Origin of the sequence: Mesorhizobium sp. WSM4308 (assembly GCF_002294905.1) — a bacterium.
GTDB lineage: Bacteria > Pseudomonadota > Alphaproteobacteria > Rhizobiales > Rhizobiaceae > Mesorhizobium.
The window spans coordinates 455198-511758 of the sequence record NZ_NSFW01000001.1 but is presented as its reverse complement, the minus strand read 5'-3'; the positions used below and the strand labels follow the sequence as shown (position 1 = coordinate 511758).

Below are 56561 nucleotides of genomic sequence, written 5' to 3'. Positions count from 1 at the left end.
CACCGGCGTCACTCTTTATGAACCCGCCGAACTGGTGCTGTCGGCCAAGGCCGGCACGCCTTTGGCCGAGATCGAAAAGCTGCTGGCGGACAACGGCCAGCAGCTCGCCTTCGAGCCGATGGACTACGGCCCGCTGCTCGCCGGCGAACCGGGCAAGGGCACGATCGGCGGCGTGCTTGCCGCCAACCTCTCCGGTCCGCGCAGGCTAAAGGCGGGCGGGGCGCGCGATCATATCCTCGGCATCAACGTCGTGTCCGGCCGGGGCGAAGCTTTCAAGTCCGGCGGACGCGTGGTCAAGAATGTCACCGGCTATGACATGTCGAAGCTGATGGCCAACAGCTGGGGCACGCTGGCCGTTTTCACCGACGTCACGTTCAAGGTGCTTCCTGCCGCCGAGACCGAGGTGACGCTCGCGGTCCGTGGCCTGCTTGACGACGCCGCGGCGAGCGCCATGGCGCTGGCACTCGGCTCCAGCGCGGAAGTGTCGAGTGCCGCCCATCTGCCGGAGCGGATCGCCGCGCGCGTAGCCGGCGGCGCGCTCGGCAGCGACGCTGCCACGCTGCTGCGCGTCGAAGGTTTTGGCACGTCCGTCGCCTATCGCATCGCCGCGCTGAAGATGCTGCTCGGCAAGGCCGGACCGCTGGAGGAGATTGCCGGCGAGGCTTCGCGGCTGATCTGGCGCGACGTGCGCGATATCAGGCCTTTCGCCGACAGCAGCGAAAAACCGGTCTGGCGCGTGTCGATGACACCTTCCCAGGGCCACCAGATGGTGCTGACCTTGCGCATGCAGGCGGCCGTCAGCGCCTTCTATGACTGGCAGGGCGGGCTGGTGTGGTTGCGTATGGAGGAGGGCGATCCGGAAGCCGCTCTGCTGCGCGGGCTGTTGCGAAAACATGGCGGCGGCCATGCGACGCTGGTGCGCGCCGTCCCCGCCCATCGCGCCGCGCTGCCGGTGTTCGAGCCGCAGCCGCCGGCGCTGGCAGCGCTCAGCCAGCGGCTGAAGCAGGAATTCGACCCGAAGAACATCCTCAATCCCGGCCGCATGGCCTAGGACATCAGCGATGCAGACGAATTTCTCATCCGATCAGCTCGCCGACCCGCATGTCGCGGAATCGGAAAAGATCCTGCGCAAATGCGTGCATTGCGGCTTCTGCACCGCCACTTGCCCGACTTATGTGACGCTCGGCAACGAGCTTGATTCGCCGCGCGGGCGCATCTACCTGATCAAGGACATGCTGGAGAACGGCCGTCCGGCCGACAAGGAGATCGTCACCCATATCGACCGCTGCCTGTCGTGCCTTGCCTGCATGACCACGTGCCCCTCGGGCGTCAACTACATGCACCTGGTCGATCACGCCCGCGCCCACATCCAGGAGACCTATAGCAGGCCGCTGCTCGACCGCCTGACTCGCGCCATGCTGGCCTTCGTGCTGCCCTATCCCCAGCGTTTTCGCGCCGCGCTCAAGCTGGCGAAACTCGGCAAGCCCTTCATCGGCCTGTTCGAGAAGATCCCGGCGCTAAAGCCGCTCGCCGCCATGCTCAAGCTCGCGCCGGCCTCAATCCCGGCAGCCTCGCCGATGGACTCGCCGGGCGTCCATGCCGGGCAGGGGGCCAAAAAGGGTCGCGTCGCCATTCTTACCGGCTGCGCGCAGTCGGTACTCGATCCCGCCATCAACGACACGACGATTTCGCTGCTGACGCGCCTCGGCGTCGAGGTCGTGGTGCCGCCGGGCGAAGGCTGCTGCGGTGCATTGGTCCATCATATGGGGCGCGAAGAGGCCGCGCTTGCCTCGGCGAGACAGAATGTCGACGTTTGGACACGCGCCATGGACCAGGGCGGGCTCGACGCTATCATCATCACCGCGTCCGGGTGCGGCACGACGATCAAGGATTATGGCTTCATGCTGCGGCTCGATCCGGCCTATGCCGGCAAGGCCGCGCGCGTCTCGGCGCTGGCCAAGGACATCACTGAATATCTGGCCGCTTTCGACATGCCCGAGCCGGTGCGCAAGCCGGGCACGGTCGTCGCCTATCACTCCGCCTGTTCGATGCAGCACGGCCAGAAGATCATCCGCCAGCCGAAGGAGTTGCTGGCCAAGGCCGGTTTCATCGTGCGCGAGCCGCGCGAGGGCCATCTGTGCTGCGGCTCGGCCGGCACCTACAACATCCTGCAGTCCGAGATTTCGGCAAAACTGCGCGACCGCAAGGTGAAAAACATCGAGGCGACGGGCGCCTCGATTGTCGCCACCGGCAATATCGGCTGCATCACCCAGATCGCATCGGCCGCCAGCATGCCGGTGGTGCACACCATCAAACTGCTCGACTGGGCCTATGGCGGGCCGAGGCCGGAGGGTGTTCAGGACGAGAGCCTGATCGCCGCGGAGTAGGGACCGGCGCCTACTCTGCCGCCAGCCTGTCCGCGGTGCCGTAGGTCGACTCGTACAGCGCGCGCTGGCGGCTGAGCGCCACCATCGTGTTGCGCAGCAGGATCGCCACCGTGATCGGGCCGACGCCGCCCGGCACCGGCGTGATCCAGGAGGCCACGTCTTTCACACTGTCGGTGTCGACGTCGCCGACGATGCGGCTCGTCCCATCGGGTTCGATCTCGGAATTGATGCCGATATCGATGACGGCAGCTCCTGGCTTCACCATGTCGGCCTTGATCAGTCGCGGCCTGCCCACGGCGACGAACAGCGCGTCGGCGCGGCGCGCATGCGCTGCGACCGATCGCGTCATGTGATGGCAGACCGTGACCGTCGCGCCTTCGCTCATCAAGAGGAAGGCAATCGGCTTGCCGACGATTTCCGAATGGCCAACGATGACGACTTCCAGCCCCTTCAGGTCGAGGCCGGTCTCCTTGAGCAGTTCGACGGAGGCAGCCGCCGTGCAGGGCGCCAGATCAAGCTGGTTATAGACGATGTTGCCGATCGAGGCCGGGTGCATGCCTTCGACATCCTTGAGCGGATGCACCGCCGCCTGCAGCGTCTTGACCGGAATATGTGCGGGCACCGGCCGCTGGATGATGATGCCGGTGACGCGTGGATCGGCGTTCAGCCCGTGGATGGCCGCTTCCAGTTCGCCCGAGGTGATGGTGGCGGGAAAACGCCGTTCCTCGAAATCGATGCCGGCAAGCTGCGCCTTGGCGCGTTGGTTGCGCACATAGACATCCACGGCATCGGTATCGCCGACGGTGATCGAGATCAGCTTGGGCGCAAAACCCTCGGCCTTGGCAATCGCCGCATCCTCGCGCACGGCGGCGATGATGCGCTGGGCAACCGGGCCGCCCTTGAGATAGCGGCTGTCGTCGGGCAGGGACATGGCTGGCACTCTTTTCTTGCGTTGGCGCCGAGATAGCAAAAGACCATCGAAAATGGCAGCATGAAAGCGAAGCGCCATGCCTTCTGCGCGACGCAAGGACGCGGGCTTTGTCGCAGGTGCGGGACGCCGATCAAAGAAGAAGGGCAGCGCGGTTTCCCGTGCTGCCCTTCTTGACTGACCGCATCCCCATACGGCCCGTCCCCCGTTATTCCTTCCGACTTCAGGAAACGATGTGCTTCCCGACCAGATGATTCGCTGCGGCTATCATATCACCTCGACCGTGGTTCCGACATTGACCCGTTCATAAAGGTCGACCACGTCCTCGTTGCGCATGCGGATGCAGCCTGACGACACCGCGCCGCCGATCGTCCATGGCTGGTTGGTGCCGTGGATGCGGTATTCGGTCGTGCCGAGATAGAGCGCGCGGGCGCCGAGCGGGTTCTCGATGCCGCCGGCCAGATAGGTGGGCAGATAGCGGCCCTTGGCGGCTTCGCGCTTGATCATCTGCGCCGGCGGGCGCCAGTCCGGCCACTCGCGCTTGTTGGTGATCTTGTGCGTGCCCGACCATTCGAAGCCTGGCTTGCCGGTGCCGACGCCGTAGCGCCGCGCCTTGCCGTTCTTCTCGACCAGATAGAGGAAATTCTGCGTGGTATCGATGACGATCGTGCCCGGCTTCTGCGGGCCGTCATAGGCGACTTCCTGCGGCAGGTAGATTGGGTTGATCTGCGGGCGCATGACCATGCGTTTCGCCGGCGCCTGCACGGCCGCCGTCTGCACGCGGTCTGGCTGTGCCGGTTGCGCGGTGCGCAGGCGCGGCTGCTGGCGGTTCTGCCGCACAATGCCGGGCGCATTGCCGAGCTGCAGCACCCAGGGGGCGGAAAGGTCGGGGCTCACCATCACCGGCGGCCTGTCGGCATAGCGGTCGCCAGCGGCCGAGGGTGTGACGCCGGCAAACACAGCCACGGCGCCGAGCACGGAAAACACAACTCTCTTCATCGGGAACGCACCTTGGATCGTCTGATACACCGGGTGGAAACGCTCCCCGGTCCAGCGATCATTGGCGCGCAAGCAGCAACCGAAACATGAATCGGAATGCGTAAAATGCGGTTCTGTCAGTAAACCTTTTGGTGTGGTTACCGCCGGGTTCAGGAATCTGGTAAAGCCACGGTAAAAGCAGCGCCAGAGCGCGTTAACGGATGGACTTTTCGCAATGAGCAATGAAAACACCGGCCTGCTTGCCGGCCCCGACGGGGTCGCGCGCTGCTTCTGGCACGGCAACCTGCCCGACTATCTGCACTATCATGATCATGAATGGGGCCGGCCGGTGGCCGACGACCGCAGACTGTTCGAAAAGATCTGCCTCGAAGGGTTTCAGTCCGGCCTGTCGTGGCTGACCATCCTGCGCAAACGCGAGAATTTTCGCGAGGCCTTCGCCGGCTTCGATTTCGACAAGGTCGCCGCTTTCACCGACAAGGATGTCGAACGCCTGCTCGGCAATGCCGGCATCATCCGCCATCGCGGCAAGATCGTCTCGACCATCAACAACGCCAAGCGCGCCCGCGAAATGGTCGACGAGTTCGGCTCGTTGGCTGCCTGGTTCTGGAAGTTCGAACCCGGCAAGGCGGAACGGCCCGAAATCGTCGACCTCGCCCATCTGCGCGCCAACCCGACGACGACGGTCTCGGTGCGGATTTCGAAGGAACTGAAGAAGCGCGGCTGGAGTTTTGTCGGCCCGACCACGGTCTATGCCTTCATGCAAGCCATGGGCTTGGTCAACGACCATCTAGAGGGCTGTGTCTGCCGCAAGCAGGTGGAGAAGGAACGCAAGGCGTTCAAACGGCCGACGTAGCTCCCTTCTCCCGTTCACGGGGAGAAGCCCAGCCGCATTACCAATCCTGCGATCAAGAAAATATGGAACCAACGATGCGGGCGGTTTCAGGTGCCGTTGACGCTGGCCAGGAACAGTCCGGCGACGATCGCCACCACCGTGGCCACCGTCGGATAGATCACCAGCAGACCGGTCACCAGGGCGTCACGCAGGGAAGGGCCCTTGCCGGTGTCGGCGGGCATCTCGAACGGTCCGGCAGCCTGGCCAGCCGGTTTCGGCGCATGGGTGCCGGCCGGGCGCAGCCGCGCTGGCAATTCGCCGGCATCGCTGTTGGCATGGAATTTCACTGTGCTGGTCATGTCCCGAACCCCTTCGTGTCGATGCGTCATATCGGCTCCGATTGTGTCGGCACGATGCCGCGCCCATGGCGGGATTGTTTCATTCTCGGTGCGTTTCTATTTCACCGTAGTTCGCTTCTGTCTTCTTTTGACCCGAGCAGGTCTGAAGCACCCGCCCTTGCCGCTCTGCGCTTCATCGTTTAGGACACGCGCGTTGCGAAAATCGCAACATTGTTGACCTGCAAGCATCACGAAACACCGGGCAAAACATCTCATGGCCGACAAATCGGAAAAGACGAAAGCGCGGCTGCCGCGCGGTTTTGCCGACCGCAGCGCCGAGGACATCCGCGCCGTCGAAAAGATGATGGCGACGATCCGCTCGGTCTTTGAGCTCTACGGTTTCGAACCGGCCGACCAGCCGCTGATCGAATACACCGATGCGCTCGGAAAATTCCTGCCCGACCAGGACCGCCCGAACGAAGGCGTGTTCTCTTTCCAGGACGATGACGAGCAGTGGCTGTCGTTGCGCTACGATCTGACGGCGCCGACGGCGCGTTTCGTCGCCGAGAATTACGAGCGCCTGCCAAAGCCCTACCGCAGCTATCGCTCCGGCTGGGTGTTCCGCAACGAGAAGCCCGGCCCCGGCCGCTTCCGCCAGTTCATGCAGTTTGACGCTGACACGATCGGCACACCGGGCGTCGCCGCCGACGCCGAGATGGCGATGATGATGGCCGACGTCATGGAAGCGCTCGGCGTCAAGCGCGGCGACTACGTCATCCGCGTCAACAACCGCAAGGTACTCGACGGCGTGCTGGAGGCGATCGGCCTTGGCGGTGACGAGAACGCCGGACGCCGACTGACCGTGCTGCGCGCGATCGACAAGCTGGACAAGCTCGGGCCGGAAGGGGTGAAGCTCCTGCTTGGCCCGGGGCGCTGGGATGGCGGCAAGGAAGGCGAAGGCGATTTCGCCAAGGGGGCAGGCTTGAACAACGGGCAAGCCGAGGCGGTTCTTCAGGCAACGGCGAGGAATGCGCAGGCCGGCCAGGATTCCATGGTCAATTCGAACGCGACCTATCAGGAAGGCGTCGGCGAACTTGCGATCATCGAAGCGCTGGTCAGGGCGGCGGGATATGGCGAAGACCGCATCGCCATGGACCGCTCGGTGGTGCGCGGCCTCGAATACTACACCGGCCCCGTCCTGGAGGCTGAACTGCTGGCCGAAATCCCCAACGAGGACGGCCAGATCGTGCGCTTCGGCTCGGTCGGTGGTGGTGGGCGCTATGACGGCCTGGTCTCGCGCTTCCGCGGCGAGCCGGTGCCGGCGACCGGTTTTTCCATCGGCGTCAGCAGGCTGATGACGGCGCTGAAGAACCTCGGCAAGCTCGAAAGCGCCGACGTGATCGCGCCGGTCGTCGTCCTAGTCATGGACAAGGACACCGAAAGCCTCGGCCGCTACCAGAAGATGGTGAGCGAATTGCGCGCCGCCGGCATCCGTTCCGAAATGTATCTCGGCGGCGCAGGCATGAAGGCGCAGCTGAAATATGCCGACCGGCGCGGCTGCCCGGTCGCCATCATCCAAGGCGGCGACGAGCGCGCCAAGGGCGAGCTGCAGATCAAGGACCTGATCGAAGGCGCGCGCATGTCGGCCGAAATCACCGACAACGCCGAATGGCGCGCCGCACGCCCGGCGCAGGTGACGGTGGCGGAAGGTGAATTGGTCGCGGAAGTGAAGAAGATCCTGGCGGCGCAGGTCGAGGAGAGGGCGCGTGGCAAGTAGAGGCCGCCCCGCTGGTCCCAAATCAGCTGATCGTGCGATACGGAGGCCAAATTGACCTCCCGCTTCCCCGCCATCGCAGCCGACATCACCAGTCTCTTCGCCACCCGCAACACGCATGCGGTAGAGGTCGCCATATTGCAGCCGGCGGACCCGTTCCTCGACATGGCCGGCGAGGATCTGCGCCGCCGCATCTTCCTTACCGAGAGCGAGACCGGGCAGACACTGTGCCTGCGGCCGGAATTCACCATTCCGGTCTGCCTTGACCATATAGGCTCGCAGGCCGGCACGCCGCGCCGCTATTCCTATCTCGGCGAAGTCTTTCGCCAGCGCCGCGAAGGCGGCAACGAGTTCTTCCAGGCCGGCATCGAGGATCTCGGCGACCGTGATACGGCGGAAGCCGATGCCCGTTCGGTGGCCGACGCGCATGCGCTGCTTTCGCTGGTGCTGCCTGGCCGGTCGCTTGAGGTCACGCTGGGCGATCAGGGCATCTTCGAAGCGGTGCTGGCGGCGCTCGGGCTGCCGCGCGGCTGGCGCATGCGGCTGGCCCGTGCCTTCGGCTCGGCGCCGATGCTGCAGGCGGCATTGGCCGACCTTGCCAACCCGCCGCGCAACGGCCAGCTTTCCGGCGACGTCGCTGCCCTTGTCCTTGACGGGGATCTTGAAGGTCTTTCGGCGCACATCGCCGACGGCATGGAAGAGGCCGGCCTGTCGGCATCGGCCGGCCGCGCGCCCTCCGATATTGCGCGGCGGCTGATCGAGAAGGCCGAATTGCGCAGCGTGCGGCTGTCGAACGAGGCCTTCGCGGCGCTGAAGAACTTTCTGGCGATCGACGTGCCGCTCGATGGCGCGGCGCAGGCGCTGGAAAGCTTTGCCGCCGGCGCCGGGCTGTCGCTTGGCGCCGCGCTGGAGAAATTCGCTGCCCGTGCCAAGGCGATCGAGGCGCATGGCTTGCCGGCGGCAAAAATCCGCTACGATGCCGCCTTCGGCCGTCCGCTCGATTACTACACCGGTGTGGTCTTCGAAATCGCGGCGCAAGGCGGCGAGCGTCCCCTGGCCGGTGGCGGCCGCTACGACCGGTTGCTGACCCTGCTTGGCGCCAAGACGGCCATCCCCGGCGTCGGCTTTTCCGTCTGGCTCGACCGCATCGAGGCGTTGCGGGAGACGACACCATGATCACTCTGGCGATCCCTTCGAAAGGCCGGCTCAAGGAACAGGCGCTGGAGGTGCTGGCCAAGGCCAGCCTCGCCATCAGCCTGCCCGGCGACGAGCGCAAATATCATGCCCGTGTCGAGGGTCTGGACAATGTCGAGGTCGCCTTCCTGTCGGCTTCCGAGATTGCAGGCGAGATCGGCCAGGGCGCGGTCGATCTCGGCATTACGGGCGAAGATCTGGTGCGGGAAAACCTCGCCGATTGGGAAGCCCGCGCCGAAATCGTCGCCCGCCTCGGCTTCGGCCATGCCGATGTCGTGGTGGCGGTGCCCGAAATCTGGCTCGATGTCGACACCATGGCCGATCTCGACGACGTCGCCGCCGATTTTCGCCAGCGCCACGGCCGGCGGCTGCGCATCGCCACCAAATACTGGCGGCTGACGCAGCAGTTCTTTTCGCAGAAACACGGCATCCAGGTCTATCGCATCGTCGAAAGCCTCGGTGCCACCGAAGGCGCGCCGGCGGCTGGACTGGCCGATGTCATCGTCGACATCACCACCACCGGCTCGACGCTGCGCGCCAACCATCTCAAGGTGCTGGGCGACGGCGTGGTCTTGAAGTCGCAGGCCTGTCTGGTCGCGTCGAAAAAGGCGCGTACCGCAGGCGATGAAGCCACCTTGCGCGACATCGCGACGAAGATTGCGGTGGCGTTCGGATAGCCAAACCGCGCCCTCCGAGGGACCGGAACTCCTCGATCATCGACAGGATTTCCACTGCCACGCCGGGCTGATAGACTCGGCGCGGCCTGGGGAGGAAACAGCGATGCCGGTCAATCTCGACGAGCTGAAGAACGCCACCAATCTGCGCGGCCGCCCTGGGCGCGCCGGCAGCGTCTTTATCGCCCCCATCGACGGCAGGGCGCATGTCTCGGGCGAGCGCAAGGTGCCGCTGCTCGACAAGACCATTCCCGCCCTTTTCTCCGACACGGCCAGCAAATACGCCACGCAAGATGCCGCCGTCTTCGTCGGCCAAGACAAGCGCTTCACCTGGAGCGAACTATCCGACACGGTGGATGCGCTGGCTGCCGGCTTCCTGGCACTGGGTCTCGAAAAGGGCGAACGCGTCGGCATCTGGTCGCCCAACCGCTGGGAATGGCTGGTGACGCAGTTCGCCACGGCCCGCATCGGCCTGGTCCTGGTCAACATCAACCCGGCCTACCGGCTGACCGAGCTGGAATATGCGCTGAACAAGGTCGGCTGCAAGGCTTTGGTCACGGCCGCCAGTTTCAAGACCTCGGACTATCTCGGCATGATCGAGACGCTGGCGCCGGAGATCGCGAAGGCCACGCCGGGCAAGCTGAAGGCGCAAAAATTGCCTGATCTGAAGATCGTCATCCGCATGGGCGAGGACAATTCGCCGGGCATGTTCAATTTCGCCGACGTGCTGGCCATGGCCGGCCGCGACGAGCATGACAGCCTCGACCGCATTTCCGAGGGGCTGAAGCCGAACGACGCCATCAATATCCAGTTCACCTCGGGCACGACGGGCGCGCCCAAGGGCGCGACGCTGACGCACCACAACATTGTCAACAACGGCAATTTCGTCACCGCCGCGATCAAGCTCACCGTCGACGACCGGCTCTGCATCCCGGTGCCGCTCTATCATTGCTTCGGCATGTCGATGGGCACGATGGGCTGCGTCACCAAGGGCGCGACCATGGTGTTTCCGGGCGAGGGCTTCGACCCGGGCGCCACGCTGAAGGCGGTGGCGCAGGAACGCTGCACCGGCCTCTATGGCGTGCCGACCATGTTCGTCGGCATGCTCGACCATGCGGATTTCGCGACCTTCGATCTCTCCAGCCTGCGCACAGGCATCATGGCCGGTTCGCCATGCCCGATCGAGGTGATGAAGAAGGTGGTGTCGCTGATGCATATGTCCGAGGTGACCATCGCCTACGGCATGACCGAGACCAGCCCGGTCTCGTTCCAGAGCGGCGTCGACGACCCTCTGGAAAAGCGCGTTTCCACCGTCGGGCGCATCCACCCTCATGTCGAGGTCAAGGCCATCGACGCCGACGGCGCCACCGTCGCGGTCGGCGCGCCGGGCGAGCTCTGCACACGTGGCTATTCCGTGATGAAGGGCTATTGGGACGACGCCGAAAAGACCCACGAGGCGATCGACGCCGATGGCTGGATGCACACCGGCGACCTCGCCACCATCGACGCGGAGGGCTATTGCAATATTGTCGGCCGGGTCAAGGACATGGTCATCCGCGGCGGCGAGAACGTCTATCCCAGAGAGGTCGAGGAATTCCTCTACCGCCATCCCATGGTCAGGGAGGTGCAGGTCTTCGGCATTCCCGACCAGAAATATGGCGAAGAGCTGTGCGCATGGATCGTGCTCAAGCCCGGCCAGATCGCCACCGAGCAGGAGATCAAAACCTTCTGTGCCGGCCAGATCGCGCACTACAAGATCCCGCGCCACATCCGCTTCCGCACCGAATTGCCAATGACGGTGACCGGCAAGCCGCAGAAGTTCCTGATGCGTCAGGCGATGGTCGAGGAACTGGGGCTGGTGGCGCAGAAGACGGCGTGAACGGGTGAATGCTTCGATCTGTCGGTGCGCGAATGCAGCCACGGTTCGCGGAAGCACGCAGGGGCTTGGATGAGCGGTTTCGGACGATCGGTGACTTCCTATGCGATGCCGCTGGCCGCCTTGGTGACGGCTGTCGCGGTCAGAGCCAGCGGGCTGTCGGTGGACCAAGGTTCGCTGAACGCCAGGATCCTTGTCGGCGCGCTGTCGAGTGCGATCATGTTCGTCACCATTTTCGTGGTGCTCGACCACGCCGAGGCGGTGGCTCGGCGGGTAGGGGAACCGTACGGCACGCTGGTGCTGACCTTTGCCGTCACGGCAATCGAAGTATCGATCATCGTTTCCATGATGCTGCATGGTGAGAACAACCCGACGCTGGCACGGGAGTCCGTCTTCTCGACGGTGATGATCACATCCACCGGCGTTGTCGGCATGTGTCTCGCGCTTGGCGGCTGGCGTCATCGCAAGCAGGCCATCGTGCGGCAAGGGACCAGTGCCTATCTGGCTGTTCTGATCGCGCTGACCGTGATGACGCTTATCCTGCCGACTTACACCCGGGCCACGGATCCCGGCACGTTTTCGGCAGCCCAACTTGGGTTCGTCAGCGTCCTTTCAGTGCTGCTCTATGCAGGCTTCGTGTTCGCGCAGACCGTCCGGCACCGGGAAGACTTTATCCAGGGACAACCACACGACGTTTCGGTGCGCGCTGCCCCTCACGGGAACATCTCTGCCAGCGCTCTGCTGCTGATGGCCGGGCTGATCGGAATTGTCATGCTCGCCGAGCAGGTCGCGGCAAGCGTCGAAGATACGCTCGTTGCCTACCAGGTGAGCCAGGCTGACAGCATTGTGGGGGCAATGATCGCGGGGCTGGTGCTGATGCCGGAGGCCATTTCGGCGGTGCGCGCTTCACTCAACAACGAGCTGCAGCGCGGTTTGAATGTCGCGATGGGTTCGGCCTGCGCCACGATCGGCCTGACCATACCGGGAGTCGCAGCCGCCAGCCTGCTGACGGGGAGAGGACTGACCCTGGGGCTGCCGGCTGCTGATGCGGTCCTTTTGGTCTTGGCGCTTTTCATATGCAATGTAAGTTTCAGCACTGAAAGAACGACGTTCTTGACCGGAATGGTCCATCTTGTAGTATTTTTTACTTATATATTTTTGATATTTGTACCATGAAATATTTTGTGCAGGTGAACGGGATGAGGCATTCGCTGATCAGGAAACCGTTGCCGACCGGGTTATCGAGAGAGCAGTCATCCGCTTCAACACCAAATTGCCGATGACGCCAGGGGGCGGCACTCTTGATTGCCTCAGATCGCGGATTTGAGGTGATCGATGAAGGCGCGCAGCTTCGGCAGGATCTGGCGCTTGCCGGGGTGATAGAGGAAGACGCCAGGCGTCATCGCCGCGACGGTGTCCAGCACGGGCTCGAGTTTTCCCTGGGCAATCGGACCTTCGGCGACCGGTCGCGGCGTCTGCGCCAGACCGATCCCTCGCATGGCGGCCCCGAGCAATGTCGGATAGTCGTGGGCGATCAGCGGACCTGAGACCATCGCCTCGATCGCTTCGTTGCCGTCGGCGAACGTCCACGGCGCGATGGCGCCGTTGGAACGACGCAGGCGCAGGCAGGCATGCCGGCGCAAATCGTCGATACGCTCAGGGCGGCCATGGCGATCGAGATAGTCGGGACTGCCCACGACCACGAACGAGAAGGACGGCGTCAGCCGCACCGCCACCATATCGGTGGCAATGAACTGCCCGAGGCGGATGCCGGCATCGAACCCGCCTGTCGCCAGATCGACCATCTCGTCGCTCGCGGCGATCTCCAGTTCGACTTCGGGATAGGCCTGGCAGAACGAAGCGATCACCGGCTCCAGGATCAACGGCACGACGGCGCGCGGCACCGACAGGCGCAGCAGGCCGGTCGGCCGCTGGCCGACGTCACGCGCGGCCTCGCCCGCGGCGACGATCTCCTCGAAGCCGGGGCCGGCACCGTCGAGGAAGCGCTGACCGGCCTCGGTCAGGCCGACACTGCGTGTCGTGCGGACAAACAGCGCCGCGCCGATGCGGGCTTCCAGCGCGCGCACCGCCTGGCTTACGGCCGACGGCGTCACGCCGAGATCGGCGGCGGCGCGGCGGAAGTTGCGGTGTCTGGCGACAGCCAGGAACACCTCGACGCCCTCCAGCGCCCCGTGTCGGATTGTGTAGTTCTGCTTCATGGGTCATTGTGATTACACCGGATAGTCGAACGATGGAAGCGGGTTTAGGTAAGAGCTTGAGACAGGAGCATCTTGCCATGACCGATGAACTTGATGGAGTGCGCGACCATTATCGCGCGACCGGCCTGACTGAACGGTTGAGGACGGTACTGGCTGAGTTCGGCCCGGAGCATCAGCTTCTCACGCCGCAGCAACTGGGCACCCTCGACCAGTTTCACACCCGTGGGCTTGCGGCCACCGCCGAGCTTGCCCAATTGGCTGACATCACCGCTGACATGTCGGTTCTGGACGTTGGCGCGGGCGTCGGCGGGCCGGCGCGCTTCCTGGCTGCGACTTATGGCTGCCAGGTTATCGGCGTTGACCTCAGCGAGCCTTTCGTGGATGCCGCGCGCTACCTGACCGAGCGCACCGGGCAGGGCGAGCGTCTGTCGTTCCAGACCGCCAACGCCCTGGAGCTTCCGTTCGATGATGGCCGTTTCGACATCGTGCTGCTGCAGCATGTGGCGATGAACATCTTCGACCGGGGGCGGCTCTATCGCGAGATTCGCCGCGTGCTGAAATCAGGCGGCAGGTTTGCCACCTTCGACGTCGTGTTGGGCGGCGGCCAGCCGCACTATCCGCTTCCCTGGGCGCGAACACCGGCGACGAGTTTCCTCATGACAATCGATACGACGCGTGAGGCGATCGAGCCGGCCGGCTTCCGCATGCTGGCATGGCAAGACGACACCGAGGCCGCCAAGGCCTGGTTCGCACAGATGCGGGCGTCGGGTCCGCCGCCTTCGCCAAATCTCGGCGTGGTGATGGGGCCGGACTTCGCCGAGCTTGCAGCCAATTTGGGACGAAATCTCATGCAAGGCCGGCTCGGCATCCTGACCGCGGTGTTCGAGGCCGCGCCGGCCAACAGCTGACGGGAGACCACAATGTCGACGGAAATCCTTTTCCAGATCCAGCTCGTTCTCGGCTATGTCGCATGGCTGCTGTGCTTCGGTGCCTACATCTGGCCCTGGTTGAGTTCGATGGAGGGGTTCGCAGCGCAACGCGCCATTGCCACCCTGCACAGTTTCCGCTTCTTCGGGCTCGTCTTCATCCTTCCGGGCGTCGTCAGCCCCGACCTGCCCGCCAGCTTCGCCACCTTTGCCGCCTATGGCGACTTCGCAACCGGGGTGTTGGCCATGCTGGCACTGTTTGCCGTAAGGATACGCCCGCTTTTCTGGCTATTCGTCATTGCCTTCAATGTCGTCGGGACCATCGACATCATCGTCGACTATTATCAAGCCACCCAGGCCGACCTTCCCGCTCATGCCGGATTGCTGGGTGCGACCTATGCGATCCCGGTCCTCTACGTGCCGCTGCTGATGATCACGCACCTCGCCGCGTTCTATTTTCTGCTACGTCCCCACCAGAACGCGACTCGCGCCATTACCAACGAGGCGGCTGCTTCGTAGATATTCGGAGGTCCGCTGGACGCGCCGCAGCCCGTTATCGCTGGCACGCCATCTACCGCCGTCCGCTCTGGATCGCCGACGGCCGCGGCGCCGAGCCTGGCTCCTGCACCAGCGGTCCGAGCAGGACCTCTCCGAACAGCGGCTGGTAGCTCCTGCGCACCGCCGGGTCCTCCTTGAAGGACAGCGCGTACTGGCCGATCTGGTGGAAGTAGGTGATGCGCGCCCGGACCAGGCTTTCGTCCTCGGGATAGCCCATGGCGCGGAAGGAGCGGATCAACAGCGCGATGCGCAGATCGTCCATGTCCTTGACCTCCTGCGCCAGCTTCTTCGACGTTCGCGACCAGTCGCGGACCGCCAGGTCAAGCAGCGGGCTGAACGGCGCCTCATCGACCCAGACATGCACGATGTCGGTGAAGAACTGCAGGCCGTCTATGTCGTGCATGTCGCGCATGGCCCAGAACGGCGCGCAATTGGTGTTTCGCCATTCCTGCAGCAGGCCGTCGCGAAGATCGGCAAGGCTGGCGAAGTGGAAGTAGAAACTGCCGCGCGTCACCTTGAACTGGCGCGCCAGGCGATCGATCTTAACCTCGCCGATGCCGCGCTTCTCCAACACCTTGCGCGCGGCCGTGATCCAGGCCTCGCGGCTGAGCGTCTGCCGCGCCGCTTTCGCAGGCGGGGCGGCTTTGGACGGTCTCTTGCTTCTGGCCGGGGCGCTTTCGGCTTTCATCTGATCAAGACCTTCATCGCCATGCGCGACGCCTGCAAACCATTCGTCGGCTTCGATGCGCTTCGCGACTCATCAAGTGTCCATCTATCGCGGACGGCGCAACTCAGGGCAATGCGCTGATCCGCTCCAGCATCAACTCGAAGAACGGCGCCGGGTCGATGCGTCGCAGGACATTGCAGTTCTTGCGCCGGCCGGTGACATGCCACCAGTCGACCACGGTCATGCCGATCGTCTCCGGCGAGACGATGTCGACCGTCACCGCGCATTGGCGCTGCTCATAGATTTGCGGCGCCAGCAGATAGCCGGTGACGCAGGCATCATGGATGGGGCGCGCCGGCGTTTCGAATTTGTGCGTGCCGTACTGGCGGTAGAAGTCGGCCAGATTGGCGGCCTCGACCGCCGCGCGGCTGCCGGTTGCCCGCAGTCGGTCGAGCCATTCCGGCGTCATCAGCGCGGTGTAGGTGCAGTCTATGCCAGCCATGGTCACCGGCACGCCGCTGTCGAATACCTTATGCGCGGCATGCGGATCGACGAAGATGTTGAATTCCGCCGCCGGCGTGGCGTTGCCGCCCTGGAAGAAGCCGCCGCCCATCAGCACGACTTCGCGCAGCCGGGGCACGATCCTCGGCTCCATGGTCATGGCCATTGCGAGATTGGTCATTGGCCCCAGCGTGCAGACGGTCAACTCACCCTCCGGCGCGTCCATGATGGTGCGCACGAGATAATTCACCGCGTGTTCGCTCTGTAGAGGCGTCACCGGTTCGGGAAGATCGGCGCCGTCGAGGCCGGTTTCGCCGTGAACATATTCGGCAGTGATCAGCTTGCGCACCATCGGCGCCGGGCATCCGGCATGCACCGGCACATCGGCCCGCCCGGCAAGCTCCACCACCTTGAGCGCATTCTTCGACGTCAGGGCAAGCGGCACGTTGCCGCCGACCGTGGTGATGCCGACCACGTCGAGTTCGGCCGGCGACCCCAGCGCGAAGAGGATGGCGAAGGCGTCGTCCTGGCCCGGATCGGTGTCGATGATGATCTTGCGTGGTGCCATGTTTGAGCGCTCTTCCTTTTGCGATCGAAAGCCTATTGATGAGGCCGTTCGGATGTGTAGAAATACAGTACTGTATCTTATGTTCAAGACAGGGTGTTCGAAAATGGATGCACAAGAGCGCGGCGATTTTTCCGAAATTCCGATCCTCGACGTCTCGGCGCTCTATGGCGACGATGAGGGCGCCATCCGGGCAACGGCGGCGACGCTGCGCCGCTATCTCGAGACGATCGGCTTCCTCTATGTCACCGGGCATCCCATTCCGCGCGCCGATGTCGAAGCCGTGCGCGAAGCCAGCAAAAGCTTCTTTGCCTTGCCCGAAGAGGAAAAGGCGAAGCTGAAAATCGACAGGAATTTCCGCGGCTATCTGCCCTTTGCCGGCTCGACCATCGTGACCTCGTCGGTGGCAACCGTCAGCAAGCCCAACCAGAGCGAATCGATCTTCTTCATGCACGAGGTCGGCGCCGACGATCCAAGGGCCCTGGCCGAAAAGCCGCTCCAGGGCCCCAACCAATGGCCCGACGAAACGGCACTTGCCGGTTTCAGGGAGACAATAGAGCGTTATGTCGACGAGATGGGGACGCTCGCGCGCAAGATGGTTCGCGCCATCGCGCTCTCGCTCGGACTGCCCTCCGACAGCCTCGACCGCTATTTCGAGCAGCCGACGACCTTCCTGCGGCTGCTGCACTATCCGACGCAGCCCCACGAAGAAGGCCTCTTCGGCTCGGCGCCGCACACCGACTACGGCTTCATCACCTTGCTGGCGCAGGACAATGTCGGGGGCCTCGAGGTCAAGAACAAGGCCGGCGACTGGGTTCCGGCACCTCCCGTTCCAGATTCCTTCGTGATGAATGTCGGCGACATACTGGCGCGCTGGTCGAACGACCAGTTCGTCTCGACGCCGCACCGGGTCATCAACCGGTCGGGGCGCGAGCGCTATTCGCAGCCCTTTTTCTTCGATCCGTCCATGGACGAGACGATCGAGGCGCTGTCGGTCTGCGTGCCGGCCGGTACGCAGCCGAAATACGGGCCGGTGCTCTACGGCGACTATCTGATGGAGCGCATCGACAAGAACTACCACTATCGCAAGAAGAAGGCGGCGGAAGCCGCCGGCGCATAACGGCAAACAAGCAAAAGAAAGGGGAACAGCAATGAATGCATATCTGCGAATGACCGGCCTTGCGCTGGCGATATCCACCATGGCCTGGGGCGAGGTTTCCCAGGCCACCGAGGTTGCGAAATCCACCGACGTCAAGCAGAGCGGAACGCTCGCCGTCGCCAACACGCTGGACTATGCGCCGTTCGAATATCTCGATGCCGACGGCAAGCAGACCGGCATCATCATCGAACTGGCCGGCGAGGTGGCCAAGCTCGTCGACGCCAAGCTCGACGTGCAGCGCACGCCCTTTCCCTCGATGATCCCTGGCCTTGCGGCCGGCCGCTTCAAGATCGCCTGGGAGACGTTCTCGGCGACGCCCGAGCGGCTGAAGCAGGTCGATTTCGTCATGTTCCTCAAGGCCGGGCTCGCGGTCTCGACATCGCCCGACAAGAAGGCGAGCTTCAGCGGCGACACCCCGCTCTGCGGCAAGCGCGTCGGCGTCTCGGCCGGCAGCGCCTCGGACTTCCTTGTCGACAAGCTGAGCAAGGAGTGTACCGACAAGGGCCAGGCGGCCATCGCGAAGTCGGTCTTCAACTCCTCGACCGATATCGTCCAGGCCGTGCTGTCGGATCGCGTCGACGCCCGCATGGACGATGCCACCGCTTCGAGCTATTTCGAGGTGACGAGCAAGGGCCAGCTGCTGGTGCTGCCGACGCTTTACGAGGTCGCGCCGCTCGGCATGGCGATTGCCAAGGACGACAAGGAGACCGCCGACATGATGGTGGGCGCGCTTGCCGAACTGTTCAAGAACGGCACCTACAAGGCTATCCTCAACAGATACGGCATGGGCGCCTACGCGATCAAGGAACCCTATTTCGTCGGCACCATGGACGCGCTTCGCGCCGAATAGGAATTGCCCGGCGCCTGATCCTAAGTCAGGCGCCGGCCAGCAACCAGGAGACCATTGATGGGCGTGGCCCACCCGACCGAGATTGGCGTCGAGCCCGGCATTGCCGCCGCCGTGTCACGATTGACCGTCGTGCCGCAGCGCCGCTACGGCATCTGGATCGGCACCGCGTTCGCCTTGCTGCTGGCCTTCCTGATCGTCCGCGCTTTTGCCAGCAACCCAGCCTTCGCCTGGGGCACGGCCGCCGGCTACCTGTTCCATCCCTCGATCATGCGCGGCCTTGGCAACACGCTGGTGCTCACCGTCATCATCATGGCGCTGGCGATCGTGGTCGGCACCGTCATCGCCATCATGCGGGTGTCGCCAAGTCCGGTGCTGCGCGCCTTCGCGGGGGTCTATGTCTGGTTCTTCCGGGGTGTCCCGGCGCTGATCCAGCTGATCTTCTGGTTCAACCTGTCGCTGCTGGTGCGCGAAATCTCGCTCACTCTGCCCTTTCTGGGCACGCCGTTTTCTGTGCGCACCAATGATTTCATGACCCCGTTCTTCTCCGCGGTCGTCGCGCTTTCGCTGTGCGAGGCCGGCTACATGGCCGAAATCATCCGCGCCGGCATAAAGTCCGTGCCGTCGGGCCAGGCGGAAGCGGCGAGTGCGCTCGGCATGCCCTACCGCATGATCCTGAAGCGCATCACCCTGCCGCAAGCCATGCGCTTCGTGCTGCCGCCGACCGGCAACGAGGCGATCAACCTCCTGAAGATGACGTCGCTGGTGACCTTCATTGCGGTCGACGACCTGTTCTACACCGCGCAAAGCATCTATGCCCGCACCTTCGAGACCATCCCGCTCTTGATCGTGGTCGCCTTCTGGTACCTCGCCGTGGTCAGCATCCTGTCGGTTGGGCAGCATTTCCTGGAGCGCCATTTCGGCCGTAGCGACACGCGCCGTGAACCTCTGACGATGCGCGCCTTGCGCAACGTGATCAGCCTGCGCGGCATTGCCCGATGAGCGATGTGAAGTCCGATAATCGCGCCCGCTTCGGCGTGCCGGCCGATTCCATGGTGTTCGCGCGCGGCGTGCGCAAAACCTATGGCTCGCTCGAGGTCCTCAAGGGTGTCGACTTCGACGTGCCCGAGGGCTCGGTGGCCTGCATCATCGGCCCGTCGGGATCCGGGAAGAGCACGTTCCTGCGTTGCATCAACCATCTGGAAAAACTGAGTGGCGGCATCCTGTTGGTGGACAGCCAGTTCGTCGGCTACGACCTCCAGGGCGACAGGCTCTACGAGGTCAAGGACGATCTCCTGTGCCAACGCCGGGCTGAGATCGGCATGCTGTTCCAGTCGTTCAATCTGTTCTCGCACATGACGGTGATGGAGAACCTGATCGAAGCGCCGACGCAGGTGCGGCGCGTCCCGGTCGACCAGGCCAAGGCCGAAGCGGAAGTCCTGCTAAGGCGCGTCGGCCTTGCCGACAAGGTCGACCGCTATCCGCGCGAACTGTCCGGCGGCCAGCAGCAGCGTGTTGCGATCGCGCGCGCCATGGCGATGAAGCCGAAGGTGCTGCTGTTCGACGAGCCGACATCGGCACTCGACCCGGAACTGGTCGGCGAGGTGCTGCAGGTGATGCGCGATCTGGCCGAGAGCGGCATGACGATGGTCGTCGTCACTCACGAGATCGGCTTTGCCCGCGAGATCGGTGATCAGCTCGTCTTCATGGATGGCGGTGTGATCGTCGAACGCGGTGCGCCGCGCGAGATGATCGCCGACCCGAAATCGCCGCGCACCCGCGAGTTTCTGTCCCGCGTTCTCTGACGTCCGGTTGATCATTTGTCACGCGGCCAACACCGCCGCGCCGAGGCTGCGGATGATCTTGGCCAGTTCGACGCATTCTCCATGCCTTGCATTGTTGCGCCGCCAGGCGAGGCAGATCATGCGCTGCGGCATCGGTTCCTGGAACGGCACGATCTTGAGGTCAGGGATGGTGCCGGCGGGGCCGGTCGCCATTTCGGGGATCAGCGTGACGCCGAGCCCATGCGCCACCATCTGCAACAGCGTGGTCAGGCTGGTGGCGCCGTAGCTGGCCATCGCCACCGGCCGAACGTTGCCGCAGACGGCAAGCGCCTGTTCGCGCAAGCAATGGCCTTCCTCCAGCAGCATAAGCCTTTCCAGCGCCGGGCTTTCGGGCGGAACCGGCGGCGAGGCGAAGGCCGGGTCGCCAGCCGGCACGGCAAGGAAGAACCGGTCCGAAAACAGCGCCTCGGTGATCAGGCCCGGATGATCGAGCGGAAGCGCCGCGATGAAGGCGTCGAGCTTGCGCGATGCGATGTCGTCGACCAGCGTGGCGGTGACCGCCTCGCGCAATTCGAGCAGTAGGGCCGGAAAATGCTTTTTCAGTTCGGGCAAAGCGCGCGGCAGGAGATAGGGCGCGACCGTCGGGATGATGCCCAGCCGGAAGCGTCCCTCCATGGCGGTGCGGCCGCGCCTTGCCGTCGTTTCGACGTCGCGTATGTCGGCCAGGATGCGTTCGATGCGCGGCAAAAGCGCGATCGCTTCGTCGGTCATGCGCACCGACTTGCCGCCGCGTTCGAACAGCCGGCAGTTCAGCCTCTGTTCCATCTCCGCGATCTGCGAGGACAGCGCCGGCTGGCTGACGCCGGCCAGTTTTGCCGCGCGTCCGAAATGTAGCGTCTGCGCCAGCGCGTCGAAATAATGCATCTGGCGAACTGTCAATCCGATCATAAGAAAATCCTATCGAAATGAACAGGAAAGGCAATTTGTTTTTATCGCCAATGCGGCCTAGTCTGGAATCATTCCAAGATGGTGCGGCCGACGAGCCGCCCCCCAAAATCCTGGCAAAGATCAAAACTCGGCAAAAATCGGAGACTGAAGATGGACGCGAACACCGATGACAAAAGCGCGGGCAAATGCCCGGTTGCGCACGGGGCCGTTGGCAGGACCAACCGTGACTGGTGGCCGAACCAGCTGAACGTCCAGATCCTGCATCAGCAGTCATCGCTGTCCGACCCGATGGGTGAGGCGTTCGACTATGCCGAGGAATTCAAAAGCCTCGACCTCGACGCCGTCATCAAGGATCTGCATGCACTGATGACGGATTCGCAGGAATGGTGGCCGGCCGATTTCGGCCACTATGGGCCGCTGTTCATCCGCATGGCGTGGCACAGCGCCGGCACCTACCGCATCGCCGATGGCCGCGGCGGCGCCGGGGCCGGACAGCAGCGTTTCGCGCCGCTCAACAGCTGGCCTGACAACGTCAACCTCGACAAGGCCCGCCGGCTCTTGTGGCCGATCAAGCAGAAATATGGCCGCAAGATTTCCTGGGCCGATCTGCTGATCCTCACCGGCAACGTCGCGCTGGAATCGATGGGTTTCAAGACATTCGGTTTCGCCGGTGGCCGCGCCGATGTCTGGGAGCCAGAGCAGGACGTCTACTGGGGCCCCGAAGGCAAGTGGCTGGCCGACGAGCGCTACAGCGGCGACCGCGATCTGCAGAACCCGCTCGGCGCCGTGCAGATGGGGCTGATCTACGTGAATCCGGAAGGGCCGAACGGCAATCCGGATCCGCTGGCCGCGGCACGCGACATCAGGGACACCTTTGCGCGCATGGCGATGAACGATGAGGAAACCGTGGCCCTCATCGCCGGCGGCCATACGTTCGGCAAGACCCACGGTGCGGGCGATGCGAGCCTGGTGGGTGTCGAGCCGGAAGGTGCTGATATCGAGCAGCAGGGCCTCGGCTGGGCGAGCAAATTCGGCACCGGCAAGGGCGGTGACTCCATCGGCAGTGGTCTGGAAGTCATCTGGACGACGACGCCGACCAAATGGAGCAGCAACTTCTTCGACAATCTGTTCGGCTTCGACTGGGAGCTGACCAAAAGCCCGGCGGGCGCGCATCAGTGGACGCCGAAGGGCGGTGCCGGCGCCGGCACGGTGCCGGACGCGCACAATTCGGCCAAGCGCCACGCACCCTCCATGCTGACCACCGACCTCGCGTTGCGTTTCGATCCCTCCTACGCAACGATCTCGAAGCGCTTCCACGAGAATCCGGATCAGTTCGCCGACGCCTTCGCCCGCGCCTGGTACAAGCTCACCCACCGCGATATGGGCCCGGTCGCCCGTTATCTCGGCCCGTTGGTTCCGAAGGAAGAGCTGCCCTGGCAGGACATCATCCCGGCGGTCGATCATGTGCTGATCGACGAGCAGGATGCCGAAGCGCTCAAGGCGAAAATCCTGGCTTCGGGCCTGTCGGTGTCGCAGCTGGTCTCGACGGCGTGGGCGTCGGCCTCGACCTTCCGTGGTTCCGACAAGCGCGGCGGCGCCAATGGCGCGCGCATTCGCCTCAGCCCCCAGAAGGACTGGGCCGTCAACCAGCCAGCCGAACTCGCCAAGGTGCTCGACAAGCTCCAGACGATCGCCAAGGACTTCAACGCCGCGCAGACCGGCAGCAAGAAAGTCTCGCTTGCCGACCTGATCGTTCTCGGCGGCAACGCAGCGATCGAGAAGGCCGCGAAGGCCGCCGGCCACAGCGTCGACGTTCCCTTCTGGCCCGGCCGCATGGACGCCTCGCAGGAGCAGACCGACATCCACTCCTTCGCGCCGCTGGAGCCGATTGTCGACGGCTTCCGCAACTATGTAAGCGGCAAGCAGCGGCTGACCGTCGAGGAAGCGCTGGTCGACCGGGCGCAACTGCTGACGCTGACCGCGCCAGAAATGACGGTCCTCGTCGGCGGCCTGCGTGTTCTCGGCGCCAATGCCGGGCAGTCGAAGCACGGCGTGTTCACCAAACAGCCGGAAACGCTGAGCAACGACTTCTTCGTCAACCTGCTCGACATGGGCACGGAGTGGAAGGCGACATCGGACGCCAAGGACGTGTTCGAAGGCCGCGACCGCAAGACCGGTGAAGTGAAGTGGACTGGCACTCGTGCCGACCTGATCTTCGGCTCGCACTCGCAGCTGCGCGCGCTCGCCGAAGTCTATGCGACGGCGGACGCCACGGCGAAGTTCGCGAAGGATTTCGTCGTGGCCTGGACCAAGGTGATGAACGCCGACCGCTTCGACATCGCCGGCTGATCCAGACAAGCTCTATCCAACAAAAAAGGCGCGGGCCGTGGCCCGCGCCTTTTGCATCCGGGCTTTCGGGATCAATCCTTCTCGAAGATGCGTGCCTTGGCGACGACACCGGCGATGGCGCCGCCGATCAGCGGGGCGACGATGAACAGCCAGAGCTGGCTGAGCGCCGCACCGCCGGTGAACAGCGCGGGGCCGATGGAGCGGGCCGGATTGACCGAGGTGCCGGTGACCGGGATCATGGCGAAGTGAATGCCCGCCAGCGTCAGGCCGATGACCAGACCGGCAAAAGCCGTCGAGTGCTTTTCAGCGGTAACGCCGAGGATCACCGTGACGAAGGTGAAGGTGCCGATCAGCTCCCACAGGAACGCCGAGCTCATGCCCCATTTCGTCTCGTCCCAGCCATTGGCGCCGAAGCCGCCTGTGTGGCCGCCGGCCTGGCCGGAAACGATGATCCACAGTGCCAGCGAAGCCAGGATGGCGCCGATGATCTGCGCGATCCAGTAGGGGATGACGTCCTTGGCCGGCAGCCGGCCGGCGAGGAAGACGCCGAGCGTCACCGCCGGATTGAGATGCGCGCCCGAAATCGGGCCGATCGCATAGGCCGCGGCGATGAGACCGATGCCGAATGCCAGACCGATGCCTTCCTGCCCGAGCGGCAGCGCGCCGCCGAAGCCGCCCGTCACCACCGACGCCGTGCCGATGAACACCAACAGAAATGTGCCTAGAACTTCCGCCAGATAAGTTTTCATTGCCCTCTCCTCGTAGCGATCCGCCGGTTCGCGTTTTCCGCGCCGCGAATCATGGTGTGAAGAGTATTCCCAACGGAAAAACTTGGAAAGCAGAGCAGTTGCGCCACCTGCCGTGCTTGCAGTCGCCAGTTGCGAACATTAGAGACCTTGCATCTATTGATCGATCTGCTGTTGCCGGCCCGCAATATTTATCGATCGGACAGATTTCAGGCGGCCACTTCGTCGCGTGGCGGAGCGGGGTTCAATCCGAACGCGAAAGGCTCTAAGAGCAGGCGATAAATCTCGATTTGATGGAATGATCAATGCGACTGGGCGGACGGCTGGCTGCGGCCATCGAAGTGCTGGAGGACATTGGCCGGCGTCACCGGCCGGTGGCTGATGCGCTGAAGGATTGGGGCCTGTCACACCGCTTCGCCGGTGGCGGTGATCGCGCGGCGATCGGCAACATCGTCTACGACGCGCTACGCCACAAACGTTCCGCCGGCTGGCTGCTCGGCGAAGACACGCCGCGCGCAGTCGGCTTCGGCGCGTTGCTGCTCGAATGGGGCCAGACGGCGCAGTCGCTCAACGACGCGCTCGACGGCGACAAGTTCGCGCCGCCGCTGCTCAGTGCCACCGAGCTGCAGACGATTGCCGGTCGCCGGCTTGCCGACGCGCCGCCCGCGGTGCGTGCCGACATACCAGATTGGTGTGAACCGCTTTTCGAACGGGCTTTTGGCGAGGCGTGGGTCGGGGAGGGCGCGGCGCTGGCGACCCGCCCGCCGCTCGACATAAGGGTCAACACGCTGCAGGCCGATCGCGCCAGGGTGCTCAAGGAACTGGCCGATACAGGGGCGCAGGCCGCGCGGATCGCACCGTTCGGCATCCGCATTCCGCCCATCGACGGCGACGGCAGGCATCCGAACGTGCAGGCCGAGCCCGCCTTCCAGAAAGGCTGGTTCGAGGTCCAGGACGAGGGCTCGCAAATAGCGGCAACACTTGCCGGCGCCGAGGCCGGCATGCAGGTGCTCGACTTCTGTGCCGGCGCCGGCGGCAAGACATTGGCGCTGTCGGCTGCGATGGACAATCGCGGCCAGATCTTTGCCCATGATGCCGAAAAAGCGCGCCTTGCGCCAATCTTCGACCGCATCCGCCGCTCGGAAAACCGCAACGTGCAGGTCGTCACCAAGCCGGCCGAACTCGCTCCGCTCTCCAACCACATGGACATCGTGCTGGTCGACGCGCCTTGCACCGGCAGCGGCACCTGGCGGCGCCGTCCCGATGCCAAATGGCGCCTGACGCAAAGGCAGCTCGATGCCCGCAAGGGCGAGCAGTCGGCGATCCTCGATGCCGCACGAGCCTATGTCAAACCCGGCGGCCTGCTGGTCTACATCACCTGCTCGGTATTCTCCGAGGAGAATGGCGAGCAGATCGCCGCGTTCCGCGAGCGCAACAGCCGTTTTGTTCCGATTGACCACCGCGCACTTTGGGAGAGCCATTTCCCCGGCCACGAGGCGGCCGCGCGGATCGGTTCCGCCGGCGAGATCTCACTGTCGCCGTTGCTGAGCGGCACGGACGGGTTTTATTTCTGCGCGCTCCGCCGTACCAACTGAGCCAGCCGGATCCCCGGCCACTCAACCCATGACGGCCGACGGGACGAATTGTTGCAGTGCAGCAATTGAGATTGCCTGCTGCCCATCCCTCTGCAATAAGCTTTGCCAGACAAACGAAGGCAATTGCGATGGCAGCAAAGATCGTACCGGCCCCGGACTATGAGGATCGCGTCAGGGCGTCCTTCGCGCGCCAGCAGGCGATGGCGACGATCGGCGCCGAACTGACGCTGGTGACGCCCGGCATTATCGAGATCGAGATGCCCTATTCGGCGGCGCTCACCCAGCAGCATGGTTTCCTGCATGCCGGGGTGATTTCGACGGCGCTGGACTCGGCCTGCGGCTATGCTGCCTTCTCGCTGATGCCGGAAAACTCCGGCGTGCTGACCATAGAGTTCAAGGTCAATCTTCTGGCGCCGGGCAGGGGCGAACGCTTCCTGTTCCGCGGCTCGGTAACCAAACCCGGCCGCACCATCATCGTCGCCGACGGCCAGGCCTATGCATTCGCCGCCGACGGCGAGGCCAAGCTGATCGCCACCATGACCGGAACGATGATGACGGTGGTTGGGCGTGATGGGATTGCGGGGTGATGGTCAACGTTACGAGAATCGGCGGCAAGGACGTTCTCTTCGTCATGGCGGCGCAAGCCGAATATGGTCCGCATCTGCAAAAACTGTTCACACCGCTGATGACGGGCGTCGGTCCGGTCGAGGCAGCCGTCAGGCTGGGCGCGGAACTGTCCTGGCTGAAGTCGCAGAAGGCTTTGCCGGACCTTGTCGTCTCGCTCGGCTCAGCCGGCAGCCGGACGCTGGAGCAGACGGAAATCTATCAGGCCGTCTCCGTCAGCTATCGCGACATCGACGCCTCGCCCTTGGGCTTCGAAAAGGGCGCGACCCCTTTTCTCGATCTGCCGGTCACCGTGCCGCTGCCGTTTCGTATTCCTGAAATCAGGCAAGCCACACTGTCGACCGGCGGCGCCATCATCACCGGCGCTGCCTATGATGCAATCGCGGCCGACATGGTCGACATGGAGACCTTCGCCTGCCTGCGCGCCTGCCAGCTCTTCGATGTGCCCCTGATCGGCCTGCGCGGTATTTCCGACGGCGCTGCCGATCTCAGGCATGTCGGCGACTGGACCGAATATCTCCACGTCATCGACGAAAGGCTGGCCGACGCCGTCATGCGCCTCGAACAGGCGATCGGCTCGGGTCTGCTGCGAACCGCTCCATCCAACGACCAGGCCAGACCTGTCTGAAAGTCAGGCTACGCAACCCATTGCGTCGACTCATTTCTTTCTCTAAACGCTCGCCATGAAAACAGCCAATCATCCCGACACCGTCCTGATTGTCGATTTCGGCAGCCAGTTTACGCAGCTCATTGCCCGCCGCATCCGTGAGGCCGGCGTGTTTTCCGAGATCGTGCCGTTCCAATCGGCCGAAGCCGCGTTCAAGCGCATCAATCCCAAAGCCGTCATCCTGTCGGGCGGCCCGGCTTCGACGTCGGATATCGGCAGCCCGCGCGCGCCGCAGATCGTCTTCGATGCCGGGGTGCCGGTGCTCGGCATCTGCTACGGCCAGATGGCCATGTGCGTGCAGATGGGCGGTGTCGCCGAAAGCTCCAACCATCGCGAGTTCGGACGCGCTTTCGTCGAGATCGAGAAGGACAGCCCGCTGTTCGAGGGGCTGTGGGCGACCGGCCAGCGCCACCAGGTGTGGATGAGCCATGGCGATCGCGTGATCGCCTTGCCGCCGGGTTTTCAGGTGTTCGGCAAGTCGGAAAGCTCGCCTTTCGCCATTTTCGGCAATGTCGAGCGCAAAATGTACGGCATCATGTTCCACCCCGAGGTGGTGCACACGCCCGATGGCGCCAGGCTGCTCCGTAATTTCGTCCACAACATCGCCGGCATCGAGGGCGACTGGACGATGCGCGCCTACCGCGAACACGCGGTCGAGGCGATCCGCAAGCAGGTCGGCAAGGGCAAGGTCATCTGCGCGCTGTCGGGCGGTGTGGATTCCTCCGTCGCGGCGCTGCTGATCCACGAGGCGGTCGGCGACCAGCTCACCTGCATCCTCGTCGACCATGGCCTGATGCGCAAGGATGAGGCGGCGGGCGTGGTGGCGATGTTCCGTCAGCATTACAATCTGCCGCTGATCCTGGTCGATGCCTCGGAAAAATTCATCTCGGCGCTGGAAGGCGAGGTTGACCCCGAGAAGAAGCGCAAGACCATCGGCCGGCTGTTCATCGAGGTGTTCGAGGAAGAGGCCAAAAAGCTCGGCGGCGCCGACTTCCTGGCACAGGGCACACTTTATCCCGACGTCATCGAAAGCGTCTCCTTCACCGGCGGCCCGTCGGTGACCATCAAGTCGCACCACAATGTCGGCGGCCTGCCCGAGCGCATGAACATGCAACTGGTCGAGCCGCTGCGCGAACTGTTCAAGGACGAGGTGCGGGCGCTGGGCAAGGAGCTCGGCCTGCCCGAAAGCTTCATCGGCCGCCACCCGTTCCCCGGTCCTGGCCTTGCCATCCGCTGCCCGGGCGGCATCACCCGCGAGAAACTGGAAATCCTGCGCGAGGCCGACGCCATCTATCTCGACGAGATCCGAAAGGCCGGGCTCTACGACGCCATCTGGCAGGCCTTCGCCGTGCTCTTGCCGGTGCAGACCGTCGGTGTGATGGGCGATGGCCGCACCTACGAGTTCGTCTGCGCGCTGCGCGCCGTCACCTCGGTCGACGGAATGACGGCGGATTTCTACCACTACGACATGGCCTTCCTGGGCGCCGCCGCCACGCGCATCATCAACGAGGTCCGCGGCATCAACCGCGTTGTCTACGACGTGACGTCGAAGCCGCCTGGCACGATCGAGTGGGAATAGGAAAAGACCTGCGAAATTCGGCGAAACGGCGTGAAAAGGATAGTGTTATCTGCGGTCTTGTTGACTATCGGTCCTGCATCATCAACTGAAGCCATCGCTCTCTTAGGTCACTGATTTTTATGCCTCTGTGCCAACCATGGCTGTGTTGTCAGTCAGCGCTGCGGTTGGAATCCGACGGTACTATTGACGGTACTTTTCGCGCTGAGACACGCCCATAAGAAAGTACCGTCACTCGCACTACAGTTGCTGCGGTACTTATTTGATATCTAACGCTTTGAAATAGAAATAGAAAACGGCCCCAGAGTATCGTGTCGATGACCGTACTTTTAGTCCTCGGCTGGCATCGCCGGATTGGACGGCTGGGACGGCCAGGGCAGCGCCTCATTTATGAACCTGGCCTCCTCGGCGAGACCGCTGTTTGAAACCTGATGGCTCGAGGCTCAACCTTGGCCAGGACACCGGCTGCCTTTAGCTGCTCTGCCGCCTCGCACATTCTCGCCTGAAGGCATATCGGATCGGCGTCATCGTGTGAATCAGGTGCAAACGGGGTGCCGGTTGCGGGAGCTAACGGTAAAGCCGATGCCAGGCGTCCCGAGAAAGCGACCATTGCCCCAACAACGTCCTGAATTTCGAGAAAGGCATGGGCTGGCGAGGGAGGCGTAGGGCGACCCCGAGAAGGCCGGACCGGCGCGCATGCCGTTGGGGCGCTTCATCGAGACCGAGGAGGTCGCGGAGGTTGTGCTCTTCCTGCTCTCCGAGCGTGCCGCCATGGTGAACGGCATCTCGATACCGGTCGATACGGGCTTCGGGATCAATTAGGTGCCGGCGTAATCCTAAGGGATGAGAGATTCATGCTAAGGTTCCAGCGTTTCAGATAGAACGAGATTTCATGGCGAGAGAGTTGGAAGGAAAGATTGCCGCGGTCACGGGGGCTGCCTCGGGTATCGGGCTGGCGAGCACCGAAGCAATGTTGGGTGAGGGCGCGCGCGTCGTGATGATCGATCGCGATAAGGTTGCCCTCGAGGCTTACCAGGCCAAACACGGGGAGGCGGTCATCCCGCTTGTCATCGACCTCCTCGACCCGAAGGACTGTGCGACGCTGATGCCACGCGTTCTGGAAACCGCAGGTCGACTCGACATCTTTCATGCCAATGCGGGCACCTATGTGGGTGGTGACCTGGTCGACTCCGACACAGGTGCCATCGACCGCATGCTGAACCTGAACGTTAATGTCGTGATGAAGAATGTGCACGACGTGCTGCCTCACATGATCGACCGTAGAACGGGCGACATCATCGTTACGAGTTCTTTGGCAGCTCACTTCCCGACGCCATGGGAGCCCGTCTATGCATCGTCCAAGTGGCGATCAACTGCTTTGTGCAGACGGTTCGACGTCAGGTGTTCAAGCACGGTATTCGGGTCGGCTCGATCTCTCCCGGACCTGTGATCAGCGCACTGCTAGCGGACTGGCCACCAGAGAAGCTGAAGGAAGCCAGGGAGACGGGCAGCCTGCTGGAAGCAGGCGAAGTGGCGAATGTGATCACCTTCATGCTGACGCGACCGCGCGGCATGACGATCCGTGACGTGGTGATGATGCCGACCAACTTCGATCTCTGAGGGCCTGGGTATTCGCCGACAGCTCATCTTCCCGTGGCCAAACTTCCGTGGCGCAATGTATGATCCGCAATGCAATTCCGGCAAGCACCATGTATTCAAACAGGACTTTTCGCCAATCCGCCATGCAACTTTATTCGGGCCGCCGCATCTGCAATGGCGCTGACAATCGCCGTGCGCGCGGCGGGGCTGTCGCCATTGTCCAGCGCCGCAAGAAGCATTTCGATGCTGTCAAGCTGAGACGCCGCACCCGTCGAGGACGATAGTCGTGATGGCGGCGGCCGCTGCGTCGTAGTCGGCCTTGGCCAGTTTGCTCTTTTCGAGCGCATTGGCTGCCAACGGTTCGAAATCGCCGTAGAACTGCGTCGCCGCCCACAGCATGATGAAAAAATGCCGGGCATCGACGGGCGCCATCTTGCCGTCGCGCACCCAGCCCTCGACTACGGCAGACCGCTCGCGCGTGACCCGCTGCATGTGCAGCTTTTGCTGCTTGCTCAGGAAGTGGGCACCTCGCAGCATTTCGTTGGCGAAGAAACGCGACTCGGCTGCATGCTTGCGTGAATAGTCGAGCTTGGCGCGGACATAGACGGCAATCGCCTCGCGCGGGTCGCGATCAGGCGTGATGTGCTCGAAGGCCTTGTCCCACCCCGTCAGCAGATGCTCGATCACGTGGGTGTAGATTTCCTGCTTGGTCGAAAAGTAGTAGTAGACATTGGCCTTGGGCAACCCGCAATGGTCAGCTATTTCCTGGATGCGCGTCCCGTCGAGGCCCTTTCGCGCGAACACGTCGACCGCCGCGCGCAGAATCTTCTCCCGGTTCCTGGCGCCAACCCTGTCTTCGGGGTTCTTGCCGCCCGGGCGTGCCGCTTTCTGTCCCGCCATATTCGCTCCGCCCCCCTGCCAGTACTTGTCCGGGCTCTATAGCACCCTTCGAAAATCGGCCCAAGCGATAGTGGCATGGTTTCAAAAAAACTGACGATATGGTCAGGTTTTGTAATTTTGGAAGTTGACATTTTGGTCAGGTTCTTCGTAACGTCCCGATCGTCGGGAAGTTAAAGGGGAGGGCGTCGCCGCGATGCCGGTTCAACTCAGGTCTGCGATGATTGAAACCTTGGCGGGTTGGCACGACGACATCGCACCGGCCTGGCGGGCCGCCCTTGGTGCCGTGTCGCTGGATTTCGATGCCATCGACCCGATGCTTGAGCTTGAGCCTTGGGAGCCGATCTTCCCGTCGCGGCGCGATAAGACTTTTCCTGGCGCGCCCAAGGGCGCGCACATGCTACGCGCCTTCGACGGCATTGCGCCGGAGGATGTGCGTTGCGTCATTCTTGGCCAAGACCCTTATCCGGAGCCCGGTTTTTCCACCGGCCGTGCCTTCGAGGCCGGCAATGTCGCTGCCTGGCGCGAGCTCGACAAGATGTTCTCCAAGAGCATTCGCGCCTTCACCCAGCAGATCGTCGCGGCGCGCACCGGCAATCTCGCCTATGCCCGGTCCTTCGCCGATTGGCCGGCGACGCTGGCCGCCATCGAGGACGGCCAGGTCGATCTCGGGAGCGCCGACGTGCTGGCGCAGCGATGGGTCGACGACGGCGTTTTGCTTCTCAACGCGTCGCTGACGCTGTCTCGCTTCAAAGTCGAGATCGACCCGCACCAGTCAAGCGGTCATCTGCCCTTGTGGCGTCCGCTGATACTCGCGGTGCTGCACCAGCTCGCTGGCCGTGGCGCTCCCGTCATCTTCATCGGCTTTGGCGACGCTGCCGCGCAGACGCTTGCTTTGGCGGGCATCATCGAAGGCCAGGGCCCACTGACCGGCTGCATTCTGCGCGACCATCCGGCGCGCGCCGATGCGGTTCTGACGCTCGAAAACCCATTCCTGCTTTGCAACCGGTATCTGGAGGCGATGGGCGCCAAGCCCGTCGCATGGTGACATATGTCTGCAACAGAGACCTACGATTTCATCATCGTCGGCGCCGGCTCGGCCGGTTGTGTTCTGGCCAACCGGCTGTCCGCCAACCCCGATCACAAGGTGCTGTTGCTGGAAGCGGGCGGTCGGGATTCCAATCCACTGTTCCGACTGCCCATGCTGATGGGCAAGCTGTTCCAGTCCGGCATCTACAACTGGCATTATCACACCGAGCCGGAACCCTTTCTCAACAACCGCTCGCTCTATTGGCCGCGCGGCAAGGCATTGGGCGGCTCGTCCACCATCAACGGCATGATCTATGTGCGCGGCAACCGCCACGACTACGACCGCTGGGCGCAAATGGGGCTGCCCGGTTGGTCCTACGAAGATGTGCTGCCGGCCTTCCGCAGGTCGGAAGGACACATTCAGCGCAAGGATGCCCCGCATGGCACCGGGGGTGAGCTGACCGTCTGCCGGGCGCGCGGCTGGAACCCGCTGCTCGACGTGTTCTCGGCAGCGGGCGCGCAAGCCGGCTATCCGATGAACGACGACTTCAACGGCGACGAACAGGAAGGCTTCGGCAAATTCGACTTCACCATCAAGGACGGCAAGCGCTGGTCGACCTCGTATGCGTTCCTGCGCCCGATCGCCGGACGCAAGAACCTGACCGTCCTGACCAAAGCGCTGACCCAGCGGATCGTCCTCGCCAACGGCAGAGCCGCCGGTGTCGAATTCTCCCATAACGGTACGCTACGTACCGCTTATGCCGAACGCGAAGTCGTGGTTAGCGCCGGCGCGGTGAACTCACCGCAAATCCTTTTGCTGTCGGGTATCGGGCCTGCCGACGAGCTCGCAGAGCATGGCATCAAGGCCATTCACAATCTGCCCGGCGTCGGCAAGAACCTGCAGGATCATGTCGATTGCGTGTTGTCCTACGAATGCACCCAGCCAATCACGCTGTTCAGCGACCTGCGTGTCGACAGGCTGACCTGGTCGCTGGTCGAAGGCATGTTGTTCGGCCGCGGCATCACCACGACATTCCCCTATGAGGCAGGCGCGTTCATCAAATCGCGGTCGGATCTGGTTGCGCCCGACATCCAGCTGCATTTCATGCCAGCTCTGGAAAAGACCGCCAACCTGCACTTTCCCAGTCCGTTCAAGCGCGCGGCTGTTGAAGCCAATCACGGCTTCACGCTGCGGGTAGGGCCTGTCAACCCGGAGAGCCGGGGCGCCATCACGCTGGCATCCGCCGATCCCAAGGTGCCGCCCAGAATCCAGGCCAATTATCTCGAAACCGAGTTTGATCGTCAGACCATGATCGCCGGCATTCGGCTGACGCGAGAGATCATCAACCAGCCCGCCTTCGACGCCTATCGCGGACGCGAACTCGCGCCCGGTCCTCAGGTCGAGACCGACGCCGATCTTGTCGAATGGCTGAAGGCGACCGCCATGACGACATTCCATCCGGTCGGCACATGTAAGATGGGCAACGATGAGCGCGCCGTCGTCGACGCGCGTCTCAAGGTCCATGGCATCGACGGCCTGCGCGTCGCCGACGCTTCGATCATGCCGGTCATTTCCAGCGGCAACACCAATGCGCCAGCGATCATGATCGGTGAAAAATGTGCCGAGTTCATCCTGAACGCTGCCTGACGGGACAAGGAACGCCATGATTGTCGAACACCGCACCTACACATTCCGGCCCGGCACGGTCGATTCGTGGATGCAGAAATACGAGGCCGAGGGCCTCCCTGTGCAAAAGAAGCACCTCAACCGTTTCCTCGGGCTCTACGTTTCCGAGATCGGGCATCTTCATACGACGGTTCTGATGTGGGGCTACGACAGCCTCGCCGATCGCGAGGCGCGCCGCGCCGCCATGTATGCAGACCCCGACTGGCAGAAATTCATCGGCGAAGTCTGGGCGCTGAACGCCATCCAGTCCCAGGACGTGATGATCATGAATCCGGCACCGTTTTCTCCCGGTGTCTGATGGCGAACACGAGCGTGACCGGGGACGGATGAGGCATCGGATGCCGCCTCAAGAAGGTGGCACCAGAACTTTCAAGGGAACGGCGAGCCGGAAACGCGGACGCCAAAAAAGGGATGACTGTCATGACGAGCAATTTTGACGACCGGGCGATCCTCGCCGCGGGATTGAACCGCCGCAGCTTCATCAAGGCCGGCGCCAGCGCGGCAGCGCTTGCCGCCGTAAGCGGTGCGCTGTCCAAGGTGGCATATGCGGCTGGCGGATTCATCGCGCTGGTGCACACCCAGGCAGCGGGCGACCAGAGCGCGGTCGATTCCATGATCGCCAAGATCAACCAGCTGGCGCAGGAAAAGGGAGTTCAGGCGCGCGTCGTCTACGCCCAGGATCCGGCGACCTACGAAACCATCTTTCGCACGCTGGCCGATGCCGGCGCATCGGTCATCGTCTCGACCTTCAACGAGGTTGGCGAGCCGTTCAAGGCGCTGGCGCCGTCCTATCCCAAAACCAAATGGATCCAGCTGTTCGGCGACGCTATCGAGCCGCCGCTGCCCAATGTTGTGACCGTATCCTATGACTATTATCTCGGGTGCTATCTGTCGGGTGTGTTCGCCGCGCGCATGACCAAGAGCGGCAAGATCGGCTATATCGGCGGCATCTCCATTCCCCCGCTCAACGCCGATTTCAATGCGCTGAAGGCCGGCGCTCTTTCGGTCAATCCGGACCTAACCGTGACTGCCGCCTTTGCCGGTTCGTTCCAGGACCCCGCCAAGGGCCAGGAAATCGCCGCCCAGATGTTCAACGACGGCATCGACTACATCCAGACCGACTCTGCGGCCACCGATGGCGGCATCATTGCCGCCGCCAATGAGGGCGCGGGGCGCATGCTCTCCACCCTTGCGCGGGCGCAGTATCCACTCGGTCCGAAGTCGATCGTCGGCATCGTCAGCCTCGACTTCGGCCAGTCGCTCTACATCGAGGTCGGCAAGGCGCTTGGCGCGGAATGGGCTGGCGGCAAGCATGTCGCCACCGGTCTGGGCACCGGCGTGGTCGAATTCGAGTTGTCGCCGCTCTATGCCGAGCAGGGCCCGGCGGATCGGGTTGCCAAATCCAAGGAAATCTGGGCTGAGATCGAGAAGACCAAGGCCGGCATTCTCGACGGTTCCATCGTCGTGCCCTTCAACACCACGCTTTGAGCCTGTTGGCTGACAGGGCGAACCTGGATCGATGACCCCGATGGACAATCCCGCACTCGAATGCCGTGACGTTACCGTGGCCTATGGCAGCGTCATGGCCCTTTCGGGTGTGGGCATTGCTTTCGAACAGGGCAAGATTCACGCCGTGGTCGGTCAGAATGGCGCTGGAAAAACCACCTTTGCCCGCGTCGCGGCCGGACTTGTCCGGCCGGCCGCGGGCGAACTCAGGATCAACGGCCAGCAAGTCAAGACAGGCAAGGTCAAGGACGCGCGCGCCGCCGGCGTCGAACTCGTGCACCAGAGCTTTGCCTTGCCGCCGTCCTTCACGGTGGCCGAAGCCATGGAGTTCGGGTCGGACAGAGGCGCCGCTATCTTCACCCGCTCGGCATTGCAGAAGCGCTGGGCGCCGCATCTCAAAAGCCTCGATGTCAATGTCGATCCGAAGCGCCGGGTGCGCGACCTGCCGGTCGAGACGCAGCAAGGCATCGAGATCGCCCGCGCGTTGGTCGCCGACGCTAGGGTTCTGATCCTCGACGAGCCGACGGCGGTGCTTTCGCCTTCCGGAATCGAGATGCTGTTCGAGCGGGTGCGCAAGCTCAGGGATCGCGGCGTCACCGTGATCCTCATCCTGCACAAGATACGCGAGGTGCTGGCGATTGCCGATACGGTCAGCGTGCTGCGCGGCGGCAGGCTTGTCGACGGGCCGGTGGCCTGCGCCGAGATCGGCGCCAAGCGTCTTGCCGAGATGATCGTCGGCCCGGCCGTCGCCAGGACCCTGGCGCCGGGTGATGCCGACGCGGCGACCGGCCGAGGCGCACCAGCCGCGCACACGGCGAACCACCACACTCCGGCCGATGCTGGGCTGGTCCTCGACATGCGCGGCGTCTCCACGCTGAGCGACGCCGAAGGGCCTGCCCTGCGCGATCTTTCGCTCACAATCAAGGCCGGCGAGATCGTCGGCATTGCAGGCGTCGAGGGCAACGGCCAGCGAACGCTGGTGCGCGCCATCGCTGATCTTGTCGACGCGATGCACGGCACGCTCGCCGTGGGCGGGGTCGATGTCACGGCCGCACCGCTGGCGCGCCGCCGCGCCGCCGGCCTGCGCATCATTCCATTCGAGCGCAACACTGAGGGCTTGAGCCTTTCGAGCAGCCTGTGGGAGAACTGGTCGGCGCGCGAATTGCTGCAATCGCGCTTGCTGAGCGCCATCAATCCGGCGCGGCTGAAAAAGCGCTGTGACGAGGCGCTTCAAGCATGGAGCGTGCACTATGCGACCACCGGCCAGCAAGCGGGTTCACTGTCGGGCGGCAACGCCCAGAAGGTGATCCTGGCGCGCGAGGTCGATGCCGACGCCAAGCTGATCATCGCCGCGCAGCCGACGAGAGGTCTCGACATCGGCGCGACAGCCTTTGTCTGGCAATCGCTGCGAGAGGCACGCGACCGCGGCTGCGGCGTGCTCTTGATCTCCTCGGACCTCGACGAGCTCTTCGACATCAGCGACCGGGTCGTCGTCATGCTGTCGGGAGAGGTCGCCGGCACATTTTCGGCGCCCTACCGGATCGGCGCCGTCGGCGCGGCCATGACAGGGGTTTCCCAATGACGGGCAAATTCGTTTCGGTCTTGCGTGGGCTGATCTTCATCGTTATCGCCCTGGCGCTGTGCGGCGTCATTTTCCAGTTCGCCGGCTATTCGGCGCTCGGCATGTTCCACAGTGTCGCCGAAGGCGCGTTCTTCCGCCCGGGCGCATGGCAGCAGAGCCTGCGTTGGGCGCTGCCGCTGTTCATCACCGCCGCCGGTGTCGGCATTTCTTTCCGCGCCGGCTATTTCAACATCGGCGCGCAGGGCCAGTTCTACCTCGGCGCCATCTGTGCCGCTTTCATGGCCGAGTGGCTCAACGGCGCGCCCGCCTTCGTTGTCATTCCGGCCTGCTTTGCAGCCGGCATGACAGGTGGGGCGCTCTGGGCCCTGTGGCCGGGACTGCTGCGCCTGCAGTCCGGCACCGACGAAGTGATCACCACTCTGATGGGCAATTTCCTCGCTGGGCTGTTGCTGGTCTATGTCACCGCCGGCCCGCTGAAGGACCCGTCAGGTTCGGGTCAGCAGGCCTCCAGCCGGCCGCTCGCGGCTGCCTATCGCATTTCGGATTCGCTGGGTCTGTCGCCGACCATTATCGTGATCGCCGCGCTGGTCGCGGTGGCGATGTGGCTGCTGGTCAATCGCACCGCCTTCGGCGTTCTGGCCAGCCTTGCCGGGCGTAACCCGACCATGGTGCAGTGGCAGGGCGCAACGGTCTGGCGTTTGGGGCTTTCGAGCTTTCTGATCTCCGGTGCCCTGGCGGGCCTCGCCGGCACCATCGAGTTCATGGGCCCCAACGGCCGTCTGGCCGGCGGGTTCCTGCCGACCCACGGCTTCACCGCTATCCTGATCGCGCTGGTGGCCAATCTGTCGGTGGTGGGTACGGCCTTCGTCTCGGTGTTCTTCGGCGGGCTTGCCTCGGCCGCGCTTTATCTGCCGATCATGGCAGGGCTGCCCTCGGCGGCCATCGAGATCATCAACGCCGCGATTGCGCTTTTCATTACTGCCAAATCCGGCTTCGTCGACCGCCTCCTGGCGATCGGGAGGAGATCGGCATGAACGACATCATAGTCGCCATCCTGCGTTCCGGCACGCCGCTCATCTATGTCACCATGGCGGGCGTCGTGGCCCAGCGCGCCGGCATATGGAATCTCGGCCTCGAGGGATTGATGATCATCGGCGCATGTGCGGCGATTGTCGGCATCGTGCTGACCGGCTCGTTCGCGTTGGCGATGCTGATTGCCATCATCCTGTGCGTGCTCGCCTCGGTGCTGCTGTGGTTCGTCATCGAAAAGCTCAAGGCCAATCCGATCATCGCAGGCCTTGGATTGACCGGCCTCGGCCTCGGCGGCACGTCGCTTGCCGTCCAGGCCATCTTCGGCAGCCAGGCCGCCGTCACGGCCCCCTTCGGCGTGCCCAAGCTTGGCCCGGCTTTTGGACCTTTCGGGGTGCTGTCGATCTTCGTGCTGGCGATGCCCTTCGCGGTTTTCGCCATGTGGCTTCTGTTGCGGCGCACGCGCTTCGGTTTGCGGCTGGCGGCTTCGGGCGAGCACCCCTTTGCAGCCCGCAGCGTCGGCGCCAATCCCTCGCGCATGCGACTTGCAGCGTTGATCATTGGCGGGGTGCTTTGCGCCATTGGTGGCGCCGAACTGGCGGCTGGCAGTTTGCAGATCTACGCCCAGAACATGACGGCGGGACGCGGCTTCATGGCTTTCGCCGCGGTTATTTTTGGGGCAGCGCATCCGATCGGTTCCGCATTTGCCGCGCTGTTCTTCTCCGTGGTCGGCGCCCTCGGCATTCGCGCCCAGTTGCTGTTCGGTGATGCTGTTCCGCATGACCTGCTTTTGGCCTTGCCTTATATCGCGACGGTGTTCGGCGTCTGGCTCAGCGGCAAGCTGCGCGGAGGGCGCAAGGCCGCCACGGGCTTCGCTGAACTGCGCGATTACTAGGACACGCATATGCAAACGCTGATCCGCAACGCCACGCTTCTGACCATGGACGGGCCCGACGGGGCCTTTCCATTTGCCGGCGACATCCTCATCGACGGCGCCACCATCACCGCCATCGGCAAGAACCTGGCTGCTGCCCCCGACGCACGGATCATCGAGGGGCAGGGCAAGCTGGTGATGCCGGGGCTCATCAACGCCCACACCCATTCCAGCGAGACCTTCCTGCGCGGCCGCTACCAGAACATGCCGCTCGAAGTCTGGCTGCTCTACGCCTATCCACTGCTGATGGGCCCGGCGATCGCGCCGCGTCTGCTCTACCTGCGCACACTACTGCTGGCCATGGAGTCGCTGCGCAACGGCGTGACGACCCTGTGCGACGATTTCTTCGATCCGCCAGCGCATGATCTCGAGCGTCTCGGCACCGTGTTCAGGGCCTACAGGGACGCCGGCATTCGCGCCAATGTGTCGAGCGCGGTGATGAACGTGCACACGCTCGATGCGCTGCCCTATGCGCGCGAAGTCCTGCCGCAGGCGTTACAGGACAAGCTCGATTTCGGGCCGCCCGTCAGCGCCCAAACCTATGTCGACTATTGTCGCTCGGCCTTTTCGTCGCTGCATGGCATGGCCGGCCGTCTCAACTTCATGATCGCGCCGTCTGCGCCGCAACGCTGCACGCCCGACCTGCTGGTCGCCTGTCACGATCTGGCGCTGAAAATGCGGGTGCCGCTACACACCCACGTGCTTGAAACCAAGACCCAGGCGATCACCGGGCACCTGATGTTCGGCAAAACCCTTGTCGCTTGCATGCACGAACTCGGCGTGCTCGGCCGCAACACCACCATCGCCCATTCGGTCTGGGTTACCGACGAAGATATGGAACTGATGGGTGAGGCAGGATGCTCGATCGCCCACAATGCCGTTTCCAATCAGAAGCTCGGCGCCGGCATCGCGCCGATCCGCCGCCTGATGGATGCCGGCGTCACGGTGGCGCTCGGCACCGACGGCGTGTCGTCCAACGATACCGCCCGCATCTTCGACGTGATGCGGGTTGCCGGTCTCATCCACAGTGCCTCGGGGCCCGACTATGCAACATGGATTCCAGCCGCCGACATTCTTCGCATGGCGACAATCAATGGCGCCCGCAGTGCCATGCTGGAGGACGCTACCGGCTCGCTCGCCGTAGGCAAGGCGGCGGACCTGATCGTGCTCGATCTCGACACCTATGCGTTTATGCCGCTCAACGACATAGACAAGCATCTGGTGTTTTCGGAGAACGGATCGTCGATCGAGATGGTCATGGTGGCCGGCGAAATCGTCATGCGCGACGGCCGCCTGACCACCGTCGACGAGACCGCGATCTTTGCCGAAATCCGAGAGACGGTGCCCGCTTTTTTAGCCGAGCACGCTGAGCTCGAACGGCTCAACAGTGTGTTCGATCCCTACTTTGCCGAAATCCACCGCCGCGCGTCGCAGGAGAATCTGGGGTTCAACCGCTATGCTGGCGACGAGCCGCCCTGGAACTTCTCGAACTGGCGCTAACAGCTGGGGTGTGGGCGACGGGGCAGTGATCGCTTTGGTCTGCTATGTTCTTGCTGGGGCTGACGAAGCGGCGCCAGCCGCCGAAGGACGAGATGTCGGACGCACCGCTGAGGCCAGCGGTTTCGACCAGGAAGCCCTTGGCCGAACTGCCGTCCTCGAGCTCGATGGTCCCGATGCCGAGCGGTGGCGGGATAGCCGCGACGAAGCGGCCGAAGGCATCCGCCGAGAGTCGCCAGACTTCGACCTCGACGGTTGCGCCGCCCTCGGCGACACGGAGCAGCCCCGGCTTGGGCACGGACTGGCCAGCCAGCGCATAGAGCCTGTAGGCGGCGGATGTCTTTGCCGAGCGCGAAAACCGTGCGCCGAGCTGGCTCAGTTGGCCGTTGAGCGGCATCCCCGAAAGATGCGCGCCAACAACCACGAGATCGATCATGCCATCATCTGCTGATGAAGCTGCAGGCAGAAAACCCGGCTGCTGCCAGCCGGTTGCGCCGAGCGAAAGGCCGCTCGCCGCATGCAGGTCGCGGGCGAGCGCCGCTGTCAGCGCATCGCGGCCGGCCGGCGCCAGCAAGGTGACGCTCATCGGCAGGCCGTCATCGCGCTTGCCTGTCGGCACGGCGATGCCACACATGTCGAGCAGGTTGACGAAATTGGTGTAGGTGCCGAGGCGGCTGTTGGTCTCGATCGGATCGGCGAGCACGGCGGCGGTGGTGTAGTGCGTCGGCGCGGTCGGCACGCAGAACAGGTCGACCGAGGCAATGACCGGGGCGAGCTTGGCCTTGTAGGCCTGCAAGGCATAGAGGCCGCGGAAGGCGTCCGCCGCCGATAACTTCCTAGCGGCGCCGAGGATCTTGCGCGTCACCGGATGCATGGCGGCTTCGTTGACTTCCATGAAATCGCGGATCGCGGCATAGCGTTCGGCCACCCAGGCGCCCTCATAGAGAAGGTTGGCGGTGGCGTAGAAATCGGCGAACGGGATTTCGACCAGCCGGCAGCCGAACCGCGACAGCATGGCAAGCGAGGCCTCGAAGCCGACCTGCATCGCCGCATCGCCGAAGAATTTCCGGTCGGCTTTTGCCGGGATGCCGACGTTCAGCACCGGCGGGCGGGCGGCGAGCGGCTGGACGGCGATGTCGCGCGAATAGGGATCGGCCGCATCGCGCGCAGCTGCGACGGAGAACACCAGATAGGCGTCGTCGACGGTCAGCGCGAACACCGAGACGCAGTCGAGCGTGCGGCAGGCCGGCACGACGCCGGCCGTCGACAGCGCACCGACGGTCGGCTTCAGCCCGACGATGTTGTTGAGGCCGGCCGGGATGCGGCCGGAGCCGGCGGTGTCGGTGCCGAGCGCGAAGGAGACGATGCCGCGCGCCGTCGCCACCGCCGACCCCGAGGAGGAGCCGCCCGGCACCAGCTCCGCGTCGATGGCGTTGCGCGGGATCGGCCAGGGCGTGCGGACGCCGACGAGGCCGGTGGCGAACTGGTCGAGGTTGGACTTGCCGACGACGAGCGCGCCGGCGGCCCTGAGCCGCGCCACTACGGTGGCGTCACTGTCGGGCCAGTAGGTGTATTCGGCGCAGGCCGCCGTCGTCGGCATGCCGGCGACGTCGATGTTGTCCTTGACGGCGACGGGAATGCCCCAGAGCGGTTTCCCCAGCGGGTCGAACGGGCCGAGCGCTTCGGCCGCCGCAAGCAGATCCGCCCTCGCGGCGAGATGGATGAAGATGCCCGGATCATCAGCCGTCTCGATGCGGGCATGGATCGTGGCGATCACATCGCCAACGCTGACGCCGTTCCGATAGGCCGCGTGCAGGCTCGCTATGTCGAAGTGGATGTCGCTCATCTCGTCTCCCCCAGAATGATCACCGGCAGGTCCCACTGGATCAGCACGACGCAGCCGTCCTTCGTCCACACCGAATGCTCGGTCCCGACCGGATTGAGGATCACGCTGCCGGCAGGATAGTCACCGTTCTCGTCGCTCTGGATGCCTTCCAGCACGACGATGGTCTCCAGCCCGGCATGGCGGTGGCGTGGCACGCCGGCGCCAGGCTGGTAGCTGAGGATGGCGACCGAGGGTTCGACCGGTCCGCCCTTGAGCAGCCAGTGCACCCTGATGCCGTCGCGGAAATGCTCGAGCGCCAGATCGCGCCAGCCGCCGTCGAGCAGGCCGGCAAAGGCAAGATTAGGCATGGGCAATTCCCTCGAGCACCTGGTCGGTCGTTGCCGTCCAGCCAACGATGGCGCCCTGCGCCCTGATCATGGCGATTGCCGCCGCCTTGAACTCGGGAAAATAACTTTCCGTCGCGTCCTCGGCGAGCAGGCACTCATAGCCGCGATCGTTGGCCTCGCGCATCGTCGTCTGCACGCAAACTTCGGTCGTCACGCCGGCAAAGACGAGTTGGCGGGCGCCGATCCACTTGAGGTCGTTGCCGAGGCTGGTCGCATAGAAGGCGCCCTTGCCGGGCTTCTCGATGACGATCTCGCCGGGCAAGGGCGCAAGCTCGTCGAGGATCGCGGTGCCGGGTTCGCCCGCGATCAGTAGACGTCCCATCGGGCCCATATCGCCGATGCGGATCGACGGATTGCCACGGTCGCGCTTGGCCGGCGGCAGGTCCGAAAGGTCGGGCCTATGGCACTCCATGGTGTGGATCACCGGCAGGCCGGCGGCGCGAAAGCCTTCGATCAGCCGCTTCACTGTCGGCACGATCGCGGTCACGCGACCGACGTCGTTGCCGAGACTGGCGCCGAAGCCACCGGGCTCGGCGAAGTCTCGCTGCATGTCGATGACCATCAGAGCCATGGTCTGCGGCTTGAAGGTGAAGGAAAACGGCAGCGCATCGATTTCCGCCATCAGTGATGTCCCGCCATGTGTTCGCCGATGGTCTGCACGCTGGCCTGCGCGATCGGCGTCTCATAGACCAGTGCGCCGTCCGACATGACGAAGATGCGGTCGGACAGTTCGAGCAGTTCGTCGAGGTCTTCCGACATCAGGAGCACGGCGGCACCCGCATTGCGCGCCTTCATGATGCGGGCGCGGATTTCGGCCACCGCCGAGAAGTCGAGGCCGAAGCACGGGTTGGAGACGATCAGCAGATCGACTTCGCCGGTCAGTTCCCTCGCGAGCACGGCACGCTGCACATTGCCGCCCGACAGCGAAGCGATTGGCGAGGCAAGCGAGGCGGTCTTGACCTTGAACTGTTCGACCAGCCTGGCGCTGAATGCCTTGATGGCGCCGGCGCTGATCCAGCTTACCGGCTTGCCGTTGCTGTCGATGTCGAAGGTGCGGAAAGAAATGTTCTCAGCCACCGTCATCTTCGGCGCGCAGGCGTTTTTCAGCGGCTCTTCCGGGATGAGGCGGACGTTGAGCGTCCGCGCCTCGGCACGCGTCGCCGCATAGGGGGTGCCGCGCACCATGACTTCGCCGGTATCGCGCGGGCGCTGTCCGGCCAGCACTTCGAGGAATTCCTTCTGGCCGTTGCCGGAAATGCCGGCGATGCCGACGATCTCGCCGGAGCGCACGCCGAGATCCTCAATGCGGATCGACTTCAGCCCGGTGCGGTCCGGCGCCTTCAGCGATCTGACCTTGAGCACGATCTCGGCATCGGGTTTCGGCGCGGCACGGCTGTCGAGCACAGCGATCGGCTGATCGCCGATCATCATCGCTGCCATCCTCTTGTGGTCGAGGTCGGTGACGCGGCCCGTTCCCGTCAGCTTGCCTTTGCGCAGCACGCTGACATCGTCGGCGAAGGCCGTCACCTCGTGGAATTTGTGCGAGATCATCAACACGGTGAGGTCGCCGGCCCTGGTCATGTCGCGCACCAGCCCCAGCACCTCCTGCGCCTCGACGGGCGTCAGCACCGAGGTCGGCTCGTCCAGCACCAGGAAGGAGCGGCCGAGATAAAGCTGCTTGATGATCTCCAGCTTCTGCTTCTCGCCGGCCGCGAGTTCGGCCACCTTGACGTCGAGCGGCAGCTTGAACGGCATGCGATCCATGAACACGGCAAGGTCGCCGCGCTCCTTGCGCCAGTCGATCACACCGGGCACCTTTTCGCGCGAGATGACCAGGTTCTCCGCCCCGGTCAGCGACGGCACAAGTGTGAAATGCTGGTAGACCATGCCGAGGCCGAGCGCCGATGCGTCCCTGGGGCTGGCGATCGCCACCTCGCGGCCGTCGACCAGCATATCGCCGGCGGTCGGGCGATAAAAACCCATCATGCATTTGACCAGCGTCGACTTGCCGGCGCCGTTCTCGCCGAGCAGCGCGTGGAAGGAGCCGGCCGGCACCTTGACCGAGACATCGCCCAGTGCCGTGAGGGCGCCGAAACGCATGGTCATGCCGATGGTCTCGACGCCGACGGCCTTGTTGCCGGTGATCACGCTCATCCTGGTTCCCTTACGGCAGCTGCGCGACGAAAGATGTCGAGTTCGACACCGCGCCGAAGACGCCGCCCTGCATCTTGATCATCTTGATCGCGGCGAGATGATTGCCGTAATCGGTCGCCCCGCAGCAATCCTCCAGGATCACGCATTCGAAGCCGCGGTCGTTGGCTTCGCGCATGGTGGTGTGGACACACACATCGGTGGTGATGCCGGTAAGCACGATATTGTCTATGCCGCGCTGATTGAGGATCAGTTCCAGGTCTGTGGCACAGAACGAGCCCTTGCCGGGCTTATCGATGATCGGCTCGCCCTGGATCGGATAGAGGTCGGGGATGATGTCCCAGCCCGGCTCGCCGCGCACCAGGATGCGCCCGCAGGGGCCGGGGTCGCCAATGCCGGCATTGATGCGGCGCGAGCGCCAGCGCTTGTTGGCGGGCAGATCGGCAAGGTCGGGCCGATGGCCCTCGCGGGTGTGGATGACGGTGTAGCCTTTCGCGCGCATGGCCGAGAGCACCGACTTGATTGGCTCGATCGGCGCGCGCACCAGCGACAGGTCGTAGCCCATATGATCGACATAGCCGCCCGGTCCGCAGAAATCGGTCTGCATGTCGATGATGATCAACGCCGTGTTGTCGGGGCGAAGTTCGCCATTGTAGGGCCATGGATACGGGTCGGCGTCGATATAGCGCTGGGTGATTTCGGCTCTGGCGTTCATGGCAAAAACTCCAGTTATTTGGTGATCGACAATTCGCCCGGCGCACCGGCAAGCGAACGGGTCGGCGACGAGGTGGCGACCATGATGATGAGGGTGAGGATGTAGGGGGCGGCGTAGAACAGGTAGTACCCTTGCGTGACGCCGACCGACTGCAGCGCCGGTCCGAGCGCGCCGGCGCCCCCGAACAGAAGGGCGGCGGCAAAGCAACCGAGCGGATTCCAGCGCGCGAAGATGACCAGCGCCACTGCCATCAGCCCCTGGCCGGACGAGATGCGCTCGGTCCAGCTGCCGGGGTAGTAGAGCGACAGATAGGCGCCGCCGATGCCGGCCAGCGCGCCGCCGACGCCGGTGGCGACGAGGCGCACCGTATTAGGGTTGAGGCCCATGGCGCGCGCGGCGTCGGAACTGTCGCCGACGACGCGCACGATAAGGCCGGCGCGGGTGTTGCGGAAGGCCCACCACAGGACGAGCGAAAGTGCCGCCCCGATCAGGAACAGGACGTTGACGTCGAGTGCCGCCTGCACCTGCGGAATATCGGACCAGGCGCCGAAGGGAATGGCCGGAAGGTTGGGCGCCTTAGGCTTGATGAACGGCTTGCCGAAGAAGAAGGCGAGCCCCGAGCCGAACAGCATCAGCGCGATGCCGATGGCGATGTCGTTGACTTTCGGGAATTTGCAGATCCAGCCATGGAACAGGCCGAAGCAAAGGCCAGCGGCCGAGGCTGCCAGCAGACCGAGCCATGGCGAGTTGGTCATGACCGCGACTGCATATGCGGTCATGGCGCCGAAGACGAGCGTGCCTTCGAGCCCCAGATTGATGCGGCCGGAGCGCTCGGTGATGGCCTCGCCCAGCGAGACGAAGATGAAGGGCGTCGACACGCGTATGGCGCCGCCGAGAATGGCGAGTGGGACGCCCCAGAGGCCGATCTCGGTCGCATCCATCACGAGGCCCTCTGCCACAAATCGGGATTGAAGGCCTTGAAGCGGCCGTACAAGGTTTCGCTGAACAGGATGACGATGAAGAGCATGCCTTGCAGAACCAGCACGGTGGCGTCGGGCAGGTCCATGCGGCGCTGGATCAGCCCGCCTGACGCGTCGATGCCGCCAAGCAAGATGGCGACCGGGATGATGGCCAGCGGGTTGTGGCGGGCGAGGAAGGCGACGAGGATGCCGGTGTAGCCATAGCCGGCGGCGAGCGAGCCGTTGGCGCTGCCTTGTACGGCAGCGACTTCCAGCATGCCGGCAAGACCGGCCAAGCCGCCGGCAAGCGCGGTAAAGCCGACGATGAGCGGTCCGACGGCCAGCCCCTGCACCTGCGCTGCCCTGACATTGCCGCCGGCGATACGAGCGGCAAAGCCCCAGCGGGTCTTTTCGATCAGCACCCAGCAGAGCACGCAGGCGACGACGCCGACAGCAAGCCCCCAATGCACCTCCATGCCTGGAATGTTGCCGATGCGGTAGATATCGGCGAGCGGCTGGCTCGATGGCTTGTTGAGCGAGGCCGGGTCGCGCAGCGGCCCTTCGACCAACTGGTTCATCAGGGCGATGGCGATGTAGGCCATCAGCAGGCTGGAGATGGTTTCGTTGACAGCCCGGTAGTGGCGAAGCGCGCCGACGGCACCGATCCAGATGCCGCCGGCGGCCATGCCCGCCACGCCCATGGCAAGAATGACGATGAAAGAAGGCGCGCCGCTCAACGCGACGCCGATGGCAGCCGCGCCGACGCCGCCGAGCACGATGGCGCCCTCGCCGCCGATGACGACGAGGCCAAGCCGCGCCGGCAGCGCCACACAGAGCGCCGCGAGCAGGAGCGGTGCAGCGCGCGACAGCGAGTTCTGGATGGAGAACCACGAGCCGAAGCCGCCGCGCCACATGGTTTCATAGAGCAGGACCGGCGACTTGCCGACCAGGGCGATGAAGAGGCTGAACAGGACCATGCCGACGACCAGCGCCGCGAGCGGAATAACGAAAGCTTCCGCCCGCCTGGCGATCCACTCGAGCGTCGCCGGATAGCCCCTGGCGCCGAGCATGGCCGGCGCCTCCGCACTGCTGACCGTATCCGTCATGGTCCCCGTCTCCGCGCTCGGCTTCAGGCGGTCGAGCCGACGACGCCCTCGACCAGATAGTCCATGCTTTCGAGCTCAATGGCGGTCTCGGCGAAGGCCTGGCCTGCCGTCGCCACCACGGCGCCCTTGTTGCTGTTCAGCGGGCCCTTGATAACGGAGAAGCCGCCCTTCATCATTTCGGCCAGGGTGGCGTCGAACTGCTTGCGAGCCGCCTCGCCGACGGCGGGACCGAGTGGGCTCATCTTGACGAAGCCGTCGGCCAGTCCGCCGCGGGTGAAATTGGGCAGCGGCATGCCAGCAGTCAGGTCGTCGACGAACATCTTGTAGACCTTGGCCCAGTTCCATTCCGCGCCGGTGAGGTATTTCTCCGGCGCCAGCGGGCTCTGGTTGGCGTGGTAGCCGCAGACGAAGGCGCCGCGCCCGGCCGCCGTCTCGACCACCACTTTCGGGCTGTCGACATGGCAGGTGATGACGTCGGCGCCCTGATCGACCAGCGCGTTGGTGGCTTCCGCCTCCTTGACCGCCAGTGACCACTCGCCGGTGAAGATGACCTGGCAGGTGATCGTCGGGTCGACCGAGCGCGCGCCGAGCAGGAAGGAGTTGATGTTGAGCAGCACCTGCGGAATGGGCTTGGCGGCGACGAAACCGAGCTTCTTGCTCTTCGAGGTGTGGCCGGCGACGACGCCGTTGAGATACTGGCCCATGCCGATATAGCCGAAATATGAGCCGGCATTCATCGGGTGCTTGGCCTTGTCCCACATGCCGCCGCAATGGCGGAACTGCACGTCGGGGAATTTCGCGCACATCGCCAGCATGTGCGGATCGAAATAGCCGAAGGAGGTCGGGAAGATCAGCGAGGCGCCGTCGAGATTGATCATCGATTCCATCGTCTTCTGGACATCGACCGTTTCCGGCACGTTCTCCTCCTCGACGACGGTGATGCCCTCGATGCCCTTCAGCGCCGCCGCGCCCTCGGCATGCGCCTGGTTGTAGCCATAGTCGTCCCTCGGTCCGACATAGATGAAGCCGACGGTGGCGGCAGCGGCGAAGGCACGGCTGATCGGAAAGGATGCCGAGGCCAGGCCGAGTGCGGCTCCCGCGGCGGAGATCTTGAGCAGTTGGCGGCGGTTAAGCATGAATCTGTCGGTCATAGTGAATGCTCCCCTTTAGGACCCTTTTCCGGGTCGGTTAACATGCCGTCAAGAAAGTGCATGCAATCACTGTGCCAGTTTGTGAATTGAAATTTATTCAATAAAATCAATTATCACATCGAAGGCTTGTGCTCATGCTTGAGGCAATTGCATGCACTTTTTGCCTTCAAAGTAGCCAATTTGACAGGCAGATTAAAATAGAGGCATAGAGGGCATATCCGAGTTGAAAGGCCAACGAGTCGGCGGACTCCACGAGAAGACGCGACGGAGGAAACTTGTCGGGGAAGCGCAGCTTGATCAGGTCGGGCACGACCGTGGATCAGATGGTTCGGGCGATCGGCGACCGGATCGTCACCGGCTACCTGCGCCCCGGCGAAAAACTGGACGAGACCTCGCTCGCCGCCCGCTTCGACGTATCACGCACCCCGGTCAGGGAGGCGCTCGGCCAGCTCAGCGCCATGGGCCTGGTCGAGAGGCGGCCCAACAGGGGCGCTATCGTTGCCGTCGTGACGCAGGAGCATCTCGCCTCGATGTTCGAGAGCATGGCCGAACTGGAAGCGATCTGCGCGCGCTTCTCGGCCGAGCGCATGACCAGCAGCGAACGTCGCGGGCTCGAGATCGAGCACCAGGGTTCGGCGCGGATGGTGCAACTGGGCGCGGAGGAGGACTATGAGTATTTCAACACCGAGTTCCATAGCCGGCTTTATCGTGGCGCCCACAATACGCATATCCACGATCTCACCGTGATGACCCGCAGCCGGTTGGCACCCTTCCGCCGCGCGCAGTTCATGCTGCCCGGACGGCTGGCCAAATCCTGGCAGGAACACGACCTAATCGTCACCGCGATCCTGCGTGGCGACGGCGCCGCCGCCGGTAAAGCGGCGCGGGACCACGTTTCCATCGTCAGCGAGGCGAGCGCCGTCTTTGCCGTCGGTGACCAGCCGAAAGCCGCAAGCACGACGCCAGTCACCGCCGACTGAGAAACCACCTGTTGCAGCAGCGGCACATAGCGCCGAAGACACGGATTTGGCACGAAGAAGGCATAGGGCCGCTAAGTTTGATCCTTTGGCTGTCGCGGAACCATATGGAGCGATACGGGAAGATTTCTGGTGGGCCGACCGCCTCGGCCCTGGTCTGGGCTTCAGCTTCTCTACTACTTCACGGGAAGGCGTGGATTATCCGGCGCGGCGCCGAGTTCCGACCGTGCCAGGCGCCTTGGCCTGATCCATTCGCCGCGCGCCTTTTCCGATAGGACCAATCCATGGCCTGGCCGATTGGGCGCATAGGCGTAGCCGTCCCGGATCTCGATAGGCTGTTGCACCAGATGATCGAAGTTCTGAAATGAATATTCCAGCCATTCGACCTCGGGAAGCGCGGCCGCCATATGCACGCCGACCTCCAGGAACGTGTTGCCGATGCTGATCGGTATCCCGAGTTCGGCGGCCAGCCAGCCGATGCGCATGACGTCCGTCACCTGACCATGGACATTCAAGATATCGGCCGCATGGGCTTCCAGGAGCAGCCGCTTGCCCTGTAGATCCAGATACTCGCCGCTGTTGATCTGGGTCCATGTGACGGCATGCCTGAGTGTTCGCAACCCTTCATGGTCGTGACGCAGGATCGGATCCTCGACCCACAGAAGTTCGTGGCCGGCCTCGCGGATCGCCACCAATTTCGTGAGCGCCTCCTTCGAGCTCCAGGCCTCGTTCGGATCGATCATGATTTTGGACCCGGCCGGAACACAGGTCTTCAACAGTTCCAGACGCCGCAGATCGCGGTCGAAATCCCGGTGGCCGACCTTGATCTTGAAAGCCGAGTAGCCAATCGACACCGCGTGGGAGAACAGCGAGACGAAGGCTTCGTCGTCGAGGTGAAAATCGAGGCCGCTGGCATAGGCCTTCACCCGGTTGCGGCGACTGCCGAGCAAGACATGAAGGGGCAGGCCAGCTTCCTTGGCCGCAAGATCCCAGAGCGCCACCTGAACCGCTTCGTGAAAGGGCAGGGAGTAAGCCCGCTGATTGCCGCCGCGCGGGCGGTGCACACGGTGGACCAGGGCGATCGCCCTGTTGCCCTTCAGGCTCGGCCAAACCTCATGTTCGAAAACGCTCTCGATCTCCTGCTGATCAGGCAGTGGATTGAAGAGCGTCTGGATGAATCCCAGCCCCACCTCGCCACTTTCGGAAACGAGTTCCAGCGCGGCGACGTTGACATCGTCCGACCGAACCTGGCTGTCCCCGATTACCCGGTCGCGGGCGAACTGAAATCGGGTTATACGAAAATGCGAAAGGCTCATCACAGGGGCTTTCTGATCGGTTACTATATCAAACTGATCTATCAGATGGCATCTTACTACCGGACCAATGGAGGTGCCGCAAGTGGCGGGCAAGGCAAAAACTGACTCTTCTCCCCTCGTGGCGGCCGCCCGCATGAGCGATGTCGCCTATGAGCGAATCCTGGAGGGCTTGTTCGACCGGCGCGTCCCGGCCGGGGCATTCATTTCGCAAAACGAGTTGTCCGCGATCGTCGACGTGCCCGTTGCTCCGCTTCGCGACGCCCTGCGTGTTCTTGAAGCGGAAGGGATCCTGACCATCCATCCGCGCTCCGGCATCCAGTTCATCAGGCCCGGACTGGAGCTTACGCGCGCCACCTACCAATTCCGCTCCATCATTGAGCGCGCGGCGGTTCGCGTCTTTGCCGAACAGGGCGATGAAGCCGTCATGAATGCCTTGGAAATCCGGCATTCCAGGCTGCTTCGGCGCATCGAGCGCGATGGCCTCGGACAGGAGCAACTGGAGGAGATGGATGCGCTGGAGGGAGAGTTGCACGGCGCGGTCATCGCCGCACTGCGCAATCCCCTGATCGACAGCACCTACCGGCGCATGCACAATTATCTGCGTCTGCTGCGGCTCGACAGGAAGATCACGACACCCATCATGGTCCGGACGCTCAAGGAGCACCTCGACATCCTCGAAGCTTGCGGCACAAGGAATGCCGACGCCGCCGAGGCAAAACTGCAGGCGCATTTCCAGGCGGCGATGCAGCGAAGCCTGGGTCTCGTCTGACAGGTCAACGGTGATCCGTCACTTAGTCCAGTTGCGCGCCGGGCGGTTGCATGGTGTGGCAAAGGATGCTACCCAACCTTCAACTGATCGATCAGATTGATTATCTGATATCTTGGAGGAGATCGCATGCAGTTGAACAAGAGGCAGTTTCTCATGGGTTCGGCGGCCCTGGCGATGGCAGGGCATATCGGCGGCGCCCGTGCCGCGAGTGCCATCAGTTACTGGCACCATTTCACCAGCCAGTCGGAAATGGCCAGCCTGCTGAAGATTATCGCATTGTTTCAGGCGGCGAATGCCGATGTGGCGGTGACGCAGGAGAATATCCCGAATTCCGAATATATGGCGAAGGTCTCTTCGGCTGTGTTGGCCGGTGGCCGTCCGGATACTGCCATGGTGATCGCCGAGCGTTTCGCCGATCTTACCGCGATGGACGGGTTGATCGATCTTACCGAGCGGGTGAACGGGTGGAAGGGCAAGGCCAATTTCCCCGAAGATCGCTGGACCGGGCTCTCCAGCAATGGCGCCATCTATGCGGTTCCCGCCTTCGCCTTCGTCGACTGGATGTACTACCGCGCCGACTATTTCGAGGAAGCCGGGCTGGCGGGTCCGCCTCGGAATTTCGACGAATTCCTGAGCGCTTGCCGCAAGCTGACCGACCCGTCGAAGGGTAGGTATGCCTTCGGCATGCGCGCCGGCGCCGGCGGTTTCAAATATGTTATCGATGTCATGGAGGCGTTCGGCTCGCCGATCGTCAAGGATGGGCAGCCAGCCATCGACAGGGCCGCGGCGATCGAGGCAATAACGTTCTATTCCGATCTCTTCCTGAAGGAAAAGGTCGTGCCGCCGAGCGCGCCCAACGACAGCTACCGCCAGATCATGGAGGGCTTCCGCACCGGGCAGACGGCAATGGTGTGGCACCACACCGGTTCGCTGAATGAAATCTCGGCCGCGATGAAGCAGGGCAAACAATTCTCGACGGCACCCATGCCGGCCGGTCCGAAGGCGCATGTCGCTCGCGTTGCCTACGCCGGCAATGGCATCATGAAGGAAGACAATATAGAGGCCGCCTGGCGCTGGGTGAGTTTCTGGGGCCAGACCGATGCTGCCCTGACCTTGCTCGAAGGCACAGGCTATTTCCCGGCCTCGGCCGCTGCCCTGCAAGATCCGCGGATCACCGGCAATCCAATCTATCACGCGGCGGTCGAAACGCTGGAGTTCGGACGTCTGCCGAACAATTTCGTGGGCGCGGCGGGTTGGTCCGAAAATGTCGTCAACCCGGCTTTCCAAGCGGTGCTCACGGGTCAGTCGACACCGGAACAGGCTGTGGACCGTATGATCCAAGGCCTCGAAGCTGCCCTTCGCTGATACATCCCTGCACGGCCTGCTCCGGCGTGCGGCCATGCTCTGAACGCAACGGGACGATGCTTTCGCATCGCGCATCCATGACATCAAGCTCGAGCGGATATCGGCCCTTGCGGGCTGTCGGCGAACTGTCCGAGACCCGGTACTGGATGTATTTGCTGCTCCTTCCCAGCCTCGTCATGATCCTCCTGGTGATCGCCTATCCGACGCTCTACGGCATGGCCATCAGTATTCGCGAGATGCGTCTGACGCGTCCCGGGCTTGGTGGCTGGGTCGGCTTCAAACATTATGCGGGAATGTGGTCCGATCCTGTCTTCTGGATCGCCCTGAAGAATACGGTCGTGTGGGTCACCGCGGCCGTCGTGCTGGAACTGGCGCTCGGCCTTCTCGCCGCGACAGCCCTCAACAGGGATCTGCCGGGCACGAAGATCTTTGCCGTGCTGATCCTGCTTCCCTATTTCCTGCCCAACGTCGTGGCGGGTCATATGTGGGCCCTGCTGCTCGATCCGAGGCTTGGGGTCATCAACGATCTTCTTGTTCGCGCGGGCGTCCTGCAGACCTACAAGGCATGGTTCGCGGATCCCAATACCGCGCTTGCGGCGACTGTCCTTGTCGAGGCGTGGCACGGATTTCCATTCTTCGCGCTGCTGTTGCTCGCGGGCCTGAAGAGCATTCCCGAAGACCTCTACAAGGCAGCCGCGGTGGATGGCGCGGGCGTCGCCGCGCAACTCAGGCTGATCACCTTGCCCATGCTCAGGACCGTGATTGCGGCGGCGGTGATCCTGCGCGTCATCGGGCTGGTCAATTCGCCCGATCTGCTCCTCATTCTCACCGGTGGCGGACCGGGAGACGCCACGCAGGTCCTGTCGCTATACGCCTTCCAGACCGCCTACAAGGAATTCAATTTCGGCTACGCGTCCGCCCTGTCGGTGGTGATGTTCGTGATCCTGATGATCTTCGCGGCGGCATATATCCGCCTGTCCAGGATCACCAAGGGAGAGGGCGATGATTGAAAGCAAGCGCCGCCGGCGGTTGATCGCCAACATCGCCACCTACTTCGTCCTCGCGACCCTGTCGATGTTCTGCATCGGTCCGATGATCTGGATGTTCCTGACATCGCTCAAATATGAGGCCGACATCGTCACCCAGACCATGCAGTACATACCGAGGCGCGTCACCTTCGACAATTACGTAGCGATCTGGACGCAGTCCAGCTTCCCGCGACTGATAGCCAACAGCCTGGTCGTTACCTTCCTGACGGTGACGATCTGCGTCGCCACGGGTACGCTTGCCGCCTATGCATTTTCACGCTTCGCGTTTCGCGGCCGAACGCAGCTCATGCTCGGTTATCTCGTCGTGCGCATGTTCCCCGCGGTGATGATGATCATTCCCCTTTATGTCGTCATGCGCGGCGTCGGTCTCGTCGACAGCCGTTTCGGACTTGCACTTGCCTATACGAGTTTCCTTCTGCCGCTGTTCGTGTGGATGCTCAAAGGTTTCTTTGATTCCGCACCCAAGGAACTCGAGAGCGCGGCGCGCATCGACGGCTCTACAAGGCTTGGCGCCATGGTCCGTATCGTCATGCCGCTGGCGCGCAACGGCCTGGTGGCAAGTTCGGTGTTCATTGCCATCGCTGCCTGGAACGAGTTCCTGTTCGCCCTGATGCTGACGACAGGGCAGGGATCCCGCACCTGGCCCGTGGGCCTGCAGTTGATGGTCGGCGAGTTCCAGCTTCCATGGGGTGTCCTGGCGGCAGGCGGCATTCTCAGCATCCTGCCTGTCATCGTCCTCTTCGCCATCGTCCAGCGAACCATGGTTCAGGGGCTGACCGCGGGCGCCATCAAAGGTTAGGAGTATTCGCATGGCGACACTTTCCATCAAGGACGTGCGCAAATCCTATGGCTCCGTGCAGGTCCTTCACGGGGTCGATATCGAGCTCGAGGACGGAGGCTTTCTGGTTCTGCTCGGGCCGTCGGGATGCGGCAAGTCGACCCTGCTCAACATGATTGCGGGCCTCGACGACACGTCCGGCGGCGACATCCTGATCGGCGGACGCTCGGTTGTGGATCTCGCGCCCAAGGATCGCAATATCGCGATGGTGTTCCAGTCCTACGCACTTTACCCGACCATGTCGGTGGAGAGAAATATCGGCTTCGGATTGGAAATGCGTGGCGTGGACGCCGATCAGCGCAAGCGCGCCGTCGACGACGCGGCGCGGCTGCTGCAGATTTCGCATCTGCTCGACCGACGCCCTGCCAATCTTTCGGGAGGACAGCGGCAGCGCGTTGCAATGGGGCGGGCGATCGTGCGCGACCCGGAGCTGTTCCTTTTTGACGAGCCGCTTTCCAATCTCGATGCAAAGCTTCGTGTGGAAATGCGCACGGAGATCAAGCGCCTGCATGAGCGTCTCGGCACGAGCATCGTCTATGTGACACACGATCAGATCGAGGCGATGACGCTGGCCACCAAGGTGGCGGTGATGAAGGGCGGCCATATCCAGCAGTTTGCCGATCCTCGCACCATCTATGAACGGCCCGCCAACGTGTTCGTCGCTAGTTTCATCGGATCGCCGGCGATGAACTTCCTGCCCGGGCGTCTGGTTTCGGACGCCAATGGCGTGCGTTTCGCGGCGAGCGGCGTGTCGGTCGCATTGCAGGCCGGCAAGCGGCCGGTTGATTCCCAGCGCCCTGTGATCCTGGGCATAAGGCCTGAAGAACTGAAGGTGGCCGGGCGCGATGAAGCTTCGGTCACCGGGGTGATCGATGTCGTGGAGCCTACAGGGCCGGAAACCATGGTGACGGTGCAGGTTGGCGAACAGTCGACCATCGCCCGCCTGCCGCCGAGGTTTGCAGGCCGGCGAAACGAGCCGATATTCCTTGCCGTCGATCCGGCCAGCGTCAACCTGTTCGACCCCAACAGCGAGCAGCGCATCGATATCTAGACTAGGGGACGGACACCACGGCGCTTCTAGCGCAACGCGGTTTCGGTCATCGGCCGAAGCATAGCCGAAGCCGGCATCGATGCCGGCGAGATCGTCGCCATCGGCTGCAGCGGACATCGGCGGCGGTTGCCGAGGCTTACGCGGGAGGGTATCGCCTGTATGTCGAGATCAACCAGGCGATGATTCCGATGTGGGAGCGCATCGCCGCACGGCAGGCACGCACGTGAGCGAAATTTCATCATCCCCTTTCGGCGATTACGACTACGTCATCGTCGGTGCCGGCTCCGCCGGCTGCGTGCTCGCCAACCGGCTCTCGGCCGATCCGCGCAACCGGGTGCTGCTGCTCGAAGCCGGCGGCAGCGACCGCTATCACTGGGTCGATATCCCGA

Annotated in this window: 53 protein-coding genes and 2 pseudogenes (2 of these 55 running past the window's edge); 37 read left to right on the top strand and 18 right to left on the bottom strand. The window is 63.6% G+C overall.

Annotation, left to right across the window (positions count from 1 at the left end; all coding sequences use genetic code 11):
• Nucleotides 1–1051: the 3' portion of a glycolate oxidase subunit GlcE gene (gene glcE / locus CK227_RS02410; RefSeq protein ID WP_095771343.1), read on the top strand. The gene continues 155 nt to the left of window position 1, outside the view; the window shows 1051 of its 1206 coding nt (coding positions 156–1206); its start codon lies beyond the left edge, outside the window; it ends in the stop codon at nt 1049–1051.
• A 10-nt stretch (nt 1052–1061) separates the two neighbouring features.
• Nucleotides 1062–2387 (top strand): glycolate oxidase subunit GlcF, encoded by a 1326-nt coding sequence (gene glcF / locus CK227_RS02405; RefSeq protein WP_095771342.1) that lies wholly within the window; start codon nt 1062–1064, stop codon nt 2385–2387.
• Between the two features lie 10 nt (nt 2388–2397).
• Here glcF and CK227_RS02400 read toward each other — a convergent pair whose 3' ends face one another.
• Nucleotides 2398–3318 (bottom strand): bifunctional 5,10-methylenetetrahydrofolate dehydrogenase/5,10-methenyltetrahydrofolate cyclohydrolase, encoded by a 921-nt coding sequence (locus CK227_RS02400; protein ID WP_095771341.1) that lies wholly within the window; start codon nt 3316–3318, stop codon nt 2398–2400.
• Between the two features lie 264 nt (nt 3319–3582).
• Nucleotides 3583–4314: a L,D-transpeptidase gene (locus tag CK227_RS02395; protein ID WP_095771466.1), complete on the bottom strand. Its 732-nt coding sequence runs from the start codon at nt 4312–4314 to the stop codon at nt 3583–3585.
• 214 nt (nt 4315–4528) lie between these two features.
• Between CK227_RS02395 and CK227_RS02390 the strand changes: the two genes are divergently transcribed.
• Nucleotides 4529–5167, top strand: coding sequence for a DNA-3-methyladenine glycosylase I (locus tag CK227_RS02390; RefSeq protein ID WP_095771340.1), 639 nt, complete (start codon nt 4529–4531; stop codon nt 5165–5167).
• Between the two features lie 86 nt (nt 5168–5253).
• On the opposite strand, the gene CK227_RS02385 is transcribed toward CK227_RS02390, so the two are convergent.
• Nucleotides 5254–5505 (bottom strand): hypothetical protein, encoded by a 252-nt coding sequence (locus CK227_RS02385; RefSeq protein WP_095771339.1) that lies wholly within the window; start codon nt 5503–5505, stop codon nt 5254–5256.
• 253 nt (nt 5506–5758) lie between these two features.
• Between CK227_RS02385 and hisS the strand changes: the two genes are divergently transcribed.
• From hisS to CK227_RS02360, 5 genes are all read left to right on the top strand, one after another.
• Nucleotides 5759–7261: a histidine--tRNA ligase gene (hisS, locus tag CK227_RS02380; protein WP_095771338.1), complete on the top strand. Its 1503-nt coding sequence runs from the start codon at nt 5759–5761 to the stop codon at nt 7259–7261.
• Nucleotides 7262–7312: 51 nt separating this feature from the next.
• On the top strand, nt 7313–8434 hold the full coding sequence (locus CK227_RS02375; RefSeq protein ID WP_095771337.1) for an ATP phosphoribosyltransferase regulatory subunit: 1122 nt from the start codon (nt 7313–7315) through the stop codon (nt 8432–8434).
• The gene (hisG, locus tag CK227_RS02370) at nt 8431–9129 is read left to right on the top strand and encodes an ATP phosphoribosyltransferase (RefSeq protein ID WP_095771336.1); all 699 of its coding nucleotides are present in this window, start codon (nt 8431–8433) and stop codon (nt 9127–9129) included. Before CK227_RS02375 ends, hisG begins: the two co-directional genes overlap by 4 nt.
• Before the next feature lie 103 nt (nt 9130–9232).
• Nucleotides 9233–11005, top strand: coding sequence for an AMP-binding protein (locus tag CK227_RS02365; protein WP_095771335.1), 1773 nt, complete (start codon nt 9233–9235; stop codon nt 11003–11005).
• A 69-nt stretch (nt 11006–11074) separates the two neighbouring features.
• Nucleotides 11075–12178 carry a calcium:proton antiporter gene (locus CK227_RS02360; RefSeq protein WP_095771334.1) on the top strand — a complete coding sequence of 368 codons (1104 nt, stop codon included), beginning with the start codon at nt 11075–11077 and terminating at the stop codon, nt 12176–12178.
• Between the two features lie 134 nt (nt 12179–12312).
• Here CK227_RS02360 and CK227_RS02355 read toward each other — a convergent pair whose 3' ends face one another.
• Entirely contained in the window at nt 12313–13221 is a 909-nt protein-coding gene (locus CK227_RS02355; RefSeq protein ID WP_095771333.1) for a LysR family transcriptional regulator, read from the bottom strand.
• Between the two features lie 77 nt (nt 13222–13298).
• Here CK227_RS02355 and CK227_RS02350 point away from each other — a divergent pair, with 77 nt between their 5' ends.
• Nucleotides 13299–14129 (top strand): class I SAM-dependent methyltransferase, encoded by an 831-nt coding sequence (locus CK227_RS02350; protein ID WP_095771332.1) that lies wholly within the window; start codon nt 13299–13301, stop codon nt 14127–14129.
• A gap of 12 nt (nt 14130–14141) precedes the next feature.
• A complete protein-coding gene (locus CK227_RS02345; protein ID WP_095771331.1) occupies nt 14142–14666 on the top strand; it encodes a hypothetical protein in 525 nt (174 codons plus the stop codon).
• A gap of 52 nt (nt 14667–14718) precedes the next feature.
• Here the strand turns inward: CK227_RS02345 and CK227_RS02340 are convergent, their stop codons facing one another.
• Both CK227_RS02340 and CK227_RS02335 read right to left on the bottom strand, forming a co-directional pair.
• Nucleotides 14719–15393 (bottom strand): TetR/AcrR family transcriptional regulator, encoded by a 675-nt coding sequence (locus CK227_RS02340; protein ID WP_095771330.1) that lies wholly within the window; start codon nt 15391–15393, stop codon nt 14719–14721.
• A 103-nt stretch (nt 15394–15496) separates the two neighbouring features.
• The gene (locus tag CK227_RS02335) at nt 15497–16441 is read right to left on the bottom strand and encodes a nucleoside hydrolase (protein ID WP_095771329.1); all 945 of its coding nucleotides are present in this window, start codon (nt 16439–16441) and stop codon (nt 15497–15499) included.
• 103 nt (nt 16442–16544) lie between these two features.
• Here CK227_RS02335 and CK227_RS02330 point away from each other — a divergent pair, with 103 nt between their 5' ends.
• Genes CK227_RS02330 through CK227_RS02315 form a run of 4 tightly spaced genes read left to right on the top strand, consistent with a single transcriptional unit; the run spans nt 16545 to nt 20249 of the window.
• A complete protein-coding gene (locus tag CK227_RS02330; protein WP_095771328.1) occupies nt 16545–17558 on the top strand; it encodes a 2OG-Fe(II) oxygenase family protein in 1014 nt (337 codons plus the stop codon).
• 31 nt (nt 17559–17589) lie between these two features.
• Entirely contained in the window at nt 17590–18447 is an 858-nt protein-coding gene (locus CK227_RS02325) for an ABC transporter substrate-binding protein (protein WP_095771327.1), read from the top strand.
• A 57-nt stretch (nt 18448–18504) separates the two neighbouring features.
• Entirely contained in the window at nt 18505–19446 is a 942-nt protein-coding gene (locus CK227_RS02320) for an amino acid ABC transporter permease (RefSeq protein WP_095771326.1), read from the top strand.
• Nucleotides 19443–20249 (top strand): amino acid ABC transporter ATP-binding protein, encoded by an 807-nt coding sequence (locus CK227_RS02315; protein ID WP_095771325.1) that lies wholly within the window; start codon nt 19443–19445, stop codon nt 20247–20249. The genes CK227_RS02320 and CK227_RS02315 overlap by 4 nt, the downstream gene beginning before the upstream one ends.
• An 18-nt stretch (nt 20250–20267) precedes the next feature.
• Here CK227_RS02315 and CK227_RS02310 read toward each other — a convergent pair whose 3' ends face one another.
• Nucleotides 20268–21176, bottom strand: coding sequence for a hydrogen peroxide-inducible genes activator (locus CK227_RS02310; RefSeq protein ID WP_019860002.1), 909 nt, complete (start codon nt 21174–21176; stop codon nt 20268–20270).
• A gap of 150 nt (nt 21177–21326) precedes the next feature.
• Between CK227_RS02310 and katG the strand changes: the two genes are divergently transcribed.
• Nucleotides 21327–23525, top strand: a complete 2199-nt coding sequence (gene katG / locus CK227_RS02305) for a catalase/peroxidase HPI (RefSeq protein WP_095771324.1) — start codon at nt 21327–21329, stop codon at nt 23523–23525.
• A gap of 71 nt (nt 23526–23596) precedes the next feature.
• Here the strand turns inward: katG and CK227_RS02300 are convergent, their stop codons facing one another.
• Nucleotides 23597–24274 carry an MIP family channel protein gene (locus CK227_RS02300; RefSeq protein WP_010914441.1) on the bottom strand — a complete coding sequence of 226 codons (678 nt, stop codon included), beginning with the start codon at nt 24272–24274 and terminating at the stop codon, nt 23597–23599.
• Nucleotides 24275–24576: 302 nt separating this feature from the next.
• Between CK227_RS02300 and CK227_RS02295 the strand changes: the two genes are divergently transcribed.
• From CK227_RS02295 to CK227_RS02270, 6 genes and pseudogenes are all read left to right on the top strand, one after another.
• Nucleotides 24577–25866 carry an RsmB/NOP family class I SAM-dependent RNA methyltransferase gene (locus tag CK227_RS02295; protein WP_095771323.1) on the top strand — a complete coding sequence of 430 codons (1290 nt, stop codon included), beginning with the start codon at nt 24577–24579 and terminating at the stop codon, nt 25864–25866.
• Between the two features lie 128 nt (nt 25867–25994).
• Nucleotides 25995–26453 carry a PaaI family thioesterase gene (locus tag CK227_RS02290; RefSeq protein WP_023686843.1) on the top strand — a complete coding sequence of 153 codons (459 nt, stop codon included), beginning with the start codon at nt 25995–25997 and terminating at the stop codon, nt 26451–26453.
• Nucleotides 26453–27118, top strand: coding sequence for a 5'-methylthioadenosine/S-adenosylhomocysteine nucleosidase (locus CK227_RS02285; protein WP_095771322.1), 666 nt, complete (start codon nt 26453–26455; stop codon nt 27116–27118). Before CK227_RS02290 ends, CK227_RS02285 begins: the two co-directional genes overlap by 1 nt.
• A 55-nt stretch (nt 27119–27173) precedes the next feature.
• On the top strand, nt 27174–28736 hold the full coding sequence (gene guaA / locus CK227_RS02280) for a glutamine-hydrolyzing GMP synthase (RefSeq protein WP_010914447.1): 1563 nt from the start codon (nt 27174–27176) through the stop codon (nt 28734–28736).
• Nucleotides 28737–29381: 645 nt separating this feature from the next.
• Nucleotides 29382–29555 (top strand): annotated as a pseudogene (locus tag CK227_RS02275) (SDR family oxidoreductase); the annotation flags it as partial.
• 70 nt (nt 29556–29625) lie between these two features.
• Nucleotides 29626–30353, top strand: a pseudogene (locus CK227_RS02270) (SDR family oxidoreductase).
• Nucleotides 30354–30581: 228 nt separating this feature from the next.
• On the opposite strand, the gene CK227_RS02265 reads toward CK227_RS02270, so the two are convergent.
• Nucleotides 30582–31232: a TetR family transcriptional regulator C-terminal domain-containing protein gene (locus CK227_RS02265; protein ID WP_095771321.1), complete on the bottom strand. Its 651-nt coding sequence runs from the start codon at nt 31230–31232 to the stop codon at nt 30582–30584.
• Between the two features lie 193 nt (nt 31233–31425).
• Here CK227_RS02265 and CK227_RS02260 point away from each other — a divergent pair, with 193 nt between their 5' ends.
• The 8 genes from CK227_RS02260 (at nt 31426) to CK227_RS02225 (ending at nt 40496) form a co-directional block, all read left to right on the top strand.
• Nucleotides 31426–32277 carry a uracil-DNA glycosylase gene (locus CK227_RS02260; RefSeq protein ID WP_245318049.1) on the top strand — a complete coding sequence of 284 codons (852 nt, stop codon included), beginning with the start codon at nt 31426–31428 and terminating at the stop codon, nt 32275–32277.
• 3 nt (nt 32278–32280) lie between these two features.
• A complete protein-coding gene (locus CK227_RS02255) occupies nt 32281–33906 on the top strand; it encodes a choline dehydrogenase (protein WP_095771319.1) in 1626 nt (541 codons plus the stop codon).
• A gap of 16 nt (nt 33907–33922) precedes the next feature.
• Nucleotides 33923–34243: an NIPSNAP family protein gene (locus CK227_RS02250; RefSeq protein ID WP_095771318.1), complete on the top strand. Its 321-nt coding sequence runs from the start codon at nt 33923–33925 to the stop codon at nt 34241–34243.
• 122 nt (nt 34244–34365) lie between these two features.
• A complete protein-coding gene (locus tag CK227_RS02245) occupies nt 34366–35433 on the top strand; it encodes a BMP family ABC transporter substrate-binding protein (RefSeq protein ID WP_245318048.1) in 1068 nt (355 codons plus the stop codon).
• A gap of 40 nt (nt 35434–35473) precedes the next feature.
• Nucleotides 35474–37033, top strand: a complete 1560-nt coding sequence (locus CK227_RS02240) for an ATP-binding cassette domain-containing protein (RefSeq protein WP_245318047.1) — start codon at nt 35474–35476, stop codon at nt 37031–37033.
• The gene (locus CK227_RS02235) at nt 37030–38067 is read left to right on the top strand and encodes an ABC transporter permease (RefSeq protein WP_095771316.1); all 1038 of its coding nucleotides are present in this window, start codon (nt 37030–37032) and stop codon (nt 38065–38067) included. The genes CK227_RS02240 and CK227_RS02235 overlap by 4 nt, the downstream gene beginning before the upstream one ends.
• Nucleotides 38064–38957, top strand: a complete 894-nt coding sequence (locus CK227_RS02230; RefSeq protein WP_095771315.1) for an ABC transporter permease — start codon at nt 38064–38066, stop codon at nt 38955–38957. The genes CK227_RS02235 and CK227_RS02230 overlap by 4 nt, the downstream gene beginning before the upstream one ends.
• Nucleotides 38958–38966: 9 nt before the next feature.
• Nucleotides 38967–40496 carry an amidohydrolase gene (locus CK227_RS02225; RefSeq protein WP_095771314.1) on the top strand — a complete coding sequence of 510 codons (1530 nt, stop codon included), beginning with the start codon at nt 38967–38969 and terminating at the stop codon, nt 40494–40496.
• On the opposite strand, the gene atzF is transcribed toward CK227_RS02225, so the two are convergent.
• From atzF to CK227_RS02185, 8 genes are read right to left on the bottom strand one after another with little or no spacing between them, the layout of a single operon-like run.
• The gene (gene atzF, locus CK227_RS02220; RefSeq protein WP_095771313.1) at nt 40444–42339 is read right to left on the bottom strand and encodes an allophanate hydrolase; all 1896 of its coding nucleotides are present in this window, start codon (nt 42337–42339) and stop codon (nt 40444–40446) included. The two genes, CK227_RS02225 and atzF, sit on opposite strands and share 53 nt — an antisense overlap.
• A complete protein-coding gene (locus CK227_RS02215) occupies nt 42336–42686 on the bottom strand; it encodes a cupin domain-containing protein (RefSeq protein ID WP_095771312.1) in 351 nt (116 codons plus the stop codon). Before CK227_RS02215 ends, atzF begins: the two co-directional genes overlap by 4 nt.
• The gene (locus CK227_RS02210; protein ID WP_095771311.1) at nt 42679–43347 is read right to left on the bottom strand and encodes an isochorismatase family cysteine hydrolase; all 669 of its coding nucleotides are present in this window, start codon (nt 43345–43347) and stop codon (nt 42679–42681) included. The genes CK227_RS02215 and CK227_RS02210 overlap by 8 nt, the downstream gene beginning before the upstream one ends.
• The gene (locus tag CK227_RS02205; RefSeq protein WP_095771310.1) at nt 43347–44879 is read right to left on the bottom strand and encodes an ABC transporter ATP-binding protein; all 1533 of its coding nucleotides are present in this window, start codon (nt 44877–44879) and stop codon (nt 43347–43349) included. The genes CK227_RS02210 and CK227_RS02205 overlap by 1 nt, the downstream gene beginning before the upstream one ends.
• Nucleotides 44880–44889: 10 nt before the next feature.
• Nucleotides 44890–45591 (bottom strand): isochorismatase family cysteine hydrolase, encoded by a 702-nt coding sequence (locus CK227_RS02200; RefSeq protein WP_095771309.1) that lies wholly within the window; start codon nt 45589–45591, stop codon nt 44890–44892.
• Between the two features lie 14 nt (nt 45592–45605).
• Complete coding sequence (locus CK227_RS02195; RefSeq protein WP_095771308.1) at nt 45606–46532, bottom strand: ABC transporter permease; 927 nt, start codon at nt 46530–46532, stop codon at nt 45606–45608.
• A complete protein-coding gene (locus CK227_RS02190) occupies nt 46532–47620 on the bottom strand; it encodes an ABC transporter permease (RefSeq protein ID WP_245318062.1) in 1089 nt (362 codons plus the stop codon). The genes CK227_RS02195 and CK227_RS02190 overlap by 1 nt, the downstream gene beginning before the upstream one ends.
• A 59-nt stretch (nt 47621–47679) precedes the next feature.
• Entirely contained in the window at nt 47680–48807 is a 1128-nt protein-coding gene (locus CK227_RS02185) for a BMP family ABC transporter substrate-binding protein (protein ID WP_095771306.1), read from the bottom strand.
• A 323-nt stretch (nt 48808–49130) separates the two neighbouring features.
• Here CK227_RS02185 and CK227_RS02180 point away from each other — a divergent pair, with 323 nt between their 5' ends.
• Nucleotides 49131–49787 carry a GntR family transcriptional regulator gene (locus tag CK227_RS02180; RefSeq protein WP_245318061.1) on the top strand — a complete coding sequence of 219 codons (657 nt, stop codon included), beginning with the start codon at nt 49131–49133 and terminating at the stop codon, nt 49785–49787.
• A 173-nt stretch (nt 49788–49960) separates the two neighbouring features.
• On the opposite strand, the gene CK227_RS02175 is transcribed toward CK227_RS02180, so the two are convergent.
• Nucleotides 49961–50785, bottom strand: coding sequence for a mandelate racemase/muconate lactonizing enzyme family protein (locus CK227_RS02175; RefSeq protein ID WP_245318046.1), 825 nt, complete (start codon nt 50783–50785; stop codon nt 49961–49963).
• On the opposite strand from CK227_RS02175, the gene CK227_RS37130 reads away from it, so the two are divergent.
• From CK227_RS37130 to CK227_RS02145, 7 genes are all read left to right on the top strand, one after another.
• Nucleotides 50738–51205: a hypothetical protein gene (locus tag CK227_RS37130; protein ID WP_245318045.1), complete on the top strand. Its 468-nt coding sequence runs from the start codon at nt 50738–50740 to the stop codon at nt 51203–51205. The two genes, CK227_RS02175 and CK227_RS37130, sit on opposite strands and share 48 nt — an antisense overlap.
• On the top strand, nt 51168–51869 hold the full coding sequence (locus CK227_RS02170; RefSeq protein ID WP_095771303.1) for a GntR family transcriptional regulator: 702 nt from the start codon (nt 51168–51170) through the stop codon (nt 51867–51869). Before CK227_RS37130 ends, CK227_RS02170 begins: the two co-directional genes overlap by 38 nt.
• Before the next feature lie 126 nt (nt 51870–51995).
• Nucleotides 51996–53234, top strand: a complete 1239-nt coding sequence (locus tag CK227_RS02165; RefSeq protein WP_095771302.1) for a sugar ABC transporter substrate-binding protein — start codon at nt 51996–51998, stop codon at nt 53232–53234.
• Nucleotides 53235–53341: 107 nt separating this feature from the next.
• Complete coding sequence (locus CK227_RS02160; protein ID WP_245318043.1) at nt 53342–54244, top strand: sugar ABC transporter permease; 903 nt, start codon at nt 53342–53344, stop codon at nt 54242–54244.
• Nucleotides 54237–55082, top strand: coding sequence for a carbohydrate ABC transporter permease (locus tag CK227_RS02155; RefSeq protein WP_095771300.1), 846 nt, complete (start codon nt 54237–54239; stop codon nt 55080–55082). Before CK227_RS02160 ends, CK227_RS02155 begins: the two co-directional genes overlap by 8 nt.
• Nucleotides 55083–55092: 10 nt before the next feature.
• Complete coding sequence (ugpC, locus tag CK227_RS02150; protein WP_095771299.1) at nt 55093–56172, top strand: sn-glycerol-3-phosphate ABC transporter ATP-binding protein UgpC; 1080 nt, start codon at nt 55093–55095, stop codon at nt 56170–56172.
• 223 nt (nt 56173–56395) lie between these two features.
• A protein-coding gene (locus CK227_RS02145; RefSeq protein ID WP_095771298.1) for a GMC family oxidoreductase crosses the window boundary here: on the top strand, nt 56396–56561 show its 5' portion. The gene runs 1454 nt beyond the window's last position; 166 of the gene's 1620 nt are visible here — the first part of the coding sequence; the start codon lies at nt 56396–56398; its stop codon lies off the right edge, out of view.

Bases quoted from the DNA above. Each gene is read 5' to 3' on its own strand.
- glcF (WP_095771342.1), top strand. From the start codon at position 1,062: ATGCAGACGAATTTCTCATCCGATCAGCTCGCCGACCCGCATGTCGCG.
- CK227_RS02400 (WP_095771341.1), bottom strand. From the start codon at position 3,318: ATGTCCCTGCCCGACGACAGCCGCTATCTCAAGGGCGGCCCGGTTGCC.
- CK227_RS02395 (WP_095771466.1), bottom strand. From the start codon at position 4,314: ATGAAGAGAGTTGTGTTTTCCGTGCTCGGCGCCGTGGCTGTGTTTGCC.
- CK227_RS02390 (WP_095771340.1), top strand. From the start codon at position 4,529: ATGAGCAATGAAAACACCGGCCTGCTTGCCGGCCCCGACGGGGTCGCG.
- CK227_RS02385 (WP_095771339.1), bottom strand. From the start codon at position 5,505: ATGACCAGCACAGTGAAATTCCATGCCAACAGCGATGCCGGCGAATTG.
- hisS (WP_095771338.1), top strand. From the start codon at position 5,759: ATGGCCGACAAATCGGAAAAGACGAAAGCGCGGCTGCCGCGCGGTTTT.
- hisG (WP_095771336.1), top strand. From the start codon at position 8,431: ATGATCACTCTGGCGATCCCTTCGAAAGGCCGGCTCAAGGAACAGGCG.
- CK227_RS02365 (WP_095771335.1), top strand. From the start codon at position 9,233: ATGCCGGTCAATCTCGACGAGCTGAAGAACGCCACCAATCTGCGCGGC.
- CK227_RS02360 (WP_095771334.1), top strand. From the start codon at position 11,075: ATGAGCGGTTTCGGACGATCGGTGACTTCCTATGCGATGCCGCTGGCC.
- CK227_RS02355 (WP_095771333.1), bottom strand. From the start codon at position 13,221: ATGAAGCAGAACTACACAATCCGACACGGGGCGCTGGAGGGCGTCGAG.
- CK227_RS02350 (WP_095771332.1), top strand. From the start codon at position 13,299: ATGACCGATGAACTTGATGGAGTGCGCGACCATTATCGCGCGACCGGC.
- CK227_RS02345 (WP_095771331.1), top strand. From the start codon at position 14,142: ATGTCGACGGAAATCCTTTTCCAGATCCAGCTCGTTCTCGGCTATGTC.
- CK227_RS02340 (WP_095771330.1), bottom strand. From the start codon at position 15,393: ATGAAAGCCGAAAGCGCCCCGGCCAGAAGCAAGAGACCGTCCAAAGCC.
- CK227_RS02335 (WP_095771329.1), bottom strand. From the start codon at position 16,441: ATGGCACCACGCAAGATCATCATCGACACCGATCCGGGCCAGGACGAC.
- CK227_RS02330 (WP_095771328.1), top strand. From the start codon at position 16,545: ATGGATGCACAAGAGCGCGGCGATTTTTCCGAAATTCCGATCCTCGAC.
- CK227_RS02325 (WP_095771327.1), top strand. From the start codon at position 17,590: ATGAATGCATATCTGCGAATGACCGGCCTTGCGCTGGCGATATCCACC.
- CK227_RS02320 (WP_095771326.1), top strand. From the start codon at position 18,505: ATGGGCGTGGCCCACCCGACCGAGATTGGCGTCGAGCCCGGCATTGCC.
- CK227_RS02315 (WP_095771325.1), top strand. From the start codon at position 19,443: ATGAGCGATGTGAAGTCCGATAATCGCGCCCGCTTCGGCGTGCCGGCC.
- CK227_RS02310 (WP_019860002.1), bottom strand. From the start codon at position 21,176: ATGATCGGATTGACAGTTCGCCAGATGCATTATTTCGACGCGCTGGCG.
- katG (WP_095771324.1), top strand. From the start codon at position 21,327: ATGGACGCGAACACCGATGACAAAAGCGCGGGCAAATGCCCGGTTGCG.
- CK227_RS02300 (WP_010914441.1), bottom strand. From the start codon at position 24,274: ATGAAAACTTATCTGGCGGAAGTTCTAGGCACATTTCTGTTGGTGTTC.
- CK227_RS02295 (WP_095771323.1), top strand. From the start codon at position 24,577: ATGCGACTGGGCGGACGGCTGGCTGCGGCCATCGAAGTGCTGGAGGAC.
- CK227_RS02290 (WP_023686843.1), top strand. From the start codon at position 25,995: ATGGCAGCAAAGATCGTACCGGCCCCGGACTATGAGGATCGCGTCAGG.
- CK227_RS02285 (WP_095771322.1), top strand. From the start codon at position 26,453: ATGGTCAACGTTACGAGAATCGGCGGCAAGGACGTTCTCTTCGTCATG.
- guaA (WP_010914447.1), top strand. From the start codon at position 27,174: ATGAAAACAGCCAATCATCCCGACACCGTCCTGATTGTCGATTTCGGC.
- CK227_RS02265 (WP_095771321.1), bottom strand. From the start codon at position 31,232: ATGGCGGGACAGAAAGCGGCACGCCCGGGCGGCAAGAACCCCGAAGAC.
- CK227_RS02260 (WP_245318049.1), top strand. From the start codon at position 31,426: ATGCCGGTTCAACTCAGGTCTGCGATGATTGAAACCTTGGCGGGTTGG.
- CK227_RS02255 (WP_095771319.1), top strand. From the start codon at position 32,281: ATGTCTGCAACAGAGACCTACGATTTCATCATCGTCGGCGCCGGCTCG.
- CK227_RS02250 (WP_095771318.1), top strand. From the start codon at position 33,923: ATGATTGTCGAACACCGCACCTACACATTCCGGCCCGGCACGGTCGAT.
- CK227_RS02245 (WP_245318048.1), top strand. From the start codon at position 34,366: ATGACGAGCAATTTTGACGACCGGGCGATCCTCGCCGCGGGATTGAAC.
- CK227_RS02240 (WP_245318047.1), top strand. From the start codon at position 35,474: ATGGACAATCCCGCACTCGAATGCCGTGACGTTACCGTGGCCTATGGC.
- CK227_RS02235 (WP_095771316.1), top strand. From the start codon at position 37,030: ATGACGGGCAAATTCGTTTCGGTCTTGCGTGGGCTGATCTTCATCGTT.
- CK227_RS02230 (WP_095771315.1), top strand. From the start codon at position 38,064: ATGAACGACATCATAGTCGCCATCCTGCGTTCCGGCACGCCGCTCATC.
- CK227_RS02225 (WP_095771314.1), top strand. From the start codon at position 38,967: ATGCAAACGCTGATCCGCAACGCCACGCTTCTGACCATGGACGGGCCC.
- atzF (WP_095771313.1), bottom strand. From the start codon at position 42,339: ATGAGCGACATCCACTTCGACATAGCGAGCCTGCACGCGGCCTATCGG.
- CK227_RS02215 (WP_095771312.1), bottom strand. From the start codon at position 42,686: ATGCCTAATCTTGCCTTTGCCGGCCTGCTCGACGGCGGCTGGCGCGAT.
- CK227_RS02210 (WP_095771311.1), bottom strand. From the start codon at position 43,347: ATGGCGGAAATCGATGCGCTGCCGTTTTCCTTCACCTTCAAGCCGCAG.
- CK227_RS02205 (WP_095771310.1), bottom strand. From the start codon at position 44,879: ATGAGCGTGATCACCGGCAACAAGGCCGTCGGCGTCGAGACCATCGGC.
- CK227_RS02200 (WP_095771309.1), bottom strand. From the start codon at position 45,591: ATGAACGCCAGAGCCGAAATCACCCAGCGCTATATCGACGCCGACCCG.
- CK227_RS02195 (WP_095771308.1), bottom strand. From the start codon at position 46,532: ATGGATGCGACCGAGATCGGCCTCTGGGGCGTCCCACTCGCCATTCTC.
- CK227_RS02190 (WP_245318062.1), bottom strand. From the start codon at position 47,620: ATGCTCGGCGCCAGGGGCTATCCGGCGACGCTCGAGTGGATCGCCAGG.
- CK227_RS02185 (WP_095771306.1), bottom strand. From the start codon at position 48,807: ATGACCGACAGATTCATGCTTAACCGCCGCCAACTGCTCAAGATCTCC.
- CK227_RS02180 (WP_245318061.1), top strand. From the start codon at position 49,131: ATGGTTCGGGCGATCGGCGACCGGATCGTCACCGGCTACCTGCGCCCC.
- CK227_RS37130 (WP_245318045.1), top strand. From the start codon at position 50,738: ATGAAGGGGCAGGCCAGCTTCCTTGGCCGCAAGATCCCAGAGCGCCAC.
- CK227_RS02170 (WP_095771303.1), top strand. From the start codon at position 51,168: ATGGAGGTGCCGCAAGTGGCGGGCAAGGCAAAAACTGACTCTTCTCCC.
- CK227_RS02165 (WP_095771302.1), top strand. From the start codon at position 51,996: ATGCAGTTGAACAAGAGGCAGTTTCTCATGGGTTCGGCGGCCCTGGCG.
- CK227_RS02155 (WP_095771300.1), top strand. From the start codon at position 54,237: ATGATTGAAAGCAAGCGCCGCCGGCGGTTGATCGCCAACATCGCCACC.
- ugpC (WP_095771299.1), top strand. From the start codon at position 55,093: ATGGCGACACTTTCCATCAAGGACGTGCGCAAATCCTATGGCTCCGTG.